A 48,882-nucleotide genomic window follows, 5' to 3' on the forward strand; every position below is an offset into this window, starting at 1 on the left:
CCTCACGCTTCGCCCGCCCCCGCGCGGACAATCCACCACCATCGGGATACCTCATCCCATCGATCTACCCCAACCCCACACCGCCACACAGACCACATCGGACGAACCTGACCATTCAAGATCTGTAATTGAATCGGGTATCGCGTCTTTCGAAAGAAGTGTTCAGGTAATCAGTTATCGGGTGCGGCATCCATCTCGATCCTCGCGATTCCTTGCTCGATCCTCCGCGATTCCGGTCCACCGACGATCGCCGCCACGTCGACCGGCGGAATGGGCGGACGTGAATTCCGACGGTGCTGGCGGGTCTCGACGACGATCAGGATGATCAGGACGGCGACCAGCCCGGCCAGGCCGGCCATCGGCGCGAGCGTGGCGGCAGCCGGACCGGCGGCGGTGAGCACTCCGGCCGTCACCAGGCGCGGCAGGCTCGTCGCACGGTGCACGAGCCGTTCGAGCAGCAGGTGACCGGCGAGGTAGAGGGCCGCACCGCCGTAGAGGGACAGCGCGTAGAAGACTCCCAACGGCCCTGTCTCGTCGGCGTGGGCCACCACACCCTCCACCCCGAGCGCGGTGAGCACGATCCCGGCGACCAGGGGAAAGTGACCGTAGGTGTACGCGTCGACGGCCAGGCTGACCCGGGCGGCGTCGTGCGCTGCGACGAGGCGACGCCGGGCCGCGGGTGCTACCACGTCGAAGTACAGCCACCACAGGCAGACGGCGGTGCCGACGCCGAGGACGGCGGCGGTCAGCAGCGGCACGCCGATGGGCTGGCCGGCGGCCCCCACCCCGATCGCGACGGTCGACTCGCCGAGGGCCAGGATGATGAACAGGCCGTGCCGTTCGGTGAGGTGCGCCGGGCTGTGCAGTCGCCACGCGCCGCGCCTGGCCGTGAGGTAGATGCCGGCCCAGTCCACCAGCAACGCGACGCCGAACAGCAGCACCTGGGCCCGGCCACCCGATAGCGCCCCGCAGAGCAGCAGCGCCGCGCCGGCCAGCAGGGGTGGCCAGGTGACCGCGATCTGTTGCCGCAGTCCGGCGTCGCCGGTCGCGGCCACCGCGTAGACCGCGAGGTGCACCCACCGGACGAACAGGTAGGCGCAGACCAGGACGACCGGGCCGGGCAGGCCGCCTGGAGCGTCCCGCCAGGCCTCGGGGATGGCCAGGGCCACTACGAACATGGCCGCCATCGCGCCGACCATTCCCGCCCGCAGCAAACCCTCGTCGGCCCGGGAGTGGTTGCCCAGCCAGGTGTAGCCGGACCACGTTCCCCACAGCAGGGCCAGGATCAGCAGCCCCCGCAGGACACCGTACGGGCTGTGCTCGTGGGCCAGGTAGGCGGTGATCTGGGTCGTCGCGAAGACGTAGACGAGGTCGAAGAACAGCTCGAACGGCGTCGCGCGGTGGTCCTGACCGACCGGGCGCACGGCCGGATCGGACCGCTTCCCCATGGCCGATCCTCCTCTCGGGTTTTCGTCGCTCAGCGGGCCAGGGACACCAGCGTGCGCGGTCGCGCTGCCACCCGGGGTCGCCGGCAGAAGTACACGAACGCCGGCGGCAGGTTCGCCCACACGGTGCGGCCGGTCACGACCTCCTCGAACCGGTCGCCCAGCGCCCGCCGCAGTCGCCGGGCGGGCGGGGCCCAGCGGGCGAGCGTGTAGCCGAACGTGGTGAACGCCCCGTCCGGGGTGAGCGCGTCGGTGACGGCCTGCAGCAGTTCGTCCTGCTGGTTCCCGGCGAACGCCGCCCACGGCAGGCCGCTCACGATCACGTCCGCCCGGCGGTGGCCCCGCCGCGCGAGCACCTCGCCGAGGTCCCGGGCGTCGGCCACCGCGACGTCCAGGCGCGGGTACCGGGCGGCCAGCAGGCCGGCGAACCGCGCGTTGACCTCGACCGCGAGGTGGTGACCCCGGCCGGCGAGCCGGCGCTGGATGGCGGCCGTGAACGCTCCGGTGCCGGGGCCGAGCTCGACCACCAGCGGCTCACCGACGCCGGGCACGGGCGCGGTGACGAGATCGGCCAGCGGCCAGCCGCTGGGGGCGACCGCGGCGACGGTGAACGGGTCACGGAGGAACTCGCGCAGGAACTCCGCCCGGTGGTTGTCGCTCATCAGCCGGCCCGCTGCCCGGAGAGCTGCGGCCGGGCCGGCCCGGCGGCCGGGGTCAGGATGCGGGCGAGCCAGTCGGTGCGGGCGCGGCGGGCCTGGGCCGAGATCAGCGCCTGCGGGTACAGGGCGTCGAACCCGTGGAAGCCACCCGCCCAGATGTGCAGCTCGGCCTGGCCACCGGCGGCCCAGACGCGGGTGGCGTAGGCGACGGCCTCGTCGCGGAACACCTCGGCGGTGCCGGCGTCGACGTAGGTGTCCGGGAGGCCGGACAGGTTGCCGGCCGTCGCGGGAGAGACGTGAGCGGGTACGGCGTCGTCGGCCAGATCACCGAGCACCGACCGCCAGCCGAACTCGTTCATCTCGCGCGTCCACACGCCGGGCTCGCCGGCGTACTGGCGGCTGGAGGTGGTGTCGTTGTGGTGGTCGAGCATGGGGCAGATCAGCACCTGGGCAGCGAGCGGCGGGCCACCGCGGTCGCGGGCCAGCAGGGCGATCCCGGCGGTGAGGCCGCCGCCGGCGCTGACCCCGGCGACGATGATCCGGCCCGGGTCGACGCCCAACTCGTCGGCATGCTCGGCCACCCACAGCAGACCGTGGTAGCAGTCGTCGACCAGGCTGGTGCCGGTGGCCTCGGGCGCCAGCCGGTAGTCCACGGAGACCACGACGGCACCGAACAGGTCGAGCCACTCCAGAGGGATGTCGAGCTGGGAGAAGCGGTCACCCATCACCATTCCGCCGCCGTGCATCCAGTAGACGCACGGGGCCGGGGCGGTGCGGGCCGGGCCGGCGGGGCTGAAGACGGACAGTGGGATGTCCGCGCCGTCGGCACCGGCGATGCTGACCTCGCGCCGGTCGATCGCCCGGCCTTCGAGCAGCGGCTCCACGGGCATCGACGAGAACCGCCGGATCTGCGGAAGCACCTCGCGGTTGAGTTCGGGTACGAGCGGCATGTCGGCGAGGAGGGCGCGCAGCTCGGGGTCGAGAGGGGGACGTGTCAGTGCCATGAGGGGTTTCCTGTTCGTGTTCGGTGCGCAGGGGCGGATGTCCGTGCCGGATCTCAGATGGCGGCCTTGCCACCGATCGGCACCTCGTCGAGGTATGCCGGCTCGCCGGCGATCAGCGGCTGGAGCCGGGTCACCAGGGCCTGCGCCTCGTCGGTGGCGAAGAACCTGTGGTGCGCCTCCTCGGTCGTCCAGCCCTCGGTGACGTGGACGACGTCGGAGTCGGCGGCGGATCGGCCGATCAGGAAGACGACGCAGTCCTCGTTCGCCAGCGACGGCGAGGCGAGCAGGAAGTCGACCAGTTCGTCGCCCTTGCCGGGGCGGGCGGTCATGGTGGCGTGGAAGCCGTAGCTTGCGGTCATCGGGCACTCTCCTCGGCGGCTGCCGCCGGATGTCGGCGGCGACGGTATTGCCTGGCTGGGATCCACTTTCGGTGCCGCCCGGTCGGCCTTCATCAGTCATCCGACTTCCGAGATCCGGGCCGCCGACGGCCGATGACCTAGCCGGTGGTGCCGCAACCGGGCAGGCCGGCGGCCGGGCGGGACCGGTGACGTGAGCAGGGCTGCCGGCCCGCGCCACGGCCCGGTGCCCTGGGCCGGGGTCGCAGGGACCGCCCGGCCCCGGCACCTCGGCCCCGGGTTAGGTCATTCGACAGATGCGCGGGCCGAGAGCCGCGCCGCACCATCAACGGCGTGACGCCATCAGGACGGGAACACCCCGCATCGCCGCCCACCGTGCTGCGGATGCGCGAGGTCCGCGACCGGGCCCTGTTCGACCTCGACGACGGGCCGGTCACGCCGTCGAACCGGGTCGATCTGACGGCGGCCACGCGCCTGCTCAACGTGCTGCTGGCGAGCCTGGTCGTGTCCTCGTTGCAGTACGAGCAGCACGCGCTGGTCGTCCGCGCCCCGGCGGCCCGGCCGCTCGCGGAACTCCTGTTCGCCGGGGCCGACCGCGACCGTGGCGACGCCCGGTTGGTCGCGACCCGGATCCGGCAACTCGGGTGCGTCGGCGACTACGACCCGCAGCACCTGAGCGCCCGGTCCCGGGTCGCCTTCCGGGCGTTCCCCGACGGTGACGTCGTCGGCATCGTGACGCAGAACCTCGTCGGGGCGCGGATCCTCGTCCAGACGTTGCAGGAGGCGGTGCGCTGGGTCGGCGACGACGACCCCACCACCCGGCGGCTCCTGGAGCGGCTGCTCGAAGCGAAGGAGACGCAGGCCGACGAGCTCAGCGCGCAGTCTGCTCAGCAGCAGGCGGCGACAGAGCGTCCCGGAGCGCGGCCCGGGACGTGACGCCCAGCTTGGGAAAGATCCGGTACAGGTGGGCACCGACGGTCCGGTGTGACAGGTACAGGCGCTCGGCGATCTGCTTGTTGGTCATGCCGCTCGCCGCCAGTTCGGCGATCTGGAGTTCCTGCGCCGTCAGCGCGGTCAGGTCACCCTGCTGCCGTGGGGCCGGTCGGTGGCCGCAGGCGCGCAGTTCCCCCTCCACCCGGGCGAGCCAGGGCTCGGCCGCCATGGCGGCGAAGCCGTCGCGTGCGGCGAGCAGGTGCCGCCGGGCATCCACCGGCGACCGGGTCCGCCGCAGCCTCTCCCCGAGGGCCAACCGCACCCGGGACCCGTCGAACAGCCACCGCCCCGTCGCCGAGTCGGACAGCAGGGACTCCAGGCGGGTCACCGACTCGTCGTCGTCGAGGACGAGGGCCTCGGCGCCGGCCTGGAGCAGGGCCATCCGGGACGACAGGCCAGCCACATCCGCGTCCCGCATCGCCTGGACGTGGGCCCGGGCCTCGGCCGTACGCCCGGTGCGTACGGCCGCCTCGACCAGGTCGAACATGATCCAGGTGCAGTGCGGCACGTGGGAGGCGAGCACGCCGGGCGGGCTCATCGCGGCGGCGTGCCCGAAGGCGGCGTCGTAGTCGCCCTGCCCCATGGCGGCGAGCACCCGGGGATGCTGCGCGAACAACGCGGCGGCGGCGACGCCCCGGGGCAGCGCCCAGTGGGTGATCTCGTCGGCGAGCGCGTACGCCTCGTCGAACCGTCCCCGGGCGGCGGCCAGGATCGCCCGGTTGTACCGGAAGTACCACGCGAAGAACGAGAAGCCGCTGGTGTCGCAGGTCCGCTGGCCCTCGGCGGCGAGTTCCTCGGCCTCGTCCCACCGGCCCGTCAGGAAGTCGTCGAGGCACAGGTGCATCAGGGCCCCGAGGTGCCGGCGGGGTGCCCCGCCGTTGCGCCCGTGCTGGACCAGCCGCCAGGACGCTTCCCGCGAGTCGCCGAGACGGTCGAGATACACCGAGGCCGTGCCGATCCGCATGATGCGGGTGGGGTCGGCGTTCTCGGTCAGCGTCCGGAGCACCGCGTCGATCCGGCCCAGCGCCGCCTTCCCGGTGCGTACCGGGTCGGCGAAGCTGTCGCTCGCCAACGCGAGCACATCCGGCGGCCGGGGCTCGATCCGGCGGAGCACCGCGAAGAAGGGTTCCCAGTATTCCGGGGTGCTGCCGTACCAGCACAGCAGCAGGAGGGTGTGCATGGCCTCGACGAGCGCGGGGTCGTCGGCCCGGTAGCCGTGGTCGCCGGTTTCGATGGCGCCCGCCAGCAGCCGGTGGGCGGTGTTCACGTCGCCGTCCCCGTTGATCATGAGGAAGGCGGTCGCGTTGGCCGCGTGCAGGGAACCGGCGGAGTCGGGAGCCGCCTGACGCGCGTCGGTCAGCAGGATCTTCGCGTCGTCGATGGTGCCGCTGGCCTCCGCGCCGATGTACGCGGCCTCGGCGAGCCGCCGTCCCCGGCCGGCGCTCGTGGTGCTCAGCTCGGCGGCACGCACCAGGGCCGCCACCGCCGCGAACCCGTCCCCGCGCCGCATCACCCGGTGCGCCGCGTCCTCAAGGAGTTCCGCCACCGCCTCGTCCGGGCCGACGGCGGCCGTCGCGAGGTGCCAGGCGCGGCGTTCCTCGTCGTCGACCAGGGCTCCGGCGAGTGCGACGTGCGCGGTGCGGCGCTCCTCGTGGGTGGACATGGCTACGATCGCCGACCGGATCAGCGGATGCCGGAACGCGATCTGGGCCGTGGCGTCGTCCACCCGGACGAGCTGCGCCCGCTCGGCGGGGGCAAGGTCGGCCAGGCTGGGCTGGTCGGGCAGGGCGGCGCGGAGCACCCGGACGTCGCCGGTGCCCTCGAAGGTGGCGAGCAGCAGCACCCGCCGGGTCGCCTCGGGCAGCCCGGTCAACCGGGCCGCGAAGATCGCCTGCAACCGGTCGCTGAGGGGGACCACCTCGGGCTGCGTCTCCGTGCGCCGAACGGAACCCAGCAGCGCGGCGGGCAACTCCATCAGCGCAAGGGGATTGCCCTGGGCGAGGTCGAGCAGGCGGCGGCGCACCCGGGCTGGCAGCTGCGGGTGGCGGGCGTCGACCAGCCGCCCTGCGGCCTCGTCGTCGAGCGGCCCGACGACGTGCTCGGACAGCCCCCGCAGGTCGAGGAAGCTCACCGTTCCCGTCCTGGTCGACGCCAACAGCCCGGCCCGGCGACCCGCCAGCCGCCGGGCGACGAAGCCGAGGACGACGGTGCTCGCCCGGTCGAGCCAGTGCACGTCGTCGACCACCAGCACGACCGGCCCGTCGGTCGTGAGCTCGGTGACGAGCAGCAGTGCCGCGTTGCAGACCAGGAGGACGTCCGGGGGCGTGCCGACGCCGAACCCGAGCGCCACCGACAGCGCCTCGCGCGGACCGGGCGGGAGGCTGTCCAGGGCCCCATGCGCGGGCAGCAGCAGCTGATGCAGGCCGGAGTAGCTGACGTCGGCCTCGAACTCCGACCCGGACGCCCGCAGCACCCGCATCCCGCCCGCGAGGGCGAGTTCCGTCGCGGCAGTCATCAGGGCGGACTTGCCGACCCCCGGCTCGCCGCAGATCAGCCGCACGGCGCCGCCCTGGCGCACCCCGTCGAGGAACTCGGCGAGCTGTGCCAGGTCGTCGTGGCGTCCGTACAGTTCGCTACCGGCCACCCGTACCTCACGCGCCTGTCGTTGTCCGTCGGCCCCCGGCCGACCTCGCCCCTGTGTCCGGGCAGGCTACCGGGGGCGTGCCGGCACCGGCTTGTCCGTCGGGCAGGCGGGCAGGAACGGGCAAGACAACGCGAGTTCTCGTCAACTGCCGCGCGGCGCGGCCCGCGTGGCGGTCCGGGCGTGCAGGCGGGCCGCGTCCTGGCGGGGCGGGCCCCCGAACTGCCGGCGGTACTCGCGGCTGAACTGTGCGGCGCTCTCATAGCCGACGCTGCGGCTGACCCCGGCGACGTCGCCGGGGTTGGCGGCGAGCAGCAGCCTGGCGCGTTGCAGGCGGATCTGCTTCTGGTACTGGATCGGGCTCATCGAGGTGACGGCCTGGAAGTTGCGGTGGAACGCCGAAACGCTCATCCCCGCCCGCTGCGCCACGTCCTCGACCCGGAAGGGCTGCGCATAGTTGTCGCGGATCCACTGGACGGCCCGGGCGATGTGGCTGAGGCTGCTGTCGGGCAGGCCGAACTGGCGCAGGACGCCGCCCTGCTCACCGGTGAGCAGCCGCCAGATGATCTCCCGCTTGATCAGGGGCGCGAGCATGGGAATGTCGCGGGGCTGGTCGAGCAGGCGCAGCAGCCGGACGGCGGCGTCGAGCAGCTCGACAGGGGCTTTGCTGACGGCCAGGCCGGCTGGTGGATGGGGGGCGGGTGCCGGCAGGTCCGCCGGGTCCGCCTGGAGCAGCACCTCGGCGACGGCGGCCGGGTGGAGGGTCAGGCCGAAGCCGAGCGCCGGCTCCTCAGGGCTGGCCCGGGCGAAGTGCGCGGTCACCGGCAGGTCGATCGAGGCCACGAGGTACTCGCCGGCCTGGTACTCGTACACCCGGTCACCGAGCGCGAACCGCTTCGTGCCCTGGGCGACGAGGGCCAGCACCCTGCCGTAGGTGGTCGGCGTCGGCGGGTTGGGCCGGTCGGCGCGGAAGATGCGGACGTCGGCGATGCCGGTGCCCAGGTCGGGCCGAGCGTGCCGGGCCAGCAGAACGCGCAACTCGTCGAGCGGCATACCCACCATTGAAGCACCGTGACCATGATCAGGGCCCCGGCCGCTTCCGAACGGCACCATGGGACAACCGGCGGGATAGATCGCGCCGGGCGGGGAACCAACGCATCAGGTCCCTTCGGTGCTCGCGGAGGCGGTTTCTCCGACCGGTCGCGGACGGATTTCTGCGTTCCACCCCTCCAAAGAAGAGCTACTGAAGCAGGTCGTAACAATCCGGCGCCGTCAGGAGCGGCGGCCGACGTGGATTCCGCGTGTCGACCGCGACGGCAAACCCATGACGTCAGCAGCGGTCAGGCCGCCGGAGGACGAACGCGAGCCGGACCGACCGCTGCCGATCGCCGCCCTGTCCGAACTCGGCGCGGTGACCATCATGCTCCCCGCCGCCGGACAGGAACGCCCCGAACTGGCCATGGTGTCCGGCGGCATCGGCGCATGGGAATCCGCACTCTTCACGTTCCTCGGCCTCGCAGACGGCGCGCCAGCCACAACTATCACGATCGACGCGGCGGCCAACGAGTCGCTGATCCCCGACGACGTGCGCTGGTGGTCACCCGAAGCGGCTCAGCCGGTGCCGGCGGCGCAGGACCCAGGCGTGGCCAGCGAACTGCTCGCCACGAGTCCGACCCTGGGTGGGGTGCCGGTGATCGACAACTCGTCGGATCGGTACGAGGTCGTCGTTGATGCCCTCGCAGCCGTGGGCGACTGGCGCCACAGCCCTCGCTGGGCGCTGGAAACCTGGGACCCCGGCGACAACGCCGCCACCCTTGCGCTCGCACACGCCGCTATCGCGGGCTGGGCAGACGAACGGCGCAGCGGCGTCGTGGTGTTCGTATATGGCGGGGCGATGCGCCCGGACGAGGGCCTGGTCGGCGTCCCGAGCCCGCTGCACAGCTACGTCCTCGTCGCGACCCGGTCCGCCGACGGCACCGACACCGTCGACACGGTCCACCGCGTCAACCTCACCTGCCCCGGTGAGAACTGGTGCCACCGGGGCGGCTGTCCGGACTACGACGTCCCGGAGCTGGCAGCGCTACTCATGCCGGCCGTCACCGCACGACACGTCGCAGCGGCAGCCGGCGACAGCACCCACGGCCGCTGGGCCGATTCGTACCACCGGCTCTACGGCGATGGCGAAGACCCCGACTACGCCGACCGCGTCCTCGAACACCTGACATCGACACTCGCGCGTCATGGCTGGGCTGAGCTGACTCCACCTGGGAAGGCGGCCTGGAGCAGACGCTGCTACGTCGTGGCGAGCACTGCCTGACCGCCGCCTACGACTCCGTCACACGGCAGATCCAACTCATCGACGGCAAGGCTGAACTCGAACTCACGCTGGACATGCTGGCCGATGACGGCGTGCTCACCAACGACGACGGAGAAGACACCGTCGACACAAGCGAGGAGGCGACCGAACGTTGGGGCGCTGAACTGCTAACCGCCGCCACCGACCTCCTCGCCGGCCGCATCAACGAGCTCCCAACTCGCCGCACCCATCCAGGTCACCATTCTCGGCCTCCACCCACACGCCGATGGCATACTGCGCGGACCCGAAGCACCCGCCCTCGTCGAGCACCAACTCGAAGCCTTGCTGCTCACCACAGGGGTTCTCACCGCACCCGAGTAGACCAATGCGGGCAGCGCCCAGCACCAACACGACCCGTTACACCACCTTCGAGGGCGTGGTGCAGTCAGCTGGACTCAAGATCGCCGGATCCTGTCTCTGGCGGTACCGCTGCTCCACGGCACGCCTTGCCTCCGGCCTTCGACGAGAGTCACCATCCAGCTCCCGAGTTGGCCGCCGCCCCGCCGGTGGGTGGACCGTCGGAAGGCACAGGTGGCGAGCGCCGGTCGATGGGCCCGTACCTACAGTTGGGTCGGCGTCGGTGGAACAGGCGACTCCATCGAAAGGGCACGGTCATGGCGACGTCAGGTGTGATCTTCAAACGGTGCGGGTGCCGGGACGACCAGCGGCGGCGATTGGAGCAGTCCTGCCCCCGATTGGGCGAACGGGGCCACGGCACCTGGTACTTCCACTGCTCCGCCAGAAACCTGCTCGGCCGCCGCGAGCGGGTCCGCCGTGGTGGCTACCCGTCGCAGGCCGCCGCCCGCCACGCCCGCGATGAATGGCTGACCACGACCGAGGCGGACCGGACGGCACAGGGCTGGACGGTCGAGCGGTGGCTGCGCCACTGGCTCGACAACCGCACGAAGATCCGGCCCACCACCCGCTTCCACTACACCCGCGACGTCGACACCGTCCTCATCCCCCACCTCGGCCGCTACCGCCTCGCCGACCTCGACGCCCCGCTCCTGCGCACCGTGTTCGCGCAGATAGCGGCAACGAGAAACACCAAGGGCCGTCCGCAGTCCGCCTCCGCGATGCACCACCTGCGCACCACCCTGCGGGCCGCCCTCAACCTCGCCGTCAAGGAAGGAATCCTGGACTGCAACCCGGCCCGGCACATCGAGATCGCCGGCTACCAGCAACCCCACGCCAAGGTCTGGACCGACGCGCGCGTCGAGTCCTGGGAACAGACCGGCGCCCGGCCGGCCGTGGCGGTCTGGACCGCCGATCACCTTGCCGAGTTCCTCAGCGCAGTGAACGACGACCCCCTGTTCGCCCTCTGGTGGCTCGCCGGACTGCGCGGACTGCGCCGCGGCGAGTTATGCGGGCTGCGCTGGTCCGATATCGACCTCGACCGCGGCACCCTGACCATCGAACGCAACCGCACCACCGCCGGCTACACCATCGTCGAAGGCCAACCCAAGACCCCCGCCGGGCGGCGCTCAGTCGCCCTCGACAAACGCAGCCTGCACATCCTGCGCGTGCACCACCGCTACGAGCAAGACCGCAAGGCGGAGGCGGCAGAGAACGGCACGCCCTGGACCGACACCGGATACGTCTTCACCCGCTCAGACGGCAAACCGATCAACCCGAACTACGCCACCACCCGCTTCCGGATCCTCGTCCGCCGAGCCGGGCTGCCCCCGGTGCGCCTACACGACCTGCGCCACGGCGCCGCGTCCCTCGCCCACGAAGCCGGCGCCGACCTGAAGACCCTGCAGGACCTCCTCGGGCACTCCAGCATCGTGATCACGGCCGACACCTACACCAGCGTCCTGCCGCAGATCCAACGCCGCTGCGCCGACGCCACCGCCCAACTGGTCCTCAACGCCGCCCGCCGCACCCGCAAAAAGATCAAAGCCAGCGCCCGCAAGAACCGGCCCCACCGCGGCCCCACAACCGGCACCCCGACGCCGACGAAACCGAAAACAGGTGCTCCGACCCCAACCAAGCGCAAGCAGGCCGCAAAGCCGCGGGTCACGTCCCGACAAGCCCGCGAGAAGGCCGCGTCCGGGGCTGCACCCACGTCGCACCCACGTGACACCCACCGTCCACGCAGGCCAGACAGCAAGAAGGGCCTGACCCGCGTTTCCGCAGGTCAGACCCCTCATGATCTTGTGCGCCCGAAGGGACTCGAACCCCTAACCTTCTGATCCGTAGGGCCGGATAGCCGCAGTTCCACGCCCCCTGGTGGACCACGAGCCGCGCAGCACTACTTCCCGCACCGGGGCAGGGGCCCAACTTCCGCGCCGGTCCGAGAGGGTCCATGCCAGTTCCCCGACGTCCGAGCACCCATGGAGCACCCAGGGAGCTCCGGCCCGCCTGATCAACATCGCGCTCCACGACACCAAGCGTGCCGCGACAGGACGTCGACCAAAGGCACTACGTCATTCCCGTTCATCTGGCCGAGTTGCGGGGGCACAGCCATAGGTTCGGATTCGCTCCTCACTTATCTGGTGACCGTTGGTTCGTTGACACGACCTGCATCTTTAAGTTCAGCGATGGCTCGGCGGCACGTATATCGCGCCCTCGACTAGCACGGCGAGGTCAACCAAATGCCCATCTCGACACAACCGCTATAGGGCTACGCACCTACCCACCGCGCAGACGATCATCACAGGACATGCCTTTGTGTAGAGCTTCCAATGCGGACACTACGAATCGCTGCCCACCGAGGGTGCAGTGCTGTCGTTGCCGGTTGCGGGAACCCTCGCCTCGACGCCGAGGTCAGCGTAAAGGATCACCTTGACGGCGAGACCGATCACGACAGCCAGTTCCAAGAGCGACACGATCATGAACGGCCACCTCCACGGGCCGTTGACCCAGTAGACGACGATCGCGCCACAGGCCGGCACGCAGAACGTACCTAGATCGACGAGCAACTGCAGGATCTTGCGCGAGCGCCGGCGGCGATCGGAACGATGGAATTCCTCCCATCCAAAGACGGCGTCGTCGCGGGCCGGCTCGAGGCGGGCAAGCGTGGGCCTAAGACTCTCCCGAATATACCGACTGATCGCAGACACCTTCTCGTCGTTGACGAGATAGGTCCAGCCGAGTACCGTACTCGCCGGCGGAAGTAGAAGCAGCAAGTTCGCATGGCCCTTTAAAGAAAGAGTCGCGGCGATCACGCTTGCCATCGATGCGAGCGTTGCGTAGATCAGGTTATCCCGGAACCCGATCCTCGTCTTCTGCTCTTCTTTCAAACGCTCGTACTCGACGAGCAGCAACTTCGTGGCGCCTACTTCCAGATCCGCCATGCTTGCCTCCAAGTACGACGCACTTATCGTGCCTTGATCGTCGGGAGTCTTCCCGACCATCAAGGATGTCAGGTGCGCGCCCACATCCTGCACAACGGCCTGCTTACCTGCTCCTGCGCTGACCTCATTCCACGGGTTCGCCGGCGGGTTTCAAAGCCATGACCATCCACCGCTCCCAGGGAGTGCGGCTACTCCACCGTGGGCAACCTCCGGACCGTCGGATCATCTACCATGCGCTGATAGCCGCGACACGCTCCTCGCCGCCGTGGGGCCGTCAGCGCACCAGCGAGGAGAGCGATGGACGTGATCAGGGGGCTTCTCCGCTCCAGCCTGCTGACGGAATTAGGGGATGACGAGGACCGGGTCGGGCGTGTCCGTGGTGCGGCGCAGGACCTCGCGGCTCAGTTCGCCGGTGAGTTACGCACGCTCGTTCCCTACGCCGTAGTCGCTGCCATCGATGAGTTGGTGCCAGCAACTGCAGCACCGCTCGCGGCGGCTGAGAATGCGCTCCTCGAGCGGTGGGAAACGTTCCGCAACGCCTTCCCTGGGCAGCCAACCGAGATCCTGCGCGCGGTGGCGCTGGCCGCCGTGGCCGACGTCGTCGACAACGACGACGCGATGCGCCAGGCAGCTTGGTACGCGCTGCGTACCGCGACCGAGTGCCTGCCTGCGGGCCGGTGGGCCAACCCCGTCACCGACTTGGCGGCCGAATGGGAGGGCAAGGTTCGCAGCAGCATTACGGGCATCTGGTCGCCGGCGCCAGCGCCGAGCAGGTTACGGATGCCGACGATCCCGAAGGCGGAGGATGAGAAAATCCCCATCGATACACCGCTGAGGAACCGCGCTAGTGAGCTTGAGGATGCCGCCAGCTACAACGTGTTCGCCCAGCAGCTCCAAGGAGAGTTCGCAGAGCATGTCGAACAGGTCATCGGCGTCTCCGAGGTGCTCGCGGCCGAAGCACATAGGCGCTCGGTGACCCAGCTGAAGGACTTCGCGACGGGGCTCGGGGCACGGCTGCGCGAGGCGCTCGCCGCCCAGGAACAGACGATGGAGGCGGTGTGGCTGCGTAGCGAGCTGCTGTGGTGGCGCGAGACGATCTTCAGCACTCGGTTGTCCCGTTCCTATGCAGACCTAGATCCAGCCGATGTCGCCATAGCCGCCGCCGTCGACCTCCACAACATTGTGCCGCTGATCGCGCCACTCGCCGTCGAGCATCTTCTTGCCGATCTTGTGCATGACGCCGCAGGGTCCGCAGAGGTCACCGTCGCAGCACTCGCCGCCGCCGGCCAGGTCGACGCGCTGCCCGGCTCGGCGAACATCGCGCCAGCGACGCTAGTTGACGCCGTCTGCGGTGGGACGCAGACGCCGCTGGTGCCGTCCGGCCAGACCTTGCCCGCAGGCCGCGCCGCCGTCCTCCTCTTTCGTGACCTGCAGGCGCGCCGCCTCGCCGCAACCGCGCCGCCGGAACAGCCCGGCGACGTCGAGTGACCGCCCCAGGAACGCCGGTCGCCAGCGTGCAGTGCCAGCGCACGACCTGCTTCGCGCCCGACACCGTCTGTGTGTTGGGGCTGCAGCCTTGCCCGCACTTCGCTGGCGCCCCTGATCTGGAGGGCGACGGAATCGACAGGTCGGAAGGTCGGTCGCTGCCGTGGTCGGGCCTTGCGCTCGGCCTTGCAGACCTTTCGGCGGTCGCCGCACTCGGCCGGCCCCACCTCGTCGGCGTCGTAGGCGCGGCCAATGCGGGCAAGACGACCTTACTCGCTGCTCACTGGCTTGCCGCCCGCCGAGGAGTCGGCGACTTTGGTTACCGGTTCGCCGGCTCCTACACCCTCATCGGCTGGCACCAGATCGCCCGCCATCTGCAGTGGGTCCCGCACGGTCGGGGGTTCCCGCCGCACACCACGGCACCGGACAACCGCACCCCAGCCCTGCTGCATACGGCCGTCAGCATCGGGCGTGACTCGCCCACGCACGTTTTGCACACGGACGTGCCCGGCGAGTGGTACTCCGAGTGGGCGTACGACGTCGCGCAGGCCCCCGGGGCCGCGTGGATCGCCGAGGCGGCGGATGCGTTTGTGATCCTTGCCGACAGCGATGCCCTCGCCGGGCCCGAGCGCGGGACCGCACGAGGTGACTACGAGACTCTCGCTGGCCGCCTCGCGTCAGTGGCGCAGGGCCGTCCCGTTGTACCCGTACAAACGAAGGCGGACATCCGCGTCCCGGGCAAAATCCAGGCACACATCGACGGCCTGAATGCTCGTCTGTTCGGCGCGGTCACTGTCCGGGTGTCCGTCCATGACCGCGACTGCGAACCCGTGACCGCTGCAATCGACCTCGGCACCGCCGCGGCGCTAGCGCCGCGGCGCGCCCGCGTCGCCGACGACCGCTCGGAGTCCAACGATTCGTTCCTCGCCTTTCGGTCCGCTGCGGGGCAGTCTTGATCACCGTCGCCAACGACGCCCGCCGCGTGCTCGTGCTTGGGGGACCCGCCGCGGGCAAGACGACGTTCCTCGTTCAGCTTCACGGCCGACTCAGCGCGGGCGAGGGGAAGCTGCGCGCCCGCGCCGCACCCGCCTCGCTGACCGCGATCGAGGAGGGGTTCCGACGGCTCCAGCAGGGCCTCGCCGTGGCCCACACGCCACAGGGCACCGACACCTCGCTGAGCCTCGCCGCTGTCGACCTCGACGACCGCCCGATTGACGTCACTGTGCCCGACTACGCCGGTGAGGATCTCCGGCGCCTCGTCGACGAACGCCGGATTCAGGATCGGTGGCACAGCCAGGCCGCGTCCGGGGACCAATGGCTGCTCGTGATCCGGCTCGCGCGGCACCCCGACCTACCCGACGTGCTGACCCGCCCGATCGGCGAACTCGCCCGCGCGTCGCTCGCCCCGGAAGACGGCGACCCTCACGCCCTGCCCGTCGACATGTGGGCAGTGGAGCTTCTCCAAGCGCTGCTTCACACCCGGCGGCTCAACAGCGGTCAACCGCGGCCCCTGCCGCGACTGACCCTGGTGCTCTCGTGCTGGGACGAGCTTGGCGCACCGTCCGGCACCCTCCCCGCGAACATCGCACGTGAGAGGCTGTCCCTCCTGAACTCCTACTGTCGCGCCACTTGGAAGGGCCTCTTCGACGTCGTCGGCCTGTCCTCGCAAGGCCAGCCGCTCGACGAAGCCGAGCCCGCCGCAGACTACCTCGACGCCGGGCCGCAGCAGATGGGTTGGATCATTACCTCCGCTGGAGAACGGGACGGCGACCTCACGCTCCTCGTCGACCCGCGATGAGCGGCGGGATTCGCCTGGCGAGGTTCGGCAACCGCGGTGGCGCCCACACACTGCTCGCGCACACCGGTGTCGACGCTGACCTACTAGGCAAGATCATCTGGCATACGGACGCGCCACCGAACAGCCCCGACGTCATCGAGCCGTTTGCCTCCGGATACCGCCTCGACGACGCCTACATTGTCCAAGTCACCATTCCTGACAACACCGCCGCTCGCCCCGGAATGGTCGCAACCACCGCCGCCGTCGTGCCCATCTCTCTATTGGACGAGCTCGACTTGCTGGCCTTGCTCGCGCGACTCGAGGACACAGGAGACGACCTCGGCTCACCGATGGAGGCCGTACCGGTTTCGTCTGCCGGTCCGCACGAACATCCTTCAGGTGCAGGCGCACTTGCCTCCGCACTGCTCGCACGCCGCCGCGCTGCCTGGATTGGCTCGGGCCTGGCCGACGCAGTCGGCTGCTTGTGGGCTCACCTCTCGCCCTCCGACCGCGCCCGGGTGGTGTTCGGCGCAGCGTTCCACCCCGACGGCCTATCGGTGCCTACCAACAGCGCGTCGATCGTCGCTGTAGCTATTCCCAGCCGTGCCGCCGCGCGCTGGAGTGCCTGGCTGACAGTCGGTGCTGACAAATCCAAGCCGGCGGACCCGGCCCGCGAAGCCCTCTTTGGCGACGACAACGGCCGGGCCGCCGCTCTTGCCCGAGACCTCGATATCGGCAACGCGGCGTTCACTCAATGGCGCCACCTGGCCACCGCAGCTGAGCTTCTGGCGAGCGTCTGCGACCTCAACCACGAGTCAACCCGCGCCCTTGTACAACTTCTCGGCCTCCTTCAACCGGCGTCGGACGAGGGACAAGGTCCGAAGAGAACGGCCCTCGCGCGGCTTGCCGCGATCACGCCCACCGCCAGGTTCGCCGACATTCGCGGGCTGCGCGGCGTCCCATGGCAGGCCATGCCATCAGCCCCCGCCCTCGCCGACCTGCTCACCGACTGGACCCGTGCAGCCTTTTCGGATCCGCTTCGTGGCGATGACTTCGCCGACGCGGCCACCGAGACTGTCTTCACCGACAGGGCTGATGCGTTCGGGCAGGCGCTGGCCCGTGCGCTCCAGGACGCCGCCGACCGGCTCGCGCTATCACCGGTCGCCGAGGCTATTCTGCGTCACCCTCGTGGTGCCGACGCGACAACCTGGCTCGTTCGGAACGCCTCCTCACGCATCGACTTTGATGCCGCGCTCGCTGACGCCATCGAAGCCGTCGGCATCGCACCTAAGTGGGTTGTGGCAGCGGCAGCCCAACATGGATTGCCTCGAACTCACGCCACCGCTGTCGACGCTTCCGTCCCTGCCGCCGCGTGGAAGGCACACCTGAGCATCAGACCACGGACGGATGCAGCAGACGACATTCTCGCCAGACGCACCGGCGACGTCGGCACCGTACGCGCTGCGCTCCAGGTTGCGGACTTCGGGCTCGCCGAACGCGCCGGACGGCTCGTCGCCGAGCAACCCGGGCTGCTCACTGTAGGAGACGTCGCGGACGAGAGGTTCCGCGCCGTTTGGGCAGCTGCAACCCGACACGGCGCAGACCCGTGGCAGATCGTCTCACCAGAGAACGCTGCTGCACCGCTGCTCGCGCTCACCGCAGACGACCAACCAGTCGACGACATCCTGCTCAATGCGCTGTCCCGCACATCTGCCGCCGATCTGTCTCGCTACCCTGACCGGGCGCGCCTGTGGGATCGGCTGCCGCCAGGGAGCATCGAAGGCTTCAAGGCGGCAACTGCAGCGGCCGTCGCGCGCAGTCTGCAACCGGGCTCCCCCGCTCCTGAATCTCAACTGCAGACCGCGATCCTCGCTCCAAGTGTGCTTGGTGCCGTCGCCCACGACGACGCAGGACAGGCCGTGACCGTCCTGCGGGTGCTGCCCGCCGCGCGCCCCGAGCATGCCGAGCTCGTGGTCAGCCGCGGGCTCTTTACGCCCACGGACGCCACAGAGCTGGCCCGTCTGGTCATCGATCGCCGTTGGAAGCGCACCGCTGAGACCATCACCGACCTGGCCCGGATCAGACCTGACCTGCGGGTCGCCGCACATCAGGTAGGGCAGATGTTCAGCACCCTCGAACGATTGCGTCGACTCATCAGTTTCAGCGAGGGCGTTCGCGACCTTGCAACTGCCGACGAACTGCGTGACGCGCTACATGACACCGCCGCGCGCCTCTACCCAGGAGGGCCCGCCGACAACGCACTGTGGGAGCGCACTGGCGGTCACGACGCGGACCTGCCGGACGCCTCTACTGGCCGGCTCCGCTGGGGGTTGGCGCTGGACGCGATGATGCGCGGGCAACACGGCGCGCCGCCGCTGAACGTCTTACTCGATGCGATGATGTCCGACTACCCGAACAACCCCGACCTGCGCGTCCTCATAATGGGTCTTCAGGAGCGAAAGTGGACATGACCACGGAACAGGCTGACGTCCTCATCGTGACCGCGCTTCAGCTTGAGCGCCGCGCAGTCCGTGAACACCTGCACGATGTGCGCGTCGAGAGCGTGACCGGTCTAGCCGCCGATGTCGGCCGCTTCAGCGGCGGCAGCGGCCGACGGGTCGCCGTGATCGAAACCGGGGCGGGCAACGTGGACGCGGCCATCCTGACCGCCCGCGCCGAGGCCGCCTTTCGTCCCTCTGTGGTCGCGATGTTGGGTGTTGCCGGCGGCCTGAAGGATGTCGCAGTCGGCGACGTTGTTGCATCGAACAAGGTCTACTGGGTTGAAGGGGGCAAGCAGGAGATGGCTCTACGCCCTCGCCCGGAGATCGCCCCAGTGAGTCCCGCCCTGGTTCAAATCGCGAGGGCAGTCGCCGCCGATGATGAGTGGCTCATGCGCGGCACCGGTTCCGCTGGGGCATGGCAGGCCGCCGGACGCCCTCCTGCTGCACTCGTGGCTCCCATCATCGTCGGCGAGAAGGTCTTAGCGGATCGGCGCTCCGACGTGGTCGCGCTCGTCCTAGCGTCGTACGGCGACGCCGTCGCCGTCGACATGGAGGACTTCGGCACGCTCCGCGGGGGGCACTCGACCGAACGTGCCCGCGTCATCGCCGTCCGAGGCATCTCCGATCTCGTCGATGGAAAGGCGGCGGCCGACGCGGGTGGCTCACAGCCGCTCGCAGCCGCTAACGCATCTGCGTTCCTGTTCGAGATGCTCACGCGCTGGGCGCCCGACAACGACAGCCGCGACCAAGGCGACCACCGCAATGATCTAGCGGCCGTGGGGCGCGAGCTTTACCCAGACGGCCCACAACAAGAGGGCCTGTGGGAGCGAGCTGGCGGCGACGCGTCGCGCCTGCTCTCGTCTGGGACCGGCGCCACCCGCTGGTGGCACGCCACGGGTCTGCTACAACAGGGCGGAGGCGGGAAGCAGATCACTACCAACTCTTTGGTAGCGGTGATGGCTGAAGATTATCCGGGGAACAGCCGGTTGCAGCAGCTGCGGCCTGATCGGTTGCGCGGGGTAACTCCGTCGCCCTAAAACCATAGAGGCATCAACCCGAAATACGCAGTCTGGCTCACCGCCCGGTGACACCCGCCGCGCCTTGCAGGAGGTGGTTGAGGCCGGTCGATCGCTGCGTGGCCACAGCCGCGACCTGGACCTAGACTACATAACACGCCCCGCTACGCGCACGCTGACAGCCTCGACGCGCTCGGGTCGCACCGGCGGTCCATTGCCCTTGGCATGGCCCTCATCAGCGCGCCCTGGCCCAGGACATGAACCGCTCCGTCAGGTCGAGCCTGCGGTCCGGATGGAGCTGGTGAAGCTGACCGCTCGCCTCGGTCATCAACGCCCCGAGGAACAGCAGCAACGCGGTCCGGTCGTTCCGGTACTCCGCCAACAGCGCCAGCCGAGCCGGCTGACAAGGCCACTCGGCACCACAGTTACGACACCGCCAGAGCGGACGCATAGCGACATGAGGAATCGGCGGCCGGACCATCAGCGCAGCTTTAGGGTGGTACGGCCGTCCAACGCCTCGACGGCCTGACCGACAGCAGTTGTCCTGTCGGCCCCGTCGATCCCCTCCAAGCAGATGAACAGCCCACGATGCCGGACGATCTCTTCCCCGGCAGACGCGTGATCCAAGCCCATGACCACCGCTTCCCTTCCTCCAACGGCACCCGTCCCAGGTCTCGACGCGGTCTGGACGCGCCCTTCGCAGCCTCACCTCTACGGGTGCCGCCGCATCCGGAATGCCTCGCGACGCCACTGACGCCATCCCTGGTGGCCGGCCAGCCGCCGAACCCTCAATGCCAGGAACAAGTAGAAGTGGGTCGACGCTCGTCGAACACCCTCGACACGAACCTTCGACACAGCCCGCCGCGTCAGGTGCGACGAGCACGGCCGGTGTTGTCGGCGTACGGCTTCGAGCGCAGGGCCGGCGCACCACCGAGTACACGACAGCTATCGACATCTGCGAGTGCGGCTCCGACTGCGCTTGCCCTGCAAGATCGACTATGGTCAGTCATGTTGGTCGACCCGGCGGCGTCCGGATCTAGCCGAATTGAGTGCACGCCTACGGGTTCGAACGCATAGGTTGGCGTACATGGTGGACGGGCCGTGGAAGGTTCAGCAGTACTGCTACTTCTGGCTTGACAGCGAGGCGGTGACAGCCGACCAGATCACGGAATGTCTCGGGCTTGAACCGGATCGGACCGCCGCCATGGGAAGCCGTCGCACGTCGCCGAGGCCGGTCCCGGCAGCTCATCGGTGGGAAATCCGCTGTGAGACGCACGGACGAATCGACGAGCAGGCGTCCACCGTGCTTGCCCGTATCGCGCCGGCGGCTGATCGGGTGCGGGCCCTCGTAGACGGCGGCGACGTCGACGCAGGTCTGATGATGGTTCGCTGGTTCGACGACCCAGACGGCGGCTACAACGCGATGGGCTGGCGGCTGAGCGGTGAGCAAATCCAACTGCTCGCACGGATGGGCGCAAGCGTCGAATCGGATGAGTACGCAGGAGACTTCACAGCCCATTCGAGCCGATGACCGTCCTCATCAGCCGCCGCAAGCGTGTCTCTATCGTTGCGTTCAGCAGGTCGAGTGGAACAGCCCTGCGACTGCGGTGCCACTGGTGGCGAGGTCGTTGTAGATCTGGACTGCCTCGGTGGTCTCGGCCACGTGGACGGTCACCCCGCGCTCCTCCAACAGTCTGAGGGTACGCGGGTCGACCTGCAGCTGCAGTTGCATGCCACGCGACAGCACGACGGTCGTAGCGCCGTGGGCTAAAAGCCCTAGGACATCGTCGGGCTGAACACCGGGGCTGTGGCGGGTACCCGTTTCGGACCAATCCCACGGACGGCCACCGCCGGGGTGCAGCTTGAAGTCCTTGCCAACTCCAAGGTCCTCGACGTCCATGTGGCCCCACGAGATCGCCAGTACGAGCGGCGAACGAGTTGTTTCGCTGGACACGGCGGCCCCTCGTTGGACGAAGCCGCGTCGGCCGCGGCTAAACGTTCTGTGCAGGCTGCCAGACCTTACGCTCACGCCGCGACCCGCATGCTTCACCGGGATCATCGCGGGTCGAGCCTGCCCGGGCGTACGGAGCCGGACAGGAGGACGACGTTCAGCCGATGATGGCGGCGGGAGTGGGGTTCGCAGCTCGCGCGTGGTCGACGGCTGCGGCGAGCAGTCTGGGGGTTGCTGAAAAGCTGGGACTGCGGTTTCACCTGCCAGTTCGTCGGGAGCTGGGTCGCCGGCCTCTACCCGCAGACCCGGAACTGCGGCGTCGAGTCGGCTGATCAGCCGGTCCGTCGACGGCACCAGGGCTGGAGAACGACACCAAAGGCGCCGCAGGACGGGAAGACTCCGGTGGCGGCCATAGCGACGCCGCGATCTGGGCCCCGGTGACCGGCAGGGTGGGCGAGACCTGGTCGAGCAAGCGCTGCGCCACGGTGGCGTCGATCTCGACGTCTGCACTGATGCGAACATCGGCCGCGGTCGCCAGGTCCACGACGTCGTCGCTGGTGAACGCATCAGCTCCGAGAGTACTCAACCGTCGCGCGAACTCCTGGACATTGATCATTTTTGCAGCCTCATCGTCGGATTGTTAATCATCCACCGTAACCCCCGCTTCGGTCGGCGGATCCTGCGCCCGCCGTCGGGGCTACTGGGGCCGACAGTCGGCGCCGACAACTGCGACCGCTGCGCGGAAGCCCGCAACTCATCGGTGAAGCTAATCGCGCGCTTGCAGGGCCGCCACGCTCTGTGTTACCCCTGCTGTCCCGCGACGCCCGAAGACTCCGCGATCCGGGTGCAGCCTTCCTCGACTGGTAACCCAGCTTGAGTAGCCGAAGGCAGGCCTCTGCCGGTATCTGTACGCCGACAGGCGTGTTCCTTCCACGCCGGGTGGCGGCCGGCGCGCATCAGGTGGACGGCGTGCTCCAGACAGCGGTCGACGACGTGCAGCCACATCCGACGGTGATGCAGATGGCGGTGGTGATCAAGTCCATGATCACAGTCTGACCGTGGAAGCGACGAGGGAGAAGGCGCTGTTGAACCTGACCGCCTCGCTGGATGCCGATTGTCCCGCGAGTCGGGCATGCGACTACAGAATGGACTGTTCGTCAGAACGTGGAGCAGTGAAGCGTCAGAGTGCTTCGGACTTGAGGGGGCGTACGAGTGCGTTGAGTTGGGGGGCATCGGTGGTTGGTTGTACGTCGCCGAGTTGCTGCCAGCCCCATCGGTGGTAGATCTGTCGGGCTGGGGCGGTGGGTTCGGCTAGCAGGATGGCGTAGCGTTCCGGCCGCTGGTCCAGGAGGTTGTCGAGTAGGGTGCGGCCGAGGCCCTGGCCGCGCCAGTCGGGGTGGACGACGAGTTCGATGACGGCGAACTTGGTCCCAGCGACTACCTCGGCGGGGGGTCGCGGTGTGCTGGTGCCACCCCACCATTTGTCCTCGCCGAACGGCAGACCGAAGGCGAAGCCCACCAAGGCATGGCCCGTGTGGGCGGTGACGAGGGTGAATCCTGGCGTCTGCTTCTGGCGATCGGTGCGTTGTTGGAACCGGTCCCGGGTGAACAGGGGGCCGCCGTTGTAGGGCGGTTCGGCGTACACCGTCTCGTAGAGGTCGCTCATCTCGTCGATGAACCGGTCGAGGTCAGCGCCCTCCCAGCGGTGCAGCCGGATGCCGTCGTGTCCGGTCACCGGGGCACCGGTCCGCAGGCGGTGATCAGCTCGCGGAGGTCCGTGACGGCCGGGCGGCGCTGTTCGCTGTGGGGTACCGCGTCCAGCGCCGCGCGTGCGAGGTGGACAACGAGGGTCGTTCGCCGGGATTCGGGTAGGACAGTGATGGCCTGTCGAGCGTGGTTGGCGCCGTCGTCGAGGTGGCCGTCTCGGATCAGGCACATCGCGGAATGCAGGTGCACCTGCGCACGGGCGGCCGGCGCCCAATCGGGTATCGACGACAGCGCCTGTTCCTGCGCCCGCTGCGCGTCCAGGGAGCGACCGAGGTGGCTGTGGACGTAGCTGGCGGTGTGCCACAGCCGCCGCTGCGGCCAGTGATAGATGTTCCCGGTGTCGACGGTGACGCTGTCAGGCAGATTGTCGAACACGTCGGTGAGCAGATCGATATAGCCCTGGGCACCCGCTACGTCACCGGCCAAAGCGCTCGCCTGCGCACAAGCGCCGAGCGCTTCGGCCGTGCCCGGATAAGCACGCCCACCGCTGATCGCCACCGCCTCACCGGCCCGATCCATCGCCGCCCGCGTCGAGCGGTGCTGGTACAGGGCATGGACGGCGTCCTGGCTACGCACCCACACCCGCACAGCCGGGTCACCAGAGGCGTCGGCGGCCGCCCGACTGGTACGCCACCACCTACGCGCGGCCTGGAACTGACCCGTCTTGACCAGAGACATCGCCATGATCCCCGCCAGTCGCGCGCCGGCCCGCGACAGGTCCGCGCGGCGGCTACCCCGGCATGCTTCGATCGTCTGCTGGAGATCCGCCACGTCAGCGGCCAGATGGAGCATCAGCGACACCGGCGTCATGCTGTAGTAGCCGCGCCCGTACTCCTCGGCGACCTCTTCCCATTCCGCGACGTCGACATCAGCCGGCTCCTGCCCCAGCACCGGAGACGCCAGCCCGGCGCGGATCGAATCCAGAGCCGGCCCCGCCACCCCTGCGGACAGAGCGATCAACGCGTGCTGCAGCACGACCCGACGTCGCATGTCGCCCTCCACCCGCGCGCCGCCCGTCGGCCCGCGAAGCTCCGCCAGCAGCGCCTCTCCATGATCCCGAAACCCCCGGGGTGAAGCCGTCTCGGCGAGAGTCGCAGGATCGAGTACCCCTGCCCACCGGGCCTGGCGGGCCGCCTCGGCCTTGTCCCGCCGGAACTGGACCTCAAGGGACCGGTAGTCGTCATAACCGGCGATCAACTCACCACCGGCCGCGAGCAGCGACTCACACTGCGCCCAGAAAACCCGGTCGACCACCTGACGACCGCACTCCACGTTCGCCACCGTGCTCCGCGTGCTGTGCACCCGCCGCGCCACATCATCCTGAGTCAGACCACGCGCCCGCCGCCACCGCGCCAACGCACCACCCAGCGACCGCTTCACATCCCTGAGCTGCTGCGGATCCACGAGGAAAACCCCTCCAGCGACATCGAAGCATCGGCCACCACCGCCATAACCAACGGCAAACCGACACTAACTCACCGCAATAGCACCGGACACCCCAGCCAAACCGACAGCACACCGCGAAACCCCGCTATCCAGGAAGCCCGCAACCCACCAGCCACACAAGCGGACCGACTCGATCAACCATGATCAAGACGCCTCCGGACCGGAGGGAACACCGCCGGATCGGGCCGGACGTGAGGGATGCTCGTCGCACGAGCACCCACCGAGCACCCAACCGACCACAAGGGACAGAAAAGCAAAGGGGCCTGACCGCCATTTCGGCAGGTCAGGCCCCTCATGATCTTGTGCGCCCGAAGGGACTCGAACCCCTAACCTTCTGATCCGTAGGCGAGGAACGGATCAAACCGCCATCAGCCATCAGGATCACCCGGCAACCGTCAGCGACGAGAGCATCAAAGATGTCCGCTCCCAGCTCCGGTTCCCGCGAAGGCAACCCCAGCTTCAGGTCGATAACGTATGGATGAATGGCGATCGGCTCTGGTTTTGGCACCCTGCAGGAATCTACAGTTTCGACAATGAGGCGCCGACACTCGGTAAGGTGCCGCGGAAGCGGTGGTGAACGGAGGTCCGGGTGCGGGAACAGTTGGTCGAGGCGATCCTGGCGCGGTTCGAGGAGGCGCACCGGACGGGTGATTACGCCGCAGTCCTGACCGAGGACGCGCTGGAGGAGGCGAACCTGCTCCAGCTGCGGGTGTCCGGACCTGCATCGACGCCCGACCTGCCTGTCGACGTAGTCGCGCTGACGGTGATCGGGCGGCTCCACTTGCTCCGGTTCCGCGCGCGGCAGGGAGCGGAGGACCTGGAGGACGCCCTGCTGTTCTTGGGCGAGGTGTACCGGGTCGCACCCGACTCGTTGCCGGACCAGGTGCGCCAGTTGTTCGACCACACGCCGGAGATCACCGAGTCGGACGACTCTGTGTTCGGGTACAGCGACGACCCGGACGCTTACACCAAGCAGGGCGGTGCGCTGTACGAGTGGTACGAGGAGCACGGCGATGTGGAGGCGCTGGAGGCGGCCGTCCGGGTCTACCGCGCGGCGGTCGGTGTCGCCGACCGGGCGAGGAACGCCCGGTGCCTGAGGAGTCTACACACGGCCCTTGTCGAGCTTGCCCGCGCGACCGGCGACCTGGAGGCGGCGCGCGAGGCGGCTGACGTGGCGCGGACCCTCGCCGAGTCGGGCACCGACGTGGCATCTCCTACCGAGGGCGGGGCGACCCGCCTCGCGAACCTCAGCGACACGCTCCGGGTCGAGTTCACGCGCACCGAGGACGAGGCGGTGATCAACGATTCGATCGCGACCGCGCGAGCCGCCGTCAACGCCGCCGAGAACGACGAGGAGCGCGGGCTCGCGTTGACGAACCTGGCCGCGTCTCTGGAAGCCCGGTACGAGTACCTGAACGACGGCGAGGCGTTGCGCGAGTCGGTCGACGTCGGCCGGGCCGCGATCGCAGCCGACCCCGATCTGCTCCCGGCTGTCGCCAACCAGGCCGTCTTCCTCAGGGAACTGTTCCTGCGCACCAAGGAGGCCGCGCTGCTGGACGAGTCGCTGGCCGCGCACGCGCGGGTCCTGCGCGCGACGCCGGACACCCACGCTTCCCTGGGCTCCCGGCTCATGAACGCCGCGAACACCCTGCGCGTGCTCTACCGGTGGACCGAAGACCCCTCCCTTGTGCAGGACGCCGTCGAGGTAATGGCGGACGAGGCCGTCAAGGAGGCCGGGCTCGGCGAGGTCGCGCTGCTCGCCGACGCGCTCGTGGACCTGGCCGACCGGACCGGGGACGAGGACATCCTTCGCGAGGGGATCGCGACCTGCCGGATGGTCCTGGCCGAATTGGCCGATGACGAGCCGTTGCGCGGCGACCTCCTGTATTCGCTGTCTGTTGCGCTGCATGAGCTGACGTGGCATAACAAGGACCCGCACGTGCTGCGTGAGGTCCTCGACACTGCCCGGGAGGCGGTCGGTTTCGACGCCGAGGACGACGTCGGCCTGGCCCGGCGCATGACGCACCTGGGATTCGTGCTGCGCCGCGCGTTCGAGGTGACCCGCGAGCATGCCCTGCTGGCCGAAGCCCGAACCGCCTTGATCCGGGCGATGGCGCTGACCACACCGGACATCGTCGAGCAGGTCCTCGGCGATCGCGAGGAAGCGGTCGCCGCGGTGGTCGAGGACGACCGCGTGATGGAGCTGTGGATCCTGGAGCGGACCATGATCTGGGCCGCGCCAAGGGTGCGCGGCATACACCGCGCCGAACTCGTGCGACTCGCGGGCGGCATCGGTGAGGGCGCGCACGCTGTGGCGCTCGAACTCGCGCGGGAGTTCGTGACGGCCCGCGACAGTCTGATGGGGTCCGGGTTCTCCGCGACCGAGCGATCAAACCTGATCACCGCCCTGCGCGAGCGTCTGACCGCGTTCGGTGGTACCCGCGATGCCGACGAGGTGCTCGTCCCCGAAGCGCTCGACGAGCTGGTCGACCTGCTGTGCGCGGTGCCGGACCCGCTCGACGACGTGGAGGTCACGCAGACGGCCGGGTTGCTGCTGTTGTCGAGGGTCGAGGCGCATGGCACGCCCGAGGGCGCCACGGAGCTGATGATGGTCGCGCTCGACCTGCTCGCGCCGCTGTACCGGATGGGCGGTCGGGCGCACGTCCCGACGTTGATCGCCGAGCAGTTCGACAAGTACCCGCCCGCCGCACCGGACAGCGCCGCGACGCTCGGCAAGCTCGGCCGCGTCCAGTACCGCGACGCCGACACCGATCCGGGCGCCCTGGACCGGGCTGTCCGCCTGCTCCGCCGGGCGATCGACCACGCCGAAGACGGGCACTCCGAACTCCCGCACCTGCGCACGAACCTCGGTACCGCACTGATGACGAAGTTCGACCGCGACGGCGACCAGGACGACCTAGACGAGGCGGTCGAGGAGTGCCAGGCCGCGGTCGAGGACGCCCCGCCGGACGCTCCGATCCAGGCGACGTGCCTGTCCAACCTGGGAATCACCCTGCTGACCCGGGCTGAGCGGCTGGGCAGTCGGCAGGACCTGGAGAACGCCGTCGCGGCCTGCCAGGCGGCGGTCGACGGGTGGCCAGACCATCCCGACATCGAGGCGTTGAAAACCAACCTCGACACCACGCGACGCACCCTGGCGAACTTCCTCGATCACGAGGCCGGGTTGAGCGCCCGGATCGACGCGGCGTCCGATCCGGGTGAACTGTCCGACTTGCTGTGGAACCGGTTCATCCGCACCGGTGACCTGGCGGACCTCGACCGGGCCGTGCGAGTGCGGCAGGACGCGCTCGACGCGGGTGAGTCACCGGCCGAGCACCTGGAGGGCCTGTGCGACCTCCTCCGGGACCGGTTCGTCCGTTCCGGACGGTCTGAGGACCTGAGCGCGTCCATCGCAGCAGGGCGGGCCGCGATCGAGGCGACGCCACCCGGCGACCCGGAACTCGCCGGGCGCAGGTCCACGCTGGCGATCGCCCTATCCCAGCGGTACCAGAACGGTGGCGCGCCCGAGGACTTGGACGAGTCCATCCGGTACACCCGCGACGCGATGGCGTCGGACACCGAGCTCTCGCCCACCGACCTGTCGAACCTCTGCATGTCCCTCCGCCTGCTGTTCGAGCGTACCGACCGCATCGAGCACGTCGACGAGGCGGTCGAGGCCGGGCGGGCCGCCGTTGGGGCCGCGCTCAAGGGCACCCCGCTCCTTGGCGTCTACCTGGGCAACCTCGGCGGCGCGCTGTTGGCCCGGTTCCGCCGCACGAGCGGTCAGGTCGACCTGGACGAGGCGATCGACGCGCTGCGCCGGTCCGTGTCGGCCATGTCCGCCGTGAGCTACGAACGCGGGATGGTGCTGGCCAACCTCTCGTCCGCGCTCCACACCCGGTTCGACTGCCGGCAGGACCGCGCCGACCTGGACGAGGCGATCGACACCGGTCGGCAGGCCGTCAAGGCGACCTCGCCGGACCACACCAGTCGCGCGCTGCGTCTGTCGAACCTCGGGGCGATCCTCCTAACCCGGTTCAGCGTCGGCGATGCCCCCGCCGATCTCGACGAAGCGCTGGAGGTGTGCCGGGCTGCCGTGAAGTCGCTGGCTCCCGGCGATCCGCGACGCGCGCCCGCGTTGCTGAACCTCACGCAGGCGTTGCTGGACCTGCACGACCGGACCGGACGACAGGAAACCCTCGACGAGGCGGTCGACGGCGCCCGCAAGTCCTTGGCAGAACTCCCCGTCGACCACTCCGACCGGCCGCTCCACCTGCTCTCCCTCGGCCGGGTGTTGCGCCGACGCAATGCCGTGACCGGTACGGACCTGGAGGCCGTGCTCGCGGCGGTCCGGGAGGCGGCGTCGACCGATGTGGGTGTACCACGCGTCCGCGCCGCGGCGGCCGCAGAGTGGGCCGGGTTGGCGGCGTCCGACGGGCGGTGGGCGGAGGCCGCCGAGGCGTACGGGACGGCGGTCGACCTGGTGGGGCGGGCCGTGTCCCGATCCCTTACCTGGCGCGACCGCGAGGCGTTGATCGACGGTATGGCGGGGCTCGGTGCGGACGCCGCCGCGTGCTGTGTGCGCGCGGGGTTGCCGACGCGGGCGGTTGAGCTGTTCGAGCAAGGGCGCGGGCTGCTGCTCGGGCACGCGCTGGACAGCCGGACGGACCTCACCGCGCTCGCCGAGCGCCAACCCGCGTTCGCGACGATGTTCACCGAGCTGTGCGCGGTGTTCGAGGACCCCGACACGGACGTCGCGACGCGGCGCGGGGTGGCCGCGCGGTACGATCGGCTGCTCGCGAATATCCGGACGCTGCCCGGTTTCGACACGTTTCTGCGCCCGCCGACCGTGCGCGACCTCGCGCCTGCCGAGGGGCACGCTGTGGTCGTCGTGGTGTCCGACTTCGGGTCGTACGCGCTGATCCTGTCCGCTGCAGCCGAGGTGACGCCCGTTCCGCTGCCCGCGCTCACGCCCCGGGCAGTCATGGAGGAGGTGCTGGACTTTCTCCAAGCGGTCGAGGACACTCGGTCCGGGACGGCCCGGACCAGGGCCGCCGGGCGCGACCGGGTGATACGCACGCTGGAGTGGATCTGGGACGCGGTAGCCGGCCCGGTGCTCGACCACCTGGATACCGCCGAACGGTTGTGGTGGTGCCCGTCCGGCATGCTCTCGCTGCTGCCGCTGCACGCAGCGGGTTACCACGGCACGGGGTCACTCACCGTGGTGGACCGGGTGGTGTGCTCGACCACGCCGACCCTCCGGGCGCTGGTGCACTCACGGCGTGGCGCCGACCCCGCCAGGCCACCCGCCGACCGCGCACTAGTCGTGGCGATGTCGCGCACGCCAGGCCACGACGTGCCGCTGCCCGGCGCAGAGCGGGAGGCGGCGGTGGTGCGCACACACCTGCCCGGCGCGGTTGACGTGGTCAGCGGGACCGCCGCGACCCGCGACACTGTCCTCGCGGCCCTGCCAAAGGCGCAGATTGCGCACTTCGCCTGCCACGGCAACAGCGATCTGACCAACCCTTCGGAGAGCCTGTTTCTGCTGGCCGACCACCACAACCACCCACTCACCGCGCTGGACCTTGCACACCTGCGCCTGGACGCCGATCTGGCGTTCCTGTCCGCGTGCTCGACAGCCCGCCCCGGCGGGCGGCTGGCGGACGAGGTGCTCCACCTGGCATCGGCGTTCCATCTGGCGGGGTACCGGCACGTGATCGGCACCCTGTGGCCGATCGGCGACCAGCCCGCCGTGGACTTCGCGGAACTGGTCTACCCGGCGATCGCAGCGGGCGGAGACATCGCGACAGCCGTGCACACCGCTACCCGCACCCTACGCGACCGCCACCCCGACGACCCGCTGGTGTGGGCGTCCCACGTCCACGTCGGCCCGTGAGTCAGACCCTGGAGCGCCCCAACAGGAACTCCGCGACACACTCCGGGTGGTCCTCATCATCGGCGGCCAACACCATCCCCCGAGTACCCACTCCACCGTGGTAGCAGGCCACGAGGGCGGGCCGGGCGGCCTTGCCCGTGTCCCGAGTGGTGAAGACGAACCGCCCCTCGGTAACGGTGACGAGCGCGATCCCGTGAGTCCTGGCGAATTCGACGGCCCCCGCCTGGAACGCCGAGGTTGCCACCAACACCCCCTTGTGCGCACCCACGCTCAGCACCTTCTGCCGCAACACCTGCACCAACTCCCGCTTGATCGGGTTCCGGTGCAACTTCGCCTCGACCACCACCACGAACTCCATCCCGGCGAACCGGTACCGCGCGGTCGCGTCAAACTCGTAGATCCCGTCCACCCCGGCGACCTTCTCATGCGTACTCACCACCAGCCCGTCCACCTGGGACATTGCGGCCCCCAACAATTCCCCGGCGACGAACTCCTCGAACTCACCCGGCGTGATCCCCGGATACGGATACCGCCCCACCACCCGCTCGTCCTGTACCACCCCGCCACTTTACCGCGCGTGGTTACGACCTGGCCGCAGCCCGCCGCACCCGGAAAAAGATCAAGAACAAGGCTCGGAAGAACCGACCCTGTGGGTGCCGACAATCTCATCCGTCCTGGTCACAGCCATCTTCATGACCGAGGTGGAAGCCGCCGGTAGAGACGTGGAACCTCTCGGCTGGATCGCGATGGTCCGTCTGCGTCGAGCACTGCGCGACGATGAGGTGTGCTGTTTCGACTGGCGTACCTCGGCGTGACCAATGCGCTCGCCCTACTACGGCTGCTGCCGATGAGTGACCGCGACAAGGACACCGAAATCCTCGCACTGCGGCACCAGATCGTGGTCCTGCAACGACAATTGCACGGTGATCGGGTCCGGTTCACCTCAGCCGACCGGGCGTGGCTGGCAGCCCTCCTACACCCGCTACCGCGCGGCGTACTGAACCACCTACGGCTACTGGTAAGGCCGGACACGGTCCTGCGCTGGCACCGGGACCTCATCGCTCGCCGGCACGCCCGACATTCCCGGCCCCACCAGGCCGGGCGGCCACGAACCGTCCGGTCGGTCCGCCGGCTGGTCCTGCGCCTGGCCCGGGAGAACAGCACCTGGGGATACCGCAGGATCCACGGCGAACTGCTCGTGCTGGGCGTCAAGGTCGCCGCGTCCACCGTCTGGGAGATCCTCCACCAGGCGGGTGTCGATCCGGCAGCCGAGCGCACCACCAGTACGTGGGCCACGTTCCTGCGCGCCCAGGCACAGGCCGTCGTCGCCGCCGACTTCTTCGAAACGACCACGCTGACCGGCGCCCGCCTCTACGTCCTCGCGGTCATCGACCATGCCACCCGCCGGATCCGGATCCTCGGTGCGACCGCGCACCCGACCGCGGCGTGGGTGGCCCAGATCGCCCGCAACCTGGTCATGGACCTCGAAGACGCGGGCTGCCCGGTGAAGTACCTGATCCGCGACAGGGACGGCAAGTACCCGGCCGCGTTCGACACGATTCTCGCCGACGCCGGCATCACCGTGGTACGCACCAGCGTCCGGATACCCCGGATGAACGCGATCATGGAACGCTGGGTACGGACCTGCCGCCACGAACTTCTCGACCGAACACTAATCCTCAACCAGCGGCACCTACGGCATGCGCTGGCTGAGTACGAGATCTTCTACAACGAGCACCGCCCGCATCAGGGCATCGCCAACGTCCGGCCACTCACACCGCTACCCGAACCGATCACCGACCCGCACAGACTCGACCGCCTGAACATCCGTCGTCGTGACCGCCTCGGCGGCATCCTGCACGAGTACGAACATGCAGCCTGACCTGCCCGGATGACATTTTCGGCAGGCACACAGCCACCGTACTGGACTCCCCAACCGACGTCAGCTCACCACGCTGACCTCAGCAGACACCTTATCTGAACGGCATTGGGCGTGAAGCCGTCCTCCGAGTGGAAGGATGTTCCCAGGATCGCCTTTAGCCCCTGGACAGATGTGCATTTACTGAAAATAAGCGCTCGTGGCCAGAAAACTCGTTAATGATTCAGCATCCGCGACTCTCCTCACCTCATGGATGAGGGCATCTCCACCCGGGCCATCGATGAGTAGTTTGAATGGATCGCTTCTCCCAGCGATGAAGCGGGAGAGTTGCTCGCCGAACCGTTCACAGTCGGCCCAATTGTGCACTGAAACAACAGATCCGGAGCCGCCATTTGAAGCGGCGAGGCCAGCACCAGCCAGCCATTCCCGAAAGGAGCCGTTGATCTCGGCGTCGTCACCAATGAACTGGACCATCAGATCAACCATCGTCGCACCCGTTCCATGAGCGGCTCACGATCATCTCGGAGGACTGCACGGCCACCCCGAGTGATCAACGTCGGCGCGGACAGCTTAGCATCGGGGCCCTTCGACACCACAAACTGAGCGACGGCCCGGGCTCCCCGGCGGCGGGGCGCTAGTCGGCGCCCCGCCGCCGGGGAGCCCGCTACTTCGGTCTTGTCATTCGGGCAATCATTCTTCGGTACCTGGGACCAGACGCCTCAGGCGTCGCCACCCAGACCCGATTCTGCCAACGATAGGTGACGGTCACATTTTGAGCCTCCGCAGTCTGACGCATTGCTCCCTTGCAATGGGAGCATGGCGCGTATACCCCCTTGATAACAATGAACCCGCCCTCCTGAACGTGGGGCGCAACCATCGCTCGACGTTCGGTGTGAGTGGCGAGCGTGTTCTGTGGGAAGCCCAGTGCCCGCTCGGCCGAGGTCATGTTTCCGCTTCTCAGCGTCCTTTCGAAGATGAGTTTGCCGCTCGCGTCGAAGTAGTACACCTTTGCCGTGTGCGGCGGCCGTTTCTGCTTCTTGCCGAATGCGCCGTAGCCGACTCCGGCTACTGCCTCGAGCAGGTAGGTCTGGCTCAGGTCCTGGTTCTCGCACCAATCCGGATGATCCTTGCAGATCTCGCCCTTGACCTGGTTTTCCACAAGTTCTGAGCCACCGACTCCCGGTGCACACCCGTCAACCCCGGCACCGCCGATCAGCCGGTCTGACCAGCCACCGCCGCCCTTGCACCACCGATCCATCTGCTCGGTGACAGCCGCTTGGAGTTCCGTCGCGGTCGGGGCAACCACGATCGTGCCACCGAGGATGATCCCCGCGTTGGGTAGGCCAGGCTGGCAACTCTTCCATGCGGTCGGATTCTTGCTGCACAGACTCATTGGAGGCGGGCCACCCCCGCCGCGCTTGCCCTTGCCGCCCCTCCCGCCTATCTTCTCCTTCGTGCCGTCCGGCATGGTGATGATCTCGCCGCCGTCGCTGGTCGGGTGCGTGTTCATCGAGCAGTCGTCGTTGCCGCACTCCAGGTCCCCTGTCGGGTCCGAGTACGCGACCGGGTTGCTATGGGCGTAGGTGTAGCCGTGCATCTGTTGGGGGTTGGTGAGGTCCATGACCTCGTCGGAAGAGATGAAGCGGCCGATGGCGTTGTCGTACTCCCGGGCACCGAGGTGCGTTAGCCCAGTGCTGTCGTCGGTTCCTCCGACGAAGCCGCGCGTGTTCGGCCAACTCGCGGGGGTTCCGCGCACGGCACCGAACGGGTTCCGGCGACGAATGGTGTGTGCCTGGCTCGTTGCATCGACGGAAACCAGCGCCGTGCCCTGGTGGTCCACCGCCAACCAGGTCAGGCCTGCGGCGGTACGGGAGGCGACCGTGCTCCCATTGTGGTCGTAATACCGCGTGCAGGTCCTCGACTGCGTGCTGTTGTTGTATCGAATCTCCTGGCCAGGCAGGTAGAGAGTCTTACCCTGGGGGTCCCGACTGATCAACCGATTGCCGTCGGCGTCATACACGTAACTGGTCGATCCGGTCGCGTCGGTCGAACTGGCTAGAAGCGCCTCATTGTCCCAAGTCAACGTCTGGGTTCCGGCACCTGCGGTGGGGCGGGTGAGCGTGTTGCCCATATCGTCGTAGGTATAGACGCCGGCCCGTGCCCCCGTGGTGGCGGACAGCGTGTGCGGCTTGGCGCTGCCGGATGTCGGATAGACGTAGTCGGTCACGGCGTCGCCGCTCGCGCCGTGCACGGTCTCCTGCTTGCGGTTACCAACCTGGTAATAGGTCCACGAGGTCCAGTAGGAGGCCGGACCTCCCAGTGCCGCTACGCTCCGCCCAGCCGCGCAGTTGCCGGACGACGGAGTCCAAGCCTCCTCCAGCCGGCCCAGGTGGTCGTAGTCGAAGCACTGCGTGTCGTCGACCGGATCCGGCGCCACGTCCTGGATCCTCGTGATGTTCCCGGCCTTGTTGTAGGTATATCGGACGTCGCTTAGGACGTGCGGTGCCACCTGATCGCGGTCCGTCCGAATGCCGAGCAGGCGTCCCGTCTCCAACTCGCGTGTGAATGCTTGAAAGACCCGACCGCCTGCTCCGGTATAGAGCTCGAGTTGCTCGATCTGGCCCAGGGCGTTGTAGTCGGTATCGGCCACATAGGACAATGGCGTCGAGCCGTAGAGAGAGTTGACCGTCTTTACTCCACCGTAGCCGTCATAACCATAGGTCAGCTTCTCAACCGGCAGATCACCATTGGTCGACGGGAAGCTGGTCGAGTCGAGACTGCCGTCGATATTCCAGGTCTTCTCGAAGTTGTAGGTGCCCGCAAGTCCGGTCTCGGAAGCTGGAATGACGATCTGAGTACCGGTCAACTCATAGTTGTCCGTGTAGCCGAGGGCCTTGACCTGGTAGGTGGCTGAGCCCACCGTCCGGGTGGATTGAGTGATCTCACCCTTGACAAGGGTGTCGTAGATCCATTGCGCTCGTAGCGTTCCACCTACCTGGTTATCGTACACCGCGCGCTTACGATCGAGCGGATCGTAAAGGTACGCGAGCTTCTTGTTTCTGGAATCCGTCGAGGTAACGACTCGGTCGTTGTTGTCGTACGTGAAGGTAGTCTTACCCCGATCGGGATCTTGGCTCTCCGTCTGCCGGCCCAGCGCGTCGTAATGGTAGGTCCAGACGTTATTCGCTGGGTCGGTGACCTTGGCGAGGTTTCCCCGGCGGTCGATGGTGAAGCGCGTGCTGTCCCAACTCCCCGGCGTGCCGGGGGTAGGGTTGGCTCCGTGGTATTGGCGCAGTTCCACCGTCTGGTCGCGGGCATCGGTGACGGTTGAGCTGGCCGCCGGGCTTCCCTCAGGCGCCGTGAGGTCAGTGCGATCGCCAGCGTAGTAGGTGGTGGTCCGCCACCGCTCCGCGTTGTACGGCTGGAAGACCGTGGCAGTCGTCCGGCCTGCACCGTCGTAGACGGTGCGGCTCTGATTCGGTACGAGGGCCCGGTCGATGGCTGTGCTCAGCGCGCCACCGGCGGTGCCGCTTGCGTGATAAGTGCCGTAGCTGACGGACTCACGCCCCGCCGTGTCGTAAAAGGAGTCAGTGAGCAACCGTCCGCCCGACGGGGACGCCACCTGCGTCTGACGCTCGCGAAGCAGCCCGTCGAAAAGGGCATAGCTCTCGACGTAGTTGCCGGTGACGTTCAGGCGGGCAGTAGTGACCAGGCTCGGCTGGTCAGTGCGCAACTGGTAGGTGTACTTGAGGTTAGGCGTCTCCGTGGCCTTATCCCGGTCGGGGAGCCACACTGCTGCGGACGGTCTTCGCGCAGATCGCCGCCACGACCAACAGCAAGGGCAGACCACAATCGGCCTCGGCGATGCAGCACCTGCGGACCACCCTGCGCGCTGCGCTCAACCTCGCCGTCCGCGAAGGGCTGATCGACTGCAACCCGGCCCGGCACATCGAGGTCAGCGGCTACCAGCAGCCCCACCCGAAGGTATGGACCGACGCCCGCGTCGAACAGTGGGAACGCACCGGTGACCGGCCGCCGGTGGCGGTCTGGACCGCCGAGCAACTCGCCGAGTTCCTCGGCGGCGTGACCGACGACTCGCTGTTCGCGTTCTGGTGGCTCACCGCCCTGCGCGGCCTGCGCCGCGGCGAGATGTGCGGACTGCGTTGGACCGACGTCGACCTCGACCAAGGCGTCCTCACCATCGAGCGCAACCGCACCACCGCCGGTTACACCATCGTCGAAGGCGACCCCAAGACCCCCGCCGGCCGCCGTGCCGTCGCCCTCGACAAACGCACCGTCCATGTCCTGCGCGCACACCGTCGCCGCCAGCTCGACCAGAAGACCGCAGCCGCCGAGAACGGCAAGGCGTGGACCGACACCGGGTATGTGTTCACCCGCGCCGACGGCCTGCCGATCAACCCGAACTACGCCACCACCCGATTCCGCAAACTCGTCCAACGCGCCGGACTGCCCCCGGTACGGCTGCACGACCTGCGCCACGGCGCCGCGTCCCTCGCCCACCAGGCCGGCGCCGACCTGAAGACCCTGCAAGATCTGCTCGGCCACTCCAGCATCGTGATCACCGCCGACACCTACACCAGCGTCCTGCCCGAGGTGCAGCGACACTGCGCCGACGCCACCGCCTACCTCGTCCTGGCCGCGGCCCGCCGCACCCGGAAGAAGATCAAAAACAAGGCCCGAAAGAACCGGCCCATCTCGCGGCCGAACGCAGGTGCTCCAACCCCGATCACCCCGGGCCCAGCATCAAATACGCAGGTCAGGACCGCCAGAGGCGAGAAGAACTCGCTAGTGGGGGTGGCACCCACATCGCACCCACGTGACACCCACCATCCACGCAGGCCAGACAGCAAGAAGAGCCTGACCCGCGTTTCCGCAGGTCAGACCCCTCATAATCTTGTGCGCCCGAAGGGACTCGAACCCCTAACCTTCTGATCCGTAGGCTCGAATCGTGCACTCCTACGAATAGGACTCTATACGAAACTGGTCCGACCGCAACCCTCCCAGTCCACCCGAGCTCGGTTGCGTCCTCGCAGATCCAAGCCCTGCAGGCGCATGTCATTCTCGACTGTCAATGGATTGGTGGGCATCGCGCTTCCCGTCGAATCCGCGTGCGTCGCGGTACGTCCGCGTCAGTTCCCCGACGTCCGAGCACCCACGGAGCACCCATGCATGCGCCCGACCGGCCCGATCAGGATCGGGTGCGAGGGCCGCGCTTCGCCGAGCCAGGGAGTCGCTAGTGAAGAACCGCAGCGTTCAACCAGGCGTGGTGGCCGGGGTGGCGTTCGAGTTGGTGCCGCCGGTGCGGTCGTTCCCGGCGTACCGGGGGCAGCGCAACAACACGGGTCTGTGGTGGTCGACCATTCCGTACGACAGGGTCTGCGGCTGCTGTGGGTGCAGGGTGTTGAAGGACATCTTGTTGTCGTAGAACCGCTGGAGCACTCCAGCGCCTTCTGGTCCTCCGGTGTGATCTTCGCGAACCCTATCGGGGCACCGGACGGTGAACGACACCTTCAACCGAACGCAAGTTCAAGCACATGCCTGGTTGAACGCCGGTATCTCCGCACTTCACCTCACACGGCTGACACCAAACTCGTAAAAATTCTAAGACAGACGCAGTGTTCGAGTTCGTTCGAGTTCGTTCGGCCTCGTTCGAACGCATTCCCAACTCAACTGACCACCGGCATCATAGGGGCACGGCATTGATCCACGATTCTGGAAGGAGGAAAGCATGAAGTTTCTAAGCCAAATGGCAGACAAGGCGCTCGCCTTGCTCGTACCAAGCATCACGGCATCCCAGACTGTGGCCGCACCGACCCCGCCGGGTCAGTCTGTACGCCTCGGCCTGCGGTCGCCCGCGCGTCGGGCTTTTGCCGGGCTGATCCGCGCGGAGTGTTCGGGACAGTCCCGAACAGGCTGAACCCTTCACGGCGGAATTGCCATAGTGAACGATGGATGGGTGCCGGTCACTCCGGTTCATCCGCTGCGGTAACCACCTCAAACAAATCGGGAGACGCTGTGCTAAAACGCAATGCCATGCGGTTGGCCGCTGTTGCTGGAGCCGCCTTACTGGCCTTTGGAATTGCCCCGTCCCAGGCTTCAGCTGACACCTCTGTCGACAAACCGGTTGCGGCGGCAGAAGGGCCTATCGTGGTAGTGGAACCCGACTTTGCGGAATCCTCTGGACCTCCCGGGCAAGATTCGACCTGCACGTATGCGAGCTTCGCCGCAGGCTGCTTCAGGCCATACGGCGATATCTTTTATGTGCAGGACTCCCGAGCCAATGCGGCCAGCCCCTACCTGCACTGGCAGAACCAGCTTCGCGGCCCCAACGGATCCTGGACGCTCTACCGCGCCGGTAAGTGCTGGAACATGCTGGACGCCCCGAACTGGGGGATCTGCAACAAGGATTTTTACGAGCACTCAACGGTGCGGTCGGATGGCGGCCAGGGAAGTCAGCTCAGATGGCAATTGTGCACTCCGGCCGTGGTGGGTAGCGATTCTTGCAGCGCCTGGACGGGCTGGATCAGCAACATCCTGTGACGGACCGCGCCGGGGATTGCGCTCCTATTGCCTAAAGCAGAGCCGGGGGTATCCCACATCGGCGCGCTTGGCAACACCCCTCCGCTAGCCTGCCACGCCCGTGGTGCCGGTGCCGGCACTACGGGCGTGGCGGCTGCCCCCGGCCCGCATCGGGCTGGTAGCTACGCGCATCGCGCGGATCAGGCAGGCAATCGCCACGAGCGGGGCGCACCGCCGCAGTCAGCCGTCGCAGGCTGTGTCCCAGGACTCGTGGTGGGAGGTGATGGCCGGTGGGCAGACGGCCGGAGGTGTTCGTGCGGCAGGTGTCGATGACCGAGGGTCAGCGGTTGCAGAAGATCACAAGGACGGCGAAGGACCCGGTGAAGCTGCGGCGGGCGATCGTGGTGCTGATGTCCGCTCAGGGACAGCCGGCCCCGGACATCGCGCACCTACTCAAGCCCGTGAGGACTACGTCCGCGACGTGATCCACGCGTTCAATGAGCGGGGGTGCGACGCGTTGGCCCCAAAATGGAGCGGGGGCGCGCCGAGACGGATCGATGAGCAGGCCCGCGACTGGATCTGCGTCATCGCCCGGTGCGACCCCCGCTTCCTCGGCCAGCCGTTCTCCTGCTGGTCGCTTACCAAGCTGCGCGACTACCTCATCGCCGCGGCCTTGCGTGGCCACGAACTGGGCTACGTCCTCGCGGTCGCCTGCTCGCACCGAGTCCCGACCGGACTGGGCATCCAACGGGCGGACCAGATCGCCGCCGACCTGCCGACACGGGCGTGGCAGCAAATCTTCGCCGGCCAAGGGGCGAAAGGACACCGCTACTACGACAGGGCGTTCGTCACCCTGCCCCTGGCCGCCGACCAGCACGACGGTCACCACTGGCTGCTGATCCGCCGCAACCGCACTACCGGTGAGCTGGCGTTCTACCGCTGCTGGTCACCCCAACCCGTTCCCCTGCACCAACTGATCGCCATCGCCGGCCGACGGTGGAGCATCGAGGGATCCTTCCAGGCCACCAAAACCGGCCTCGGCCTGGACCAGCACCAACACCGCCGCTGGCGGGCCTGGCACCGCTGGACCACCCTCGTCATCGCCCACACGCATTCCTCGCCGCCGCAGCGGCAAGCACCACCAACCCGAACGGCTTGATCCCGATCACCGTCAACGAAACCCGACGGCTGTTCCACGCCCTGGTCATCGAACCCGCCCGACGCATCGGCGACGTCATCGCCTGGTCCATCTTCCGACGCCAACATCAAGCCCAAGCCAAGATCAGCCACTACGCCCGACAAGCCCTCACCGAACCCTGAAACGGATCTCCTGCTGGAGTACTGGTCGCCGGCCTCCTGCGCCGTTCGACCGACGCATCGGGCGCCGGTGGGGCGTACTCCCACAAGCGGTTTCATTTCCTGCCCGGCGTCCGCGAACTGCTGCTGGCGTCCATGCCCACCCAGCGGTTGACGACGATCGTCCGACTGGCCGTCGACGCGGCCATCCGAATCGGCAGCACGGACCGGGGCGACCGGGCAGGCATGGTCGCCGACGTCCTGATCAGCCTCGATCCTGAGTACCCGGCGCTCGTGACGGGCGTCCTCGATCGGCTGCCCGACCTCTACCAGGACGTCGCCGAGGCCCTGCACGAGCGCACCAACGCCCTGTCGCGAGGCACCCGTTGATCGTACCCGCATTCTGGCCTGTCCCGTCGTCACCCTCCCGGCAGTGAATCGACCAGGAATACCTGGTCCGTGCCACCGGTGCACGGCTCCGCCGCTGCCTCGGCTGGCACCTCCGTGTCGGGATCCCGGATGCCCAGGCACAGGTCGCTGTCGGCCGGTCGGATACGGTACGCGGCCGGCACCGAGCCGGTCGGCTCGAAACGGAACAGTTGCGGCCAGAAGTCGGTGCGGCAGTGCGGCCAGGGCTCAACCAGATACCGGCCGGGATCCTCCCGGCGGACGGTGAGACAACCGGGCCCGTGCACCGGGTGATCCCATTTGATGAAGTACAGGCCGTCCGTCACCGGCTGCAGGTATGTGTCCGGTGGGGTCGCCTCGGCGCAGGGACGCTGGACCGCCACCTCGCTGGGGTATCGGCCGGTGCGGTCGCGTCCCTCGGTGATGCAGAGCTGCGGGGCGCGGGCGGGCCGGATCTGACTTCGCCCGCCGCTCGGCAGGGCCGAGGAACTTCCGCCCGGCGAGGTGGCCGCGCCGACCCCCTCTGCCGGCGCCCGCTGCTCGTTCTCGGGCCACCAGAACCAGGCGACGCCGAGCGCGGCCAGCAGGATGCTCACGACCAGCAGCGTCGGCGTAGCTCCCGCGAACCGGCCCCGACGCGCCGCGGCGGATGGTCGCGCCGGCGGGTCGACCTCGTCGGAAGCGACCCCGGTCGACGGCGGAGGCGTGGCCGACGTCGCTTCGAGCGCGGCGTACGCACCGGACGCGAGCCGGTCCCGTGCCCGCAACCATGCCTCCAGCTGATCCTCCGCCCCGCAGGCGCGAACGAACGCGGCCAACACCTCCGGTCGCGGAAGGGTGGACCGGCGCAGGACGTCGGCAGCGGTGCTGCGGGCCAGCACGTCGCCGGCCGTGGCCGCACGCTGCTCCAGTTGTCGGTACGTAAGACCGGACCGGTCCTTGAGCCGGCGCAGCAGGTCGACGAACCCGGCTGGGTCGGCCGCCTCGTCCGGTCGTATCTCCCCCATGTTCATCGCCCGATATTCTCCTTAGTCCCCAAGCGGCGAGGCAAGACGCCGCCAAGCGACTGTCCGACGTGGTCGGACAAGACCCGGACAAGCCGCCTTGAGCTGCGCGGACACCGCACCGCACCGCGCAGGGCATTGTCCTGGGCAGCCCGGTTCCCTAGCGTCTTCATCGACGGCCGCCGCTGGCTGGCGCAGGGCCTGGACCGGTACCGGTCCGGGCCCGACCACATCAAGACACGGGGAGAGGCAATGCTTGACGCTGCCCAGAATTCGGTGCCGCAGGCCGCCACGGCGGTCGAGTACGTCGGGTTACTCCGAGACCTGCGGCGGCGATCCGGCCTGACCTATCGGGAAATCTCCCGGCGCGCCTCGGCTGCCGGGCACTGGCTGCCGCCGAGCACCCTCGCCACGATGCTGGGGCGGACCACCCTGCCCCGCGAACGGACCGTGGTGGCGCTGCTGGCCGCCTGCGGTACGCCGGCAGCGGCCATCGATCAGTGGGTCGGGCTGCGCCGTGACATCGACGTACGCCTCGGCCAGCAGACGCGATGGGACAGCGAACCGATGCTCCCAGAGCCGGCGGCCCCCGACCCGGCGCTGTTCGGCGTGAGGCTCCCGGCCGTCAACCAGGTACCGCCGCGGCGGCCGGCGACCACGACGTACCGCGCGACCCGCCCAGACGGTCGGCAGTTGCGGCTGGCGGCGACCACGCTGGCGGCCGCCCTCGCCGTCGGCGCGTACGGGGTGCTGCGGGCACGCCGACGGCCCGGACGTTCCTCCGACCGGGGTGGGTGCTCAACGAGTGGTCCGGCCGACCTGGAGCATCGCCTGGTCCCGTATCAGCGCCTTCGGCTGCTGGCGTTGCCTACACCGCCCTGAGACACGCTGCTCCCCGCCCGGTCGCATGGACCAGGCGGGAAGCCCTCCTCACACCGGCGGCCGACTCACGGTCGCAGCCGGTTGGCGTAGACGTACGCACCCACGGACCCGCCGGTGGCAAGGCCGGCGTCGGCGTCGAAGCGGTAGTGCACGCCCAGGTAGATCCGGCTCAACGCGTTCTCCCGGGCAGCCTGGTCGAAGCCCGTCATGTGCCGGATGACCCCGTTGGCGAAGGGGTCGTCGGTGGTGGCATCGAAGGCGATGTCGTTGGTGCCGAAAAGGCCCTTCATCACCGCTGCCCATGCCCCGGCAAAGGTGGCGTGTCCGGAGATGTAAGCCGGGAAGGCCGGTGAGAAAGAGGTACCGTCCTCACGCTGCGACAACGGCTGCCAACCGTTGCCGATCGCGGTTTCCGGTCGCCACAGATCGATCGAGGTCAGGTATTTGGCGTCCCAGGCGGCGATGGCCGCATCGGCCAGGGCCAGGCCGACCAGGCCGAAGAGCCGGGCATTGGCCAGAATGCCGAGCTTGCGTTGCTTCGCCACGATCTGGGTGTGTGCGAAGAGCTGACCCGGCGGCTTGTAGGTGCCATCCACGTCATTGGCCCAGAAGTGCGCGAGCTGCGTCTGGTCGGCGGTACGCAGCGACGACGTCCGGCCGCCGTAATCCCGCACCTCCTGCACCTGGTTGCGGTACTCCTGCTTGCCGAGCAGATCCCGATAGTCGACCGCCCCGGCCGGCAGGCCAGGCCGGAACTGCCGGCCGGAGGTCAACGCGAACGGGGTGACCCGACCCCAGTCCGGGGTGACCGCCAGAGTATTGTCGGTCGGTCGCCACGACCCGTCGTCGCCGTCAGGCTGGTACTGCCCGCCATTGCCGGAGCCGTCGTTCGCGCGAGCCTGAAGGTTAGCGGCCGCCGCTGCGGCACCGACTGCCGTGCCCCGCGTGGCTTCGGCGGAGTTCACCCCGGACGGCCGGCGAGCGGCGGCCGTGCCGAGAGCGGCCTCAAGGCTCGCCCTTCGCTGCGGGTACCGAGCAACCAGGACGTCGAACGCCGCCTGGTCGATGGCCGCATGCAGGGACGGGGCCACCACGTCCTCCATGGTGCCCGGATAGCTGACCGGCACCCGCACCCGGTAGGGGTTGCCCACGCCGGTGACCGAGACGGCGGCGTCGTGCATCGCCGCGTGCAGGATCGCCGCGTCCCGAGCGGCGGCGGTAGGTGCCGGGGCCAGGCTCCGGTAGCTGGCCAGCAAGACATCGTTCCAGTACAGGATCGGGTCGTTGACCGCGTCGACGGCCAGCGGGGTGAGCGAGATGTTGTCCAGCCGGACCGTTGAGGCCGCCTGCCCACCGAAGTGGAAGAGGAGCACCGCCTTCGGGTCACCGAACGGGGAGACGAAGTCGAAGGTGAAGCGGCGCATCGTGGCGGTGAGTGCGACGTTCTGGTCAACCGCCGAGGTGAACGGCGTGTCGACGCGGGAGACCGAGACGCGCACGTTGCGGCTGACGTCGGCGGATGCGTCGAACTGCAACCGGTACGGCTGGGCCGCTGTCACCCCGAACTCGAAGTGCCCAACCAGGTCCTCCCAGACCGGCTTGCCGACCGTGTTGGCGGTGCGGACGAGCAGTTGCCCGACGCTGACCGTCGTACTGGTCGCGGCGAGCCGGGTCCACCAGGGTTCGGTCCTGCCGTTGTCGAACGTACCGTTGAGGATGAGGTTGCCGGCTGCCGCGGCAGCCGGCGTGGAACGGATGAGGGCCGGGAGGGTGCTGGCGAGCACGACCGCGAGCACCACGCTGAGCAGACGACGCAGTTGCCACCCGGCGGCGGGGTGGCGCGGGCCGATCGATCGGGTCATGGAGAGCCTTTCCGGATCGGTATCGACGACGATCAGGTCGCCGCCGTGGAGTTCGGCTCACCGTAGGAACCACCGCCCTGTTCGCTGCCGCCGAACAGGCTTCGGACCAGTGCCGAACACACCTCGGCGCGCCGTCAGGCGGCCTGACTCTTGCTGGCGCTGTTGCGTTGCCGGATCGGTGGACGGGTTGAATCCGTGTCGGGTCAGCGGTCAGATCGCTCGGGCGAGTTCGGTGAACGCGGCGGCGATGCGTCCTGCCGGCGGGACGTCGACAGCGAGTTCGTAGCGGCCGTGGTGGAGGTTCTGCAGGAAGGCGTGTCCGGCGATGATGATCTGTGCTGTCTTGTCTGTCCGTAGGCCGCGCATCGGTCTCAACCGGTGTTTCAGCCGACCGTGATCGGCCTCGATCGGATTTGTTCGCGTACCGCTCGACGTGGTGCCATGCCTGCGGGATCAGCTCGTCGAGCACCCTGGGGTAGACCGGCGCGGCGTCAGTGACGACCTCAGTGGGCGTACCTTCACCGTCGACAGCGCCCGTCGAAAGAATCGCCGAGCCGCATCAGCGTCCCGTCGAGGGGAGACGAGCACGTCAATGACCTGCCCGTACTGGTCGACCGCCCGGTACACGTACCGCCACACCCCGTTGACATTCACGTACGTCTCGTCAACGAACCACCGGTCACCCGGCGAGTGGCGGGCTAACCGGGCGGCGTCGGCCAACAGCGGCGTGAACCGCTGCACCCACCGGTAGACCGTGATGTGATCGATCTCGACCCCGCGTTCGACCAGTAGCTCCTCAACGTCCCGATAGGACAGGTTGTACCGCAGGTACCAGCGGACCGCGACGACGATTACCTCGGACGGGAAGCGGAAGCCGGTGAACGCCGACTTCGGCGGCTGCCAGGAGCGAGAACGAGTCGACGCCTTCACAGCTAAAGTCTGCCTCGATCTTGCCGACGCTCAACGCAACATAGCCTCGAAGGAGACCCCAAAACCGCCGCCGGACGCCGCCCAGTCGCCCTCGACAAGCGCACTATCCAGGTCCTACGCGACCACCGGCAGCGCCAACGACACCAGAAAGCCCGCCGGGAGGCGGCGGGGAAGACGTGGGTCGACTCCGGGTACGTGTTCGTCCGCAAAGACGGCAGCCCCCTGCATCCCGGCTACGCCAGCGGTCGATTCCGGCTCCTGGTCAAGCGCGCCGGCGTCCCGCCGGTCCGACTGCACGTGCGGGTCTCCTTCGTCACGGCCCCGGCGGGATGGGACTGAAGCGTCAACCCGGCGAAGGGCAGTGGCACGGTTTGAGCCGGGTCAGCGTGTGCGCGCGAGCCGCCCCGCCAGGGCCGGAACCACGATCGCCGCGGCGATGATGTGCAGCGCGATCAGGGTTGCTGCGGAGCCGGCGTCGAACCCGAAGGTGAGGTCCGGGACGAAGGACAGCGCGGTCAGCGCGATCGCCGTGCACACGAAGGTGCGCCGCGGCTGGCGTGCCTTGCGGGCCATGACGGCGGCGATGCCGACGCCGACGAGCGAGAAGACCAGGGTCAGCTGTGCGAACCCGGCGATCGGAATGCTCGCGCCGGTGCTGTCGGCGAACGAGACCCCGGCGGCCGACGCGACCGCCGCGAGGACGGTCGTAGCGACCGAGGCGACGACGGCCGCGGCGACGCCGTGCTTCCAGACCGGCTGTCGCTCGACGGTCGGGGTCGACGCGCCGGGGGTCTTGCTGGTGGGGACCTGGACGTTGGTGGACATGTCGGGCTCCGTTTCCTCGGCGGGCCGCCGGTGCGGCCCGCTCATACCTCTCCACGAACGGGCGGGTCCGGATCCGACAGCTCGCGAAGAAAAAGTTCTACGGATGGGTGCGTGTGCGTGGTGACGCAGCGTCGGGACGGGTCGGTGCGGTTTCCGGTCCTGACTGCGCAGCCAGTCCCCCGTCGGGCACGCCCTGCACGAAGACGCGGCTGACAACCCAGACGTCCTGTACCGTGCGCGGGCGTCGATCGGGCGATTCGCCGTGAAGAAGCCAGTCGCAAGATTTTCTGTGGCAGGTTGTCGTATCGGCGGGATGCCGTTCGTGGTGGAGTGAGAGGCGGTCATCGGGACCGCCCGGGACCGAGGAGATGTGGGATGACGCACTACCTGCTGGCCGTGCACGGCCCGGCCGAGATGACCGAGTTCGGCAACTACGGCTCAAAGGAAGAAATGGAGGAGGCGTTCGCCGCGACCGGTGCCTTCAATGACAAGCTGCGCGCTGAGGGCTACTGGGTCTTCGCGGGTGGTCTTGCGCCGGCCTCGACGGCGACCGTCGTCGACGGCCAGGCTGAGACGCCGGTTGTGACCGACGGCCCCTACCTTGAGACCAAGGAGGTCCTCGGGGGTTTCTGGGTCATCGACGCGTCCGATCTTGACGTGGCGCTCAAGCTCGCGGCCGAGGGGTCAAAGGCGTGCCGGGGCAAGGTCGAGGTCCGTCCGTTCGACGGTCTCGCCTGAGCAAGTTCAAGCGGCGACTGATCGATGAAGAACGCAACGGCGGCCGTCGAACGGGTCTTCCGCGAGGAATACGGCCGCCTGATCGCTTCGCTTGTCCGCCGATTCGGTGACATCGATATTGCAGAGGAGGCCGCAGGCGAGGCGCTCGTGGCCGCGCTGGAGAGGTGGCCGGAGTCCGGCGTACCTCCCAACCCTGGCGGCTGGCTCACCACCGTCGCCGGCAACCGCGCGATCGACCGGATCCGCCGGGAGAACCAGCGCGACGCCAAGCATCAGGCGGCCTCCATGTTTTACGACGACACGCCCCACGAGCCCACCGGAGCGGTAGAGGACGACCGACTGCGGCTGCTCTTCACTTGCTGCCACCCGTCGCTCGCACCGGAGGCGCGGATCGCGTTGACGCTCCGGCTCCTGGGTGGGCTGACCGTGCCGGAGATCGCACAGGCGTTTCTCGTGCCCGAGACCACGATGGCGCAGCGGATCACCCGGGCGAAGAAGAAGATCGCGTCGGCCAAGGTGCCGTACCGGGTGCCCGGGACCGCCGACCTTCCCGAACGGCTCGGCGGCGTACTGGCGGTGCTGTTCCTCGTCTTCAACGAGGGCTACCTCGCCACCGGCGATGGCGACCCGGTTCGAGCCGAGCTCACGGGCGAGGCAATCCGGCTAACGCGGATTCTCCGTCAGATGCTCCCCGAGGAGCCGGAGGTGACCGGTCTCCTCGGCCTGCTGGTGCTCACCGACGCCCGGCGTGAGGCACGCGTGCGAAATGGGCAACTGGTCCCGCTCGATGAGCAGGACCGCGCCGGCTGGAACCGCGCGCTGATCGACGAGGGCCACAACCTGGTCCGCGAGTGCCTCACGATCAACCGGCCCGGCCGCTACCAGATACTCGCCGCGATCAACGCCGTCCACACCGACGCCCCCACGGCGTCGGACACGGACTGGTTGCAGGTCATCGCGCTGTACGACCAGCTGACCCGGCTCGACCCGTCGCCGATCGTCGCACTAAACCGCGCGGTCGCGGTCGCGGAGCTGGACGGCCCGGAAGTCGCTCTCGCTCTGGTCGACCGGCTGCCGCTCACGGGCTACCACGCCTGGCACGCCACCCGCGCCGACCTTCTCCGCAGACTTGGCCGCAGCGCCGAGGCGAAGCAGGCGTACGACACCGCGATCGCCGCCACCCAGAACTCCGCCGAACGCGCCTACCTGAGCAGAAAGCGCGGCCAGTTGGTGTGACTGGTCCCACCATTCGGCACGGCAACATCCTTCCAGCCCGCCCGCAGGGCAAGCCATCTCAGATGTCACCTATCGGTGCAGCAGACCCGCGACGACATGCCGGTCGTGCAGGCGGACGCCTTCTTCGGTAAGGCACTCCCCACCGCACCACACACCGGGCACTGCGGCTCGGCCAGCTTGGCGGGTGGAAGCAGGGTAGCCGGCGTGCGACCACGTCGCGAAGTCCACCACCCGCGTCCAGCGCCTGCTCCTCGGTGCAGTTCAACCGAACAGCCTGCTCAGCGACGCTCAGGCCCTGCTGAGTAAGTCGCTCGGCGACCACGCCGCGGAACACACTGATCTTCTGCTCGACCGTCAAGCCTCTCCACCAAACCCGGGGCTTGACATAGAACCTCCGCGTCGACCTCGGCCAGGACCTGCAGCGGAATCGTCCACCGCCCGACAGCCAGTGCATTCGCGATAAGCGATCGGGCTCTGGTGGGTTCAGCGAAACCGATCAAGGCGGTCAGGGCCCACGCTTGCTGGTCCGGGTCGGTGATGGAGCGGGCGATCTGTTCGGCATGGGTGGCTAGTGCGCGGGCGCGGTCGTGGTCGCCGGTGGCGGCCACCGCCTGGGCCAGGTCGATCAGGGCTTGCGCCTGCAGGTTCGGGCGGGTGATGGAGTGGGCGATCTGTTCGGCATGGTCGTGG

Annotated in this window: 38 protein-coding genes and 2 pseudogenes; 20 read left to right on the forward strand and 20 right to left on the reverse strand. The window is 68.6% G+C overall.

The annotated features are described in order from the left end of the window. Positions 1 to 170: 170 nt before the first annotated feature. From H1A17_RS15660 to H1A17_RS15675, 4 genes are read right to left on the reverse strand one after another with little or no spacing between them, the layout of a single operon-like run. Positions 171 to 1,448, reverse strand: a complete 1,278-nt coding sequence (locus H1A17_RS15660; RefSeq protein WP_194822187.1) for a low temperature requirement protein A — start codon at positions 1,446 to 1,448, stop codon at positions 171 to 173. Between the two features lie 29 nt (positions 1,449 to 1,477). After that, positions 1,478 to 2,107 (reverse strand): class I SAM-dependent methyltransferase, encoded by a 630-nt coding sequence (locus H1A17_RS15665; RefSeq protein ID WP_194822188.1) that lies wholly within the window; start codon positions 2,105 to 2,107, stop codon positions 1,478 to 1,480. After that, positions 2,107 to 3,108 (reverse strand): alpha/beta hydrolase, encoded by a 1,002-nt coding sequence (locus tag H1A17_RS15670; RefSeq protein ID WP_194822189.1) that lies wholly within the window; start codon positions 3,106 to 3,108, stop codon positions 2,107 to 2,109. Before H1A17_RS15670 ends, H1A17_RS15665 begins: the two co-directional genes overlap by 1 nt. Positions 3,109 to 3,161: 53 nt before the next feature. Beyond that, positions 3,162 to 3,467: a putative quinol monooxygenase gene (locus H1A17_RS15675; protein ID WP_194822190.1), complete on the reverse strand. Its 306-nt coding sequence runs from the start codon at positions 3,465 to 3,467 to the stop codon at positions 3,162 to 3,164. Positions 3,468 to 3,797: 330 nt separating this feature from the next. Between H1A17_RS15675 and H1A17_RS15680 the strand changes: the two genes are divergently transcribed. Next, complete coding sequence (locus H1A17_RS15680) at positions 3,798 to 4,400, forward strand: ferritin-like domain-containing protein (RefSeq protein WP_194822191.1); 603 nt, start codon at positions 3,798 to 3,800, stop codon at positions 4,398 to 4,400. On the opposite strand, the gene H1A17_RS15685 is transcribed toward H1A17_RS15680, so the two are convergent. After that, positions 4,336 to 7,101: an AAA family ATPase gene (locus tag H1A17_RS15685; RefSeq protein WP_194822192.1), complete on the reverse strand. Its 2,766-nt coding sequence runs from the start codon at positions 7,099 to 7,101 to the stop codon at positions 4,336 to 4,338. The two genes, H1A17_RS15680 and H1A17_RS15685, sit on opposite strands and share 65 nt — an antisense overlap. Before the next feature lie 141 nt (positions 7,102 to 7,242). Beyond that, complete coding sequence (locus H1A17_RS15690; protein ID WP_194822193.1) at positions 7,243 to 8,151, reverse strand: AraC family transcriptional regulator; 909 nt, start codon at positions 8,149 to 8,151, stop codon at positions 7,243 to 7,245. A 118-nt stretch (positions 8,152 to 8,269) separates the two neighbouring features. Between H1A17_RS15690 and H1A17_RS15695 the strand changes: the two genes are divergently transcribed. Beyond that, entirely contained in the window at positions 8,270 to 9,415 is a 1,146-nt protein-coding gene (locus H1A17_RS15695; protein WP_194822194.1) for a hypothetical protein, read from the forward strand. A 653-nt stretch (positions 9,416 to 10,068) separates the two neighbouring features. Further along, positions 10,069 to 11,649, forward strand: coding sequence for a tyrosine-type recombinase/integrase (locus tag H1A17_RS15700; RefSeq protein ID WP_228543620.1), 1,581 nt, complete (start codon positions 10,069 to 10,071; stop codon positions 11,647 to 11,649). A gap of 501 nt (positions 11,650 to 12,150) precedes the next feature. On the opposite strand, the gene H1A17_RS15705 is transcribed toward H1A17_RS15700, so the two are convergent. Next, entirely contained in the window at positions 12,151 to 12,753 is a 603-nt protein-coding gene (locus tag H1A17_RS15705; RefSeq protein WP_228543621.1) for a hypothetical protein, read from the reverse strand. A gap of 297 nt (positions 12,754 to 13,050) precedes the next feature. Here H1A17_RS15705 and H1A17_RS15710 point away from each other — a divergent pair, with 297 nt between their 5' ends. The 5 genes from H1A17_RS15710 to H1A17_RS15730 all read left to right on the forward strand — a co-directional run bounded on the left by H1A17_RS15710 (position 13,051) and on the right by H1A17_RS15730 (position 19,553). Then, positions 13,051 to 14,241, forward strand: coding sequence for a GTPase-associated system all-helical protein GASH (locus H1A17_RS15710; protein ID WP_194822195.1), 1,191 nt, complete (start codon positions 13,051 to 13,053; stop codon positions 14,239 to 14,241). 74 nt (positions 14,242 to 14,315) lie between these two features. After that, positions 14,316 to 15,194: a hypothetical protein gene (locus tag H1A17_RS15715; RefSeq protein WP_194822196.1), complete on the forward strand. Its 879-nt coding sequence runs from the start codon at positions 14,316 to 14,318 to the stop codon at positions 15,192 to 15,194. Then, positions 15,191 to 16,036 (forward strand): hypothetical protein, encoded by an 846-nt coding sequence (locus tag H1A17_RS15720; protein WP_194822197.1) that lies wholly within the window; start codon positions 15,191 to 15,193, stop codon positions 16,034 to 16,036. The genes H1A17_RS15715 and H1A17_RS15720 overlap by 4 nt, the downstream gene beginning before the upstream one ends. Beyond that, positions 16,033 to 18,486: an effector-associated domain EAD1-containing protein gene (locus H1A17_RS15725; protein ID WP_194822198.1), complete on the forward strand. Its 2,454-nt coding sequence runs from the start codon at positions 16,033 to 16,035 to the stop codon at positions 18,484 to 18,486. Before H1A17_RS15720 ends, H1A17_RS15725 begins: the two co-directional genes overlap by 4 nt. Further along, positions 18,483 to 19,553, forward strand: a complete 1,071-nt coding sequence (locus H1A17_RS15730; protein ID WP_194822199.1) for an effector-associated domain EAD1-containing protein — start codon at positions 18,483 to 18,485, stop codon at positions 19,551 to 19,553. Before H1A17_RS15725 ends, H1A17_RS15730 begins: the two co-directional genes overlap by 4 nt. A 214-nt stretch (positions 19,554 to 19,767) precedes the next feature. Here the strand turns inward: H1A17_RS15730 and H1A17_RS34460 are convergent, their stop codons facing one another. Then, positions 19,768 to 19,914 carry a hypothetical protein gene (locus H1A17_RS34460; RefSeq protein ID WP_228543622.1) on the reverse strand — a complete coding sequence of 49 codons (147 nt, stop codon included), beginning with the start codon at positions 19,912 to 19,914 and terminating at the stop codon, positions 19,768 to 19,770. A 705-nt stretch (positions 19,915 to 20,619) separates the two neighbouring features. Between H1A17_RS34460 and H1A17_RS15740 the strand changes: the two genes are divergently transcribed. Next, a complete protein-coding gene (locus H1A17_RS15740) occupies positions 20,620 to 21,063 on the forward strand; it encodes a DUF4279 domain-containing protein (protein WP_194822200.1) in 444 nt (147 codons plus the stop codon). A 42-nt stretch (positions 21,064 to 21,105) separates the two neighbouring features. Here the strand turns inward: H1A17_RS15740 and H1A17_RS35560 are convergent, their stop codons facing one another. Beyond that, entirely contained in the window at positions 21,106 to 22,050 is a 945-nt protein-coding gene (locus H1A17_RS35560) for an Mth938-like domain-containing protein (RefSeq protein ID WP_309236780.1), read from the reverse strand. A 354-nt stretch (positions 22,051 to 22,404) separates the two neighbouring features. Here H1A17_RS35560 and H1A17_RS35090 point away from each other — a divergent pair, with 354 nt between their 5' ends. Next, complete coding sequence (locus tag H1A17_RS35090; protein ID WP_255542046.1) at positions 22,405 to 22,539, forward strand: hypothetical protein; 135 nt, start codon at positions 22,405 to 22,407, stop codon at positions 22,537 to 22,539. 124 nt (positions 22,540 to 22,663) lie between these two features. On the opposite strand, the gene H1A17_RS15750 is transcribed toward H1A17_RS35090, so the two are convergent. Beyond that, positions 22,664 to 23,218: a GNAT family N-acetyltransferase gene (locus tag H1A17_RS15750; RefSeq protein ID WP_194822202.1), complete on the reverse strand. Its 555-nt coding sequence runs from the start codon at positions 23,216 to 23,218 to the stop codon at positions 22,664 to 22,666. Next, positions 23,215 to 24,654: a helix-turn-helix domain-containing protein gene (locus tag H1A17_RS15755; RefSeq protein ID WP_194822203.1), complete on the reverse strand. Its 1,440-nt coding sequence runs from the start codon at positions 24,652 to 24,654 to the stop codon at positions 23,215 to 23,217. Before H1A17_RS15755 ends, H1A17_RS15750 begins: the two co-directional genes overlap by 4 nt. A 631-nt stretch (positions 24,655 to 25,285) precedes the next feature. Here H1A17_RS15755 and H1A17_RS35565 point away from each other — a divergent pair. Further along, complete coding sequence (locus tag H1A17_RS35565) at positions 25,286 to 30,592, forward strand: CHAT domain-containing protein (protein WP_194822204.1); 5,307 nt, start codon at positions 25,286 to 25,288, stop codon at positions 30,590 to 30,592. Position 30,593: 1 nt separating this feature from the next. Here H1A17_RS35565 and H1A17_RS15765 read toward each other — a convergent pair whose 3' ends face one another. Beyond that, positions 30,594 to 31,151, reverse strand: coding sequence for a restriction endonuclease (locus H1A17_RS15765; protein ID WP_194822205.1), 558 nt, complete (start codon positions 31,149 to 31,151; stop codon positions 30,594 to 30,596). A gap of 133 nt (positions 31,152 to 31,284) precedes the next feature. Between H1A17_RS15765 and H1A17_RS35095 the strand changes: the two genes are divergently transcribed. Continuing rightward, complete coding sequence (locus H1A17_RS35095) at positions 31,285 to 31,407, forward strand: hypothetical protein (RefSeq protein ID WP_255542047.1); 123 nt, start codon at positions 31,285 to 31,287, stop codon at positions 31,405 to 31,407. Then, entirely contained in the window at positions 31,377 to 32,474 is a 1,098-nt protein-coding gene (locus tag H1A17_RS15770) for an integrase core domain-containing protein (protein WP_194822206.1), read from the forward strand. The genes H1A17_RS35095 and H1A17_RS15770 overlap by 31 nt, the downstream gene beginning before the upstream one ends. Positions 32,475 to 32,651: 177 nt before the next feature. Here H1A17_RS15770 and H1A17_RS15775 read toward each other — a convergent pair whose 3' ends face one another. Together H1A17_RS15775 and H1A17_RS15780 are read right to left on the reverse strand one after the other, a co-directional pair. After that, positions 32,652 to 32,957 (reverse strand): hypothetical protein, encoded by a 306-nt coding sequence (locus H1A17_RS15775; protein WP_194822207.1) that lies wholly within the window; start codon positions 32,955 to 32,957, stop codon positions 32,652 to 32,654. Between the two features lie 178 nt (positions 32,958 to 33,135). Next, positions 33,136 to 36,264 carry an RHS repeat-associated core domain-containing protein gene (locus H1A17_RS15780; protein WP_309236781.1) on the reverse strand — a complete coding sequence of 1,043 codons (3,129 nt, stop codon included), beginning with the start codon at positions 36,262 to 36,264 and terminating at the stop codon, positions 33,136 to 33,138. Positions 36,265 to 36,335: 71 nt separating this feature from the next. On the opposite strand from H1A17_RS15780, the gene H1A17_RS15785 reads away from it, so the two are divergent. Then, the gene (locus tag H1A17_RS15785) at positions 36,336 to 37,424 is read left to right on the forward strand and encodes a site-specific integrase (RefSeq protein WP_228543623.1); all 1,089 of its coding nucleotides are present in this window, start codon (positions 36,336 to 36,338) and stop codon (positions 37,422 to 37,424) included. A gap of 321 nt (positions 37,425 to 37,745) precedes the next feature. On the opposite strand, the gene H1A17_RS15790 is transcribed toward H1A17_RS15785, so the two are convergent. Next, positions 37,746 to 37,931, reverse strand: coding sequence for a hypothetical protein (locus H1A17_RS15790; protein WP_194822208.1), 186 nt, complete (start codon positions 37,929 to 37,931; stop codon positions 37,746 to 37,748). A gap of 576 nt (positions 37,932 to 38,507) precedes the next feature. On the opposite strand from H1A17_RS15790, the gene H1A17_RS15795 reads away from it, so the two are divergent. The 3 genes and pseudogenes from H1A17_RS15795 (at position 38,508) to H1A17_RS15810 (ending at position 40,697) form a co-directional block, all read left to right on the forward strand. Beyond that, positions 38,508 to 39,032 (forward strand): hypothetical protein, encoded by a 525-nt coding sequence (locus tag H1A17_RS15795; RefSeq protein ID WP_194822209.1) that lies wholly within the window; start codon positions 38,508 to 38,510, stop codon positions 39,030 to 39,032. A gap of 287 nt (positions 39,033 to 39,319) precedes the next feature. Then, positions 39,320 to 40,331 (forward strand): annotated as a pseudogene (locus tag H1A17_RS15805) (helix-turn-helix domain-containing protein). 132 nt (positions 40,332 to 40,463) lie between these two features. Then, the gene (locus H1A17_RS15810; RefSeq protein WP_194822210.1) at positions 40,464 to 40,697 is read left to right on the forward strand and encodes a hypothetical protein; all 234 of its coding nucleotides are present in this window, start codon (positions 40,464 to 40,466) and stop codon (positions 40,695 to 40,697) included. A 29-nt stretch (positions 40,698 to 40,726) separates the two neighbouring features. Here H1A17_RS15810 and H1A17_RS15815 read toward each other — a convergent pair whose 3' ends face one another. Continuing rightward, a complete protein-coding gene (locus H1A17_RS15815) occupies positions 40,727 to 41,728 on the reverse strand; it encodes a helix-turn-helix domain-containing protein (RefSeq protein WP_228543624.1) in 1,002 nt (333 codons plus the stop codon). 243 nt (positions 41,729 to 41,971) lie between these two features. Between H1A17_RS15815 and H1A17_RS15820 the strand changes: the two genes are divergently transcribed. Then, entirely contained in the window at positions 41,972 to 42,601 is a 630-nt protein-coding gene (locus tag H1A17_RS15820; protein WP_194822211.1) for a helix-turn-helix transcriptional regulator, read from the forward strand. A gap of 65 nt (positions 42,602 to 42,666) precedes the next feature. Here the strand turns inward: H1A17_RS15820 and H1A17_RS15825 are convergent, their stop codons facing one another. The 3 genes and pseudogenes from H1A17_RS15825 to H1A17_RS15835 all read right to left on the reverse strand — a co-directional run bounded on the left by H1A17_RS15825 (position 42,667) and on the right by H1A17_RS15835 (position 46,218). After that, positions 42,667 to 44,463: a carbohydrate binding domain-containing protein gene (locus H1A17_RS15825; protein ID WP_194822212.1), complete on the reverse strand. Its 1,797-nt coding sequence runs from the start codon at positions 44,461 to 44,463 to the stop codon at positions 42,667 to 42,669. A 210-nt stretch (positions 44,464 to 44,673) separates the two neighbouring features. Then, positions 44,674 to 45,393: pseudogene (locus tag H1A17_RS15830) on the reverse strand (IS6 family transposase). Between the two features lie 381 nt (positions 45,394 to 45,774). After that, positions 45,775 to 46,218 (reverse strand): DUF6069 family protein, encoded by a 444-nt coding sequence (locus tag H1A17_RS15835; RefSeq protein ID WP_228543625.1) that lies wholly within the window; start codon positions 46,216 to 46,218, stop codon positions 45,775 to 45,777. 375 nt (positions 46,219 to 46,593) lie between these two features. On the opposite strand from H1A17_RS15835, the gene H1A17_RS15840 reads away from it, so the two are divergent. Continuing rightward, positions 46,594 to 46,956, forward strand: a complete 363-nt coding sequence (locus tag H1A17_RS15840) for a YciI family protein (protein ID WP_194822213.1) — start codon at positions 46,594 to 46,596, stop codon at positions 46,954 to 46,956. Positions 46,957 to 46,980: 24 nt separating this feature from the next. Further along, positions 46,981 to 48,192, forward strand: a complete 1,212-nt coding sequence (locus H1A17_RS15845) for an RNA polymerase sigma factor (RefSeq protein WP_194822214.1) — start codon at positions 46,981 to 46,983, stop codon at positions 48,190 to 48,192. 278 nt (positions 48,193 to 48,470) lie between these two features. Here H1A17_RS15845 and H1A17_RS15850 read toward each other — a convergent pair. Further along, positions 48,471 to 48,882, reverse strand: a 412-nt coding sequence (locus tag H1A17_RS15850; protein WP_228543626.1) for a hypothetical protein, incomplete at its 5' end; no start/stop codon positions are given.

This window comes from Micromonospora sp. S-DT3-3-22 (assembly GCF_015354745.1).
Classification (GTDB): domain Bacteria; phylum Actinomycetota; class Actinomycetes; order Mycobacteriales; family Micromonosporaceae; genus Micromonospora; species Micromonospora wenchangensis.

Bases quoted from the DNA above. Each gene is read 5' to 3' on its own strand.
- H1A17_RS35560 (WP_309236780.1), bottom strand. From the start codon at position 22,050: ATGCGTTCACCAGCGACGACGTCGTGGACCTGGCGACCGCGGCCGATG.
- H1A17_RS15740 (WP_194822200.1), top strand. From the start codon at position 20,620: ATGGTGGACGGGCCGTGGAAGGTTCAGCAGTACTGCTACTTCTGGCTT.
- H1A17_RS15730 (WP_194822199.1), top strand. From the start codon at position 18,483: ATGACCACGGAACAGGCTGACGTCCTCATCGTGACCGCGCTTCAGCTT.
- H1A17_RS15815 (WP_228543624.1), bottom strand. From the start codon at position 41,728: ATGAACATGGGGGAGATACGACCGGACGAGGCGGCCGACCCAGCCGGG.
- H1A17_RS15660 (WP_194822187.1), bottom strand. From the start codon at position 1,448: ATGGGGAAGCGGTCCGATCCGGCCGTGCGCCCGGTCGGTCAGGACCAC.
- H1A17_RS15665 (WP_194822188.1), bottom strand. From the start codon at position 2,107: ATGAGCGACAACCACCGGGCGGAGTTCCTGCGCGAGTTCCTCCGTGAC.
- H1A17_RS15845 (WP_194822214.1), top strand. From the start codon at position 46,981: ATGAAGAACGCAACGGCGGCCGTCGAACGGGTCTTCCGCGAGGAATAC.
- H1A17_RS15670 (WP_194822189.1), bottom strand. From the start codon at position 3,108: ATGGCACTGACACGTCCCCCTCTCGACCCCGAGCTGCGCGCCCTCCTC.
- H1A17_RS15675 (WP_194822190.1), bottom strand. From the start codon at position 3,467: ATGACCGCAAGCTACGGCTTCCACGCCACCATGACCGCCCGCCCCGGC.
- H1A17_RS35095 (WP_255542047.1), top strand. From the start codon at position 31,285: ATGACCGAGGTGGAAGCCGCCGGTAGAGACGTGGAACCTCTCGGCTGG.
- H1A17_RS15725 (WP_194822198.1), top strand. From the start codon at position 16,033: ATGAGCGGCGGGATTCGCCTGGCGAGGTTCGGCAACCGCGGTGGCGCC.
- H1A17_RS15690 (WP_194822193.1), bottom strand. From the start codon at position 8,151: ATGCCGCTCGACGAGTTGCGCGTTCTGCTGGCCCGGCACGCTCGGCCC.
- H1A17_RS15775 (WP_194822207.1), bottom strand. From the start codon at position 32,957: ATGGTTGATCTGATGGTCCAGTTCATTGGTGACGACGCCGAGATCAAC.
- H1A17_RS15820 (WP_194822211.1), top strand. From the start codon at position 41,972: ATGCTTGACGCTGCCCAGAATTCGGTGCCGCAGGCCGCCACGGCGGTC.
- H1A17_RS15700 (WP_228543620.1), top strand. From the start codon at position 10,069: ATGGCGACGTCAGGTGTGATCTTCAAACGGTGCGGGTGCCGGGACGAC.
- H1A17_RS15705 (WP_228543621.1), bottom strand. From the start codon at position 12,753: ATGGCGGATCTGGAAGTAGGCGCCACGAAGTTGCTGCTCGTCGAGTAC.
- H1A17_RS15785 (WP_228543623.1), top strand. From the start codon at position 36,336: ATGCAGCACCTGCGGACCACCCTGCGCGCTGCGCTCAACCTCGCCGTC.
- H1A17_RS15810 (WP_194822210.1), top strand. From the start codon at position 40,464: ATGCCCACCCAGCGGTTGACGACGATCGTCCGACTGGCCGTCGACGCG.
- H1A17_RS15840 (WP_194822213.1), top strand. From the start codon at position 46,594: ATGACGCACTACCTGCTGGCCGTGCACGGCCCGGCCGAGATGACCGAG.
- H1A17_RS15825 (WP_194822212.1), bottom strand. From the start codon at position 44,463: ATGACCCGATCGATCGGCCCGCGCCACCCCGCCGCCGGGTGGCAACTG.
- H1A17_RS15835 (WP_228543625.1), bottom strand. From the start codon at position 46,218: ATGTCCACCAACGTCCAGGTCCCCACCAGCAAGACCCCCGGCGCGTCG.
- H1A17_RS15710 (WP_194822195.1), top strand. From the start codon at position 13,051: ATGGACGTGATCAGGGGGCTTCTCCGCTCCAGCCTGCTGACGGAATTA.